The following is a 54,630-nucleotide window of genomic DNA, read 5'->3' on the forward strand; positions in this document are numbered from 1 at the left end:
GCCGCCGACATGCCGCTCGAGAGCTTCAAGGCGCTGCTCGACCGGCAATACGGCCTGATCGAGATCAAGCTGCAGGGCATGGGCGAGCCTCTGATGCAGGGCGATGCCTATCTCGCCATGCTGCGCCATGCGCGCGAGCGCGAGATCTGGGTGCGCACCACGACGAATGCGTCGCTGCTGCATTTGCGCGAGAACTATCGCCGGTTGATCGACGCCGATCCGAACGAGGTGCAGATCTCGATCGACGGCGCCGACGAGGCCACGTTCGAGAGCATCCGCCGTGGTTCGGTGTTCTCGCGCGTCATCGCCAATTGCAAGCTGATCAACGCCTATTCCCGCGAGCGCGGCGTCGATCGCACCAAGATGTGGGTGGTGGTGCAGCAGTCGAACCGGCACCAGCTGCCTGATTTCGTCGAGCTTGCGGCCGAGGCCGGCTTCACAAGTCTCGCCTTCTCGCTCGACCTCACCAATTGGGGCCAGGACAAATGGGGTGAGGCGTTGCGCGACATCGTCGCGGAGGATGCCTTGACCGAAGAGCTCTGTAACAGGTTGATGGCGCGCGGCCGCGAACTCGGCGTGCGCGTGGCGTTCTGGAACGTGACCGACAAATATAGCTGGCGCAAGACCGACAAGCTCTGCCCTTGGCCGTTCGAGCGGCTCTATGTCTCCTCCGATATGCGCACCGTTCCATGCTGCACCATCGCCAATCCTGAAGTTGTCGATCTCGGCAACGCCGAGGATCTCGTCGCGATCTGGCATGGCGAGACCTATGAGACCTTCCGCAGGGATCATCGCGAGGGCCGCATTCCCGAAGTCTGCAAGGGATGTTATCGCGAGGACGATCGCGCCTAGCCGGCGATCTCGCGGCCGTAGCGATTGATCATTGCGCCGATCTCCATCGGCTGGTAGCCGTAGCGCGCGATCGCATGCGCGCTCGAGAGCGTGAACGACGTGTTGGTCGGGGTGATCTCTTCGATTTTGGCTGACACCCCCAGCGCCAATGCAAGGCGCTCGATGACTTCGCGTACCGTCAGCGATCCCGCGGCGCCGAGCACCGCTGGGTCGAAGCCACTCCAGGGCTCGCGGGTCAGTGCGGCCTGGACCAGTGCTGCAATGTCGTCGATATGAGCTGCGTTGTTGTAGAGCCGGTCGAGATGGAAGGCGCGTATCGGTTCGCCCGCTCGCAGCCGCGACGCCACGCCAGAGAGCCAGTTCCGATGCGCGCCCGGGCCAACGACTCCCGGCAGGCGCAGTGCCAGCGTGGAAAATTCGGCCGAGAGTTCGGCGAGCCGCTGCTCGACGATGAGCTTCGTTGCGCCATAGGCGTCGGGATCGCGCACCGGTGTGGTTTCGTCGACGACGTCCTGCTCGATCCGACCGTAGTAGGAGAGCGACGAGAAGAAAATGAAGCGATTGGTACCCCAGCGCTGGGCGGCCTCGATCAACGCAAAGCTCGCATCAATGTTGTCTCGAACCAGCGTTGCGACGCCGATGCCCGGGGCCGGCGATGTACCAGCAGTGTGCACGATGGCGTCGAACGGACCGACGAGCCGGCCCGCGTCGATTAGGTCGGTCTGGACTGGTTCCAGGCGCTTGACGTCACGCAAAGGGGCCAAAAAGCCGGTGTCGCGGCGATAAGTGCCGACGACATCGTAGCCGTTGCTCGCGAGCCGGCGCGCCACCGTGCCGCCCGAGAAACCGGAGACGCCGGTCACGAGCACGCGCATCGTCCGCCCTCAGCCGATCTTGGCCAGGATCCGTTCGGGCGACAGGCCGTGTGCCGCGAGCAGATCACTGGTCGAGCCGTAATTGTGGATGAAAGCATCTTGCAACGTGAATGTATCGAGCCGGCAGGTGGCGCGGACGTCCCACGCGATCTGCTTCACCTGGGATGCGAGTCCGCCCTGGGGCGCGTGTTCCTCAATGACAACGACATGGCGGTGCTGCTGCAAGGACGCCGTGACGCCGTCGCGATCGAGCGGTTTGAGTGTATGCGCGGAGACCAGTGAGACCGAGCGTCCCTGCGCCGCCAGCTTGTCGGCGATCTCAACCGCCATTGCCGTGATCACGCCATAGGTGAGGATGCAGACGTCGCTGCCGCGTCGCAGGTAACGCAATTTGCCGAACTGCCAGGGCTCCGCGTTCGCCGTCAGCACGGGCTCGCCGGCCTTGCCGATGCGCAGGTAGACCGGACCGTTCTTCTGCTGCGCACACCAGCGCGTGGCCTCGATGCATTCGAGGGGATCGCAGGGCGCGAGCACCTGCATGTTGGGCAGCGCGGAGGCAATCGCGATGTCCTCCTGGGTGTGATGCGTGCCGCCCAGGGTCGAATAGATCACGCCCGCGCCCATGCCGACCACGGTGACCGGCAGGTTCTGGTAGCAGAGATCGTCACGGATCATCTCGAATGGACGATAGAGGCTGAAGGTCGCAATCGTGTAGGCGAAGGGCTGGCAGCCCTTTAGCGCCAGGCCGGCGGCGATGCCGATCATCGACTGCTCGGCGACGCCGACATTGACGAAGCGTTCAGGGTACTCGCTGGAGAATTTCCCCATGCTGCCGGCCGGCGAGATGTCGGCGACGACGATATAGACGTCGGGATTGGCGGTCGCTTCCGCGTACAGCGTCTCGGAAAAGGTGTTTCTCACGCCTGTGTCTCCAACTCGCGGATCGCCTGGGCATATTCGTCCTTGTTGGGCGCGCGGTAATGCCAGATCGGCGCGTTCTCCATGTAGCTGACGCCCTTGCCCTTGGTCGTGCGCGCCACTACCATCAGCGGCCGGTCGCCCTTGCGCAATGATACGGCCCGGAAGATCGCTGCAGAATCGTGGCCATCTATCTCGGCAGTCTCCCAGCCGAACGCGTCAAACTTCGCAGTCAACGGGTAAAGCGAGGGATGGGTCTCGGAGGTGCGTCCGAGGCTTTGAAAGTCGTTGTTGTCGATGAAGGCGACGATGTTGGTCAGCTTCAGCGAGGACGCCATCAGCACGGCCTCCCAGGTCGATCCCTCCTGGGTCTCGCCGTCGCTGAGCACCGTGTAGATCATCCCGTCGCGACGCTTGCCGCGTTCGGCCAGCGCCATGCCCACCACCATCGACAGCCCGTGGCCGAGCGAACCGGTCGAGGCCTCGATGCCGGGATTGCCGTAATCCGGATGCACACCGAGGCGGCCGTGCGGCGTGCAATAGGCGTCGAGGTCGGCCCGCGAGAGGACGCCGAGCTCCTCCAGCACGACATACTGGATCATGCAGCCATGGCCTTTCGACATCAGGAATGTGTCGGGCGAGGACAGGCCGGGCTTGCGCATCAGCGCGTTGTAGATGGCATCGACGATCTCGGTGCAGGAGAAGGCGCCGCCGATGTGGAGCGCCGAGACGCGCTGCGAAATATCGAGGATGCGCCGGCGGTAGCGCTGGCAGCGCGTCCGCGCCGCTCTTGCATCGAAGCTGGCTTGGGTCATGACAGCGTCCTCGTCCTACTCGATGATCGTCCAGAAATAATCGCCGGTATAGCCGGCTTCATTGAACAGCGCGATCCAGCCTTCGGGATAGTCGTGGAAGCGGGCAGTGAGCACCCACTCCTCGAAGACCGCCTTCTGCTCAGGCGTGCGATAGGAATCGACCTGCACGAACGCACGTCCGCCCGAGACGCGCTGGATTTCCTGCAGCGCCTGGATACATCCGGTGCGGTCGAGATTGTGAATGGTGTTGAGCGAGATCGCACACTTGAAGCTGTTGTCGGGGAACGGCAGTTCCAGCGCGTTGCCGAGATGCAGGCGGCCGATCGTCTCCGCCTCGCAATGCATCAGCGCGTAGCGGGAAATGTCGAGCCCGAACGCTTCCAGCCCCGGACAGGCGATCATGAGATCCTTGACCAGAAAACCCTTGGCGCAGCCGATGTCGAGCACGCGGTCCCCGGGCTTCAGCGAGAAGTGCTCGATGAAATCGCGCGCCACCGGCACCCAGCGGCCGTCATAGCGATAGCCGCCATAGCCATACTCGCGCGGACCGTCGAAATAGGTCTCGCCATATTCACGGGAAATGCGGATGTGCTCCTCGGTCTTGGCGGTGGCGCGCGCGGAGAGATTGCGCTTGCCGCGCGGCAGTTTGGAGAGGAGATTCACTTCAGGCATAGGCATCATCCAGTTCGTGTCACGACGCTCGCGCGCCGAGCGTGCGATAATCAAGCCCGGCCGCGCGCGCGGCCGTGGCATCGAGCACGCGATAGGGATCGAGGACCAGCCGACCACGCATGAGGAGCGCTAGATCGTCGGGCGCGAGGTCACGGAATTCCGGCCAGGGTGTCATGATCGCGAGCGCATCGACGTCGCGCGCCGCTTCGAGCGCGTTCGATGCGGCCGTCAGGTTCGGGTGCCGCGCGGCGGAGGCGGGCACCGCGGGGTCGAACGCGCGCATGGGACACACCGCGAGCTGCGCTATCAGCGCCAGCGCCGCCGAGTTCTTCACCGAATGCGTGTTTTCCTTGTAGGCGAGGCCAAGCACGCCGATCCGGGCCTGCGGCGACGTTGCCAGCAGCGCTTCGTTCAGCTCGCGCAGCGCCCAGTCCTTGCGATGGATGCTGTTGGCGACGATGGCGCGGATCATGCCGGCATCAGTGCCGTGCTGGTCCGACAGCCGCATCACGGTGGCGAGATCGCGCTCGATATTGCCGCCGGCGAGCCCAAGACCCGGCGCGAGATAGGCATAGGGGCCGATGCGCGCGTCGAGCTTCAACGCAGGCCCAATCTCGGACCAGTCCGCGCCGACGCGCTCGCAAAGTTCGGCGAGCGTGTTGGCGGTGGTGACGGACGCCGCCAGCGCGCAGTTGATGGAGATCTTTGCAAGCTCGGCGCTCTCCAGCCGCATCGACAGCAGCGGGCAGCCGAAGGATTCGAGAAAGGTTTGCCAGGCGGGCGGCAATGGGGCGTCCGGATCGAGGCAGCCGAGAATGAAGCGCTCAGGCTTTGTGGCGCGCTCGACCGCGCGGGCGAACACCAGCGTCTCGACCTGGTACAGGATAGTCCGGCCGGGACGCTGTCTTGCCCGTGTAAAACCCGGCGGCACCTGGCTGAGGATGACGATAGTGGCATCGTCGCGCGTATTCGCGAGCACGATGTCGAGCAGAGTGTCGATGCCGCTGAGGTCGCTGACGCCGGAGCCATCGGTGGGCACATCAGGTGCGACATAGACGAGATCGCAGGCGCGCAGCGCTGCCGCATCCGCAGAGAAATTGATGCGGTCACGATGAGCACGCAGGAGATCGTCGAGGCCGGGCTCACGGACCGGCAGGTCGCCGGCGGTGATGCGAGCAATCAGGGATGCATCTGCATCGACGCCGAGCGTCGCAAAACCCTGGGCGGCTGCTGCGATCGCCGAGCAAAGGCCCAGATGGGTCATTCCGGCATAAGCGATGCGGGGACGGGTCATGCAGCGTTCCCCGCCTGAATCTCGCGGCCGAGCCGAGTTAGCGCGCGATGCAGCCAGATGTCATTCGAGAGATCGGTTTCCGTGCGTGCCTCGCAGAGCTGCTTGAAATGCGCATATTCCAGTGCCCAGGTTGGATCGTCCTGCACCAGGATCTGGCTCTCCTCCGGCGGCCGGCCACTCGGCAGCACGCGGGTGCGGTGAATAAAACTGCTCGGACCCCATTTGCACAGCGATTCGATATGCGCGGAGCCATGCTCGGCGAAGACGTCACAGGTGAAATAGTTGCGCCAGGACAGCAGCGTCATTTCGAGCTCGATCTGCGGGCGCCCCTCGGCGGCGATCACCACGTGATCCGGCGCGCGGTTCTCGAACCGTTCAGCCGAGACGATGCGAAAGCCGTCGGCGACGTCGCCGAACCAGAAGCGTACAGTGTCGAGCAGATGCGAGCCGAGATCGCCGAGCACGCCGTCGCCGGTGTCGCGCCAGGCCGAGTTGCGCACCAGGCGCGCGGTGCCGTTGCCGTAGAACATGCGGCAGCGATAGACCGAGCCGAGCCGGCCGGATTGCAGCAGATCGCGCATCCGCACGAAATGCGGCTCGAAGCGGTGATTGTAGGCGGTGACGCACAGCGCACCGGTCCGGCGGGCGAGCGCTTCGAGCGCGCGAAAATCGTCGCCGTTTGCGGCAAACAGCGGCTTCTCCACCAGCACGTGCTTGCCGCGCTCGAGCAGATGGCGCAGCAGCTCGATTTTGGGGGAATCAGGTGTGCAGACGATGGCCGCATCGAAGCGGTCGATGGGGACGTCTTCGAGGCGGCGCCAATTGGCCTCCGGCGCAACCGGATCGACGATCCCGACCGCGTCCTCGCCCGCCACCTTGAAGCGCTTGTGGCCCTGAATCCCGTACCCGACAACGATGACTTTCATCGCGGCCTCAGCGGTACTGCGCCTGCCGCTCAAGACGGTCGATCTTGTCGAGGATGTCGTTCGGGGCGGTCGGGACGTTGCCCTGGTGCTCGCAGGCAACTGCGGCCGAGAGCGAGCCGAGCACGGCGGCGATCACGGCGTTGCCGGTGAGGTACATCGCGGGTGCGGCATAGGCGAGCAGCGCGTCGCCGGAGCCGACCGCATCGACGACGTTGTCGGCGAAGCTGTCGACGGCGAAGAAGGAGCGGACGTCCTCGTCGCTCTTGGGCTCGCCGCGGAAGGCCATCAGGCCGCGCGGACCCAGCTTGAGCAGCAGCGTCTTGCAGTGCGCCTGGCGGTACAGCTCGGTGCCGAGCGGGCGCACCACCGAGTCCTGGTCGCCGAGCGCGAACCGCGCCTCGCGCTCGTTCGGCGTGATCAGGTCGAACCCCTGGAATTCGAGGATGTTGCCCCAGCGGCTCGCGACCTGCGAGTCGGCGACCCGGAAGGCGGTCTTCGGAATCGCCTTGACCAGATGCGGAATGGTCTCGCGGTTGAAGATGCCGTGGCGGAAATCCGTGAACACGACGATGTCGGCCGGCACCGACGCGATGCGATCGATCAGCGTGCGGCGAATGCGCTCGGGGATCGGGCTGTTGTCGACGCGGTCGACCTTGAGCAGGTGGTGGCCGGCCGCGACGATGACGTCCTTGTTGGTCGTCGGCCGGTTCGGGTCGACGACTGCATGGAAATCGATGTTGGTGGCCCCGAGGTCCTGCTTGACGAACTCCGCGGTTGCGTCATCGCCGAGCACGGTAGAGAAGGTCACTTGCGTGCCGGCGCTGGCGAGATGCTTGGCGACGATGCCGGCGCCGCCGACGAAATCCTGCTTCTCCTCGAAGCGCACGCTCATGGTCGGCGTCTTGGTGCCGCCGCCGATCACGGCGCAGCGCGTATAGGTGTCGACGATGGTGTCGCCGATCACGTGGACGCGCAGATCGTGGAAGCGGTCGAGCACGCCGCGCAGGCTGTCGAAATCGAGATGCTCGGCATAGAGCAGCGTCAGCAGCTTCTCGGTCGCGATCGAGGGCGGCGCCGTCTCGATGATGTGCGAGGACGAGAACACGATATCGCCTGGCGTGAAGATCAGCTCGCCGCCATAGGCCTCGACCGCCTCCTTCTCCTCGGCGGTGCGCGGATGCAGCCCGGCCGCGGTGTATTCGTAACCCTTGGCGAAGATGTCGGGCTCGATCAGGCGGATGTTGTCGATCGGCGTCGGCTTCGGATCGATCATCACGTAGTCGACCGCTTCGAGCGCGGCGAGGTTGAAGGCGCGGAGCTCCTGCGGCACGAAGGGGCGGAAATTCGCCTTCAGGATATGCGCGTCCGCCGTCAGGCTCGCGATCAGGATGTCGCCCTTGCTCTTGGCGTAGAGCAGGTGGCGGACATGGCCGGGATGGACGACGTCGAACGTGCCGTGGCACATGATGACTTTGCGGACGCGCGGACGGCGGCCGATCAGCGCGGCGATCTCGGCCGCGCTCTTCAGCTTGTGGCTCACCATGCGATGCGTCGCATCGTCCATCATGCCGGCGCTCCCTTGGTCGCCAGGGCGTTGAACCACGCCGAGGTCGCGGCGGCAATGCTATCAGGGTTCCACAGCGGCGCATCGCGCCAATAGTCGATCTCAGCGAGGATACGGCGGACGCCTTCCTCGAAGCTCACCTCTGGCTCCCAGCCGAGCTCGCGGCGGATCTTTGCAATGTCGGCGAAGGTGCTATCAGGTTCGCCCGGGCGCTTGGGGATATGGATCACGGGGCCGCCGAGCAGGGCGACCAGACGGTTGACCGATTGCGGATTGCCGGCGCCAAGGTTCCAGATCTCACCCGTCAGCCCGGTCTCGCCGGCGCGCAGGAACGCCTCGGCGACGTCGCTGGCATAGACGAAGTCACGCGTCTGGGTGCCGTCGCCGACCACGGTGAAAGGCTTGCCGGCGAGCTTCTGCCGCAAGAATACGCCGAACACCGCGCCATAGGCGCCCGAGGTACGCGAGCGCGTGCCATAGGCGTTGAAGATGCGGATGACGTTGACCGGCAGCTTGTACACGGTGTGCCAGTGCAGCACCGCCTGCTCACCCTGGTATTTGCTCAGTGCGTACGGATAGCGCGGCGAGATCGGATGGTCCTCGCGGGTCGGCGTCGCCGCCAATCCATAGCAGGAGGACGATGCGGCATAGACGAACTTGCGCACCTGGGCCTGGCGTGCGCATTCCAGCACCTGCGCGGTGCCCTGCACATTCACCGACATGTAGTCGAGCGGGGACTCGATCGACGGCACGATGTCGCCGATGCCGGCGAAGTGAAACACGCTGACAACATCGCGAAACAGCGCGCCGCCCGGTTGTGCATCACGGATGTCGCCGCGCTCGAAGGCGAGATCGGTATTGCCGGCATGCGCGGCGAGGTTGGCCTCGCGACCGCCGATGAGATTGTCGATCACGCGCACCCGGTAGCCACGCGCCAGCAACAGCTCGACCATGTGACTGCCGATGAAGCCGGCGCCACCTGTCACCAGTGCAGTCGGACGCACACTCATCGGGCCCCGAGCTTCTTCATTGTGCGGACGTTGTAATACCAGTCGTCGTCAAAGCTGTTCGGTAGGAGGTGATTGACGAAGGCGCGGGCGAGGTCGCGCATCGCGTCCTCGATCGACCGTGCCGGCGCGTAGCCGAGCACGCGGCGGATCTTGTCGGAATTGACGTGGTAGGAGCGGTTGTCGTCCGACGGCGTGGTGACGATGCCGATGTCGCGGCGGCCGTTCGTCTCGACGACGGATTTCACCATGCTGGCAAGATCGGCGATCGAGTGGTTCTCGAAGCCGATATTGAAGGTCTCGCCGTGGATCTTGTCGTGCGGCGCGGTCAGCATCAGCCTGTAAGCGTCGACCATGTCCTCGATATGCAGGTTGGGCCGCATCTGCTTGCCGCCGAACACGGTGATGACGCCCTTGTTCACGGCGTGGTTGGTCAGGATGTTGACGGAGAGATCGAGCCGGGTTCGCGGGCTGTAGCCGCAGATCGTCGCCGGGCGCACCGTCACGCAGGTGAAATCATCGGCCTTGTGCTTCCACAGCAGCGGCTCGCACATGCCCTTGAACTTGTTGTAGAGCGTCAGCGGCACCAGGGGGTGTTCTTCGGTCACGTCGGGGGCGTCGCTGACACCATAGACCGAGCTGGTCGAGCAATAGACGAAGCGCTTCACGCCGGCCTTGCGCGCCGCGACCACCAGCGGCTCGAAGCAATCGTAGTTGATGGTCTTGGAGAGGTTCTCGTCGAGCTCGAAGCTGGCATCGTTGGAGATGCAGGCGAGATGCAACACGGCATCCTGGCCCTTGAGATACGTAGCGAGCTTGGTGGTGTCTCGGATGTCGCCCTGCTCGACGCGCAGGTTCGGATGGTTCGGCAGCCGCGAGCCGAAGAACAGGAGGTCGTAGACGGTGACGTTGTAGCCGTCGGCGAGCAGGCGCGGGACCAGGACATGGCCGACATATCCGGCGCCGCCGGTGACGAGGACGTTCTTGAGCATTGCAATCCGGTGTCGTTAACGATCGATACGACCGACCACGCGCTTTCGGGCCGGCTTGCGCGGCGACAGCTCGTAGCCGGCTGCCAGCGCGTCATTGCGGAACATCGCGACGGTCTCGCGCGAATAGATGTCGAGATCCTTGCCGACCAGGTCGAATTTCTTGAGGAGGTCGGCGGAGAGCGTGATGATGTGGCAGCCGATGGCGTCGGCCTGGAACAGATTGAGCAACTCGCGCGGGCTTGCCCAGAGCAGTTGCGCGGCCGGGCGGTCCGACAGGATGTCCAGCGCCTCCGACATCATCGCGACGGGATCGCGTCCGGTGTCGGCGATGCGGCCGGCGAACACCGAGACGATCGCCGGCGTGTCGGCATCGAGCACGTCGCGGACGCGCTCGACCTGGCTCAGCGTGAGAATGGCAGTGACATTGACCTTCACGCCTTCGCGTGCGAGCTCGGCGATGGCAGGGCCGCAGAATTCGCCGCGGGTGGTCGTCACCGGAAGCTTCACATAGACATTCGGTCCCCACGAGGCGATCTCGCGGGCTTCGTGGGTGATGGTGGCGAGGTCGTCGCCCAGCACCTCGAAGCAGATCGGCCGGTCGCGCACCATCTGCAATGCCGCGCAGCCGAAGGTGCGGTAGTCGCCGACGCCTGCCGCACGCATCAGCGAAGGGTTTGTGGTGAAACCCTTGATCCGCGGATCGAGCGACGTGCGCTGGATCGTTGCGAGATCCGCGCCGTCGCCGAATATCTCGATATTGAGCGCGTCGATGCTCGGTGCGTTCATGTTGCGTAAGCCCCCTTCAGCCTGTTGCCCGCCGGATCCATCTCACGCGGCCCAGCGCGGCCAAGTCACACCCCTCCGCATTTGCGCCGGACGCGTTTCGCGCCGTGCAAACAGGACGACTCACGCACGACGCAACATTACGCCTCCAGGAGTCCCCGAACCAGCGCCTCACCATTTGGTGGCGCTGCGCTGCAGCTTCGGATGCGAGACCAGGCAATGCCAAACTACCGCCTGGAACGCTTCGGCATGCGGCGTGACACGTTGCTCTGCCGCAGTGGGAATCACGACGACGACGTCACCGGCCTGCTTTGCATAGCCGCCGTCCCGTCCGACGATGCCGAGCACGCGCGCCTCGCTCGCCTTCGCCGCCTTCACTGCAGAGACGATGTTGGGGCTGACATTGCGTTCGAGATTCCCGCCGCCGACCGAGAGAACCAGGATAGCGTCGCGAGATCCGATGCGGCTGATCCGCAGCCATTCCACGAACACGCTCGGCCAGCCCTCGTCATTGGTGCGGGCGGAGAGTTCCGAGACGTTGTCGGTCGGTGCGTAGGCCTCGATGCCGCACAGCTTGCGGAAGTCGTTGACGGCGTGGCTCGCATTCGCCGCACTGCCGCCGACGCCGAGGATGAACAGCCGGCCGCCGCGCTCGCGCAAAGCCACGAGCTCGTCGCAGAGCGCCTCGATCTCGCCTGCCGGCAGGGCCTGCGCGATATCGCGGACCTCCCGCAGGTATTGGGCGACGTGTTCCACCTTCGCAACCGGCCTCGTTTGTGCTTCGTCGAGCCCGGTGTGCGGGCCAGCCGGCGAATCACCGCTGATCTGGTTATCCCGCTGCGAATCCCGACGCACGTTCAAAACCGCCGCAATTCGCGTCACCGTAGTCTTACTGTGTCCGCGTATTGCTGATCCATGTCCGTGTTCTGAGTCGATTCGGGGCTGCCTAACGATAGGCCGAGGGCAGTTATCAACAGGTCATGCGCAGGAACGGCCCCGTTCTGCGCCAATTGGCTGCTGCGAACGGCTGCTGGCCTTGATCGGTGGCTTGCTTAAGCTATCAGGCGCTGATTCCATCCCGGCGCGGCAGAGGCGGGCAGTGGTGGAACGCGAATGATCTCCAGCCGGTGAAGCGCCATGAGCAGCGATCGTGCCGACGATTTTCCCGCAGGTTCTGCGACCGGGATCAGGACGCTCGCTCGCGAGCCATGGGTCGAGATCGCCGACGGTGCCGCACTTGCGACTTGGTCGGCGGAGGACGAAATCCGCTACAACCAGCAAAACCGGCAGAGCCAGAAACTGAAATTCTTCCGCCAGGTGTTCGATTTCCTGAAGGAGAACGAGATCGCGGGCGACTATCACGAATATGGCTGTCACCGCGCACGCACCTTCCGCATGGCCCTGACGGAGGCGCGGCGCAAGAATCTCCACGACATGGCGTTCTGGGCGTTCGACAGCTTTGCCGGCCTGCCTGCGCCGGAAACCGAGACCAGCGTCGGCAAATGGACGCAAGGCGCGCTCGCGACCTCCGAACAGGAGTTTCTGCGCCTGATCGGCGAGCACGGCATCTACACGGACAAGGTGCACACGGTGAAAGGCCTCTACGGCGTTTCACTTACGCCTGCGCTGAAGCGGCAATTCGCCAGCAGCGGGCGCAAGATTGCGCTCGCGAACATCGACTGCGACCTGTATGAATCCGCTGTCCCCGTGTTCGACTTCATCGAGCCGCTGCTTCAGGCCGGGTCCGTGCTCTACATCGACGACCTCTTCGTCGGCAATCGCGGCAATCCCGATACAGGTCTGGCGAAAGCCTTTGTCGAATACCGCCAGCGCTCACGCTGGCGCTTCGTGCGCCATCTCGACATCGGCTGGTGGGGGCGGTCCTACATCGCATCCGACGCCGAGTCGGATCTGATCTGATCTGCCTTACGGATCGAACAGGCTAGCGATCAGACCAGGTGCGTCCGGGCCCGGCGCGCGCAGCGTGTAGAAGGGGCCGTGAAATCCCATCGCTGCGATTTTTTGTGCGATCTCGGCGTCATGCAGATAGGCAGCGACTACGATGGCCGCCATGCCGGCGAAGCGTTCGGCGCGCGGCGGCTCGATGGTGATCTCGCCGGCAGGGCCGTAAACGCAGCGTCCTGCATAGGAGGCGGTGTCGTCGAAAACTGCGGCGAACGGCGTGTTCTCCTGGTAGAGGCCGAGCAGTGCCTGCGCATAGGCATTGGCGCCGTAAAGTGCGATCGGACCGTCGATCGCGGCGAGGCGCTGAGCTCCCCGCACGCGCCGTTTGGCCAGCGCCGCGGCGAATTCTGCAGGCGAAATATCGGATGATGCGCGGGGCTCACGCGCGAGCGGTTCTGCCGCGCGCAGCAGGAAACCCATGTCGTGGCCCTGCTTGATGTCGAAGACCTCCGCGACTGCAAAGCCGGCGCGTGCAAGCAGCAATTCCATCTCGGCGCGGCGATAGTAGTGCACGTGCGGGTAATGGAAATCGACGATCGAATGGCGCAGCAGGATGTCGTCGGCGCTGGGCATCTCGAGGTAGGCGGTGCCGTCATCCGCAAGGCTTGCGCGCAACGCGGTGAGAAACGGCGCAGGCTCCGGAACGTGCTCGATGACCTGGCGGCAGACCACCGCATCGAAGCGGCGGCCGGCCAGCGCCGTGATTGGAAACATCGCGCGATGTAGCGTCACGCCGGTGCCGACAAAGCGCTCCGGCTGAAGCGCGCGGCTCGGTTCGACCAGATCGACGCGCGCCGATCGACGCGCGAGCGCCAGCGACAGTGCGCCGCCGCCGCCGCCGACCTCGAGCACGGCGGGTGATGGTTTCAGATGCCGCATGATCAGCGCAGCGGTCTCATCCACGGCGGCGATCATGCCCGGGCTCACGGGTTCGTTGGTCAGGACCAGCGCGCCATAGAGCTCGTCGGCCGCTTCGGTGTCGAAGGCGAGGTTGAAGAGATGTCCGCAGCCACTGCACGCGGCAACGTCCAGATTGCCGAAGCCGCTTGCAATGTCGGCCATGCCGGCCGGGCGGACCGCATGCATCGGCGTGCGTGCCACCGACCAAATCGTGTCCGCATCGCCCGATCCGCAGACGACGCAGCGATGCGGCGTGGCGGCGGGCTTATTCATCTAGCGCCAGGCCTCGATCGGCACCGGGTGGTCGCGACCGCCCTCGGCGATCTGGCGCGCCATCACCATCGACTGCTCGAGGCAGTCATCGATGTCGAGGCCGTAGCGATAGCTGCCGGCGCGGCCGATCGAATAGACGTGGTCGGGCATCAGCGCATAATACTTGCGCGCGAGTTCCTGCTCGGACTTGAACGGCAGCGGATAGTGCTTGCCGTTGTGCGAGGGGATCTCCATCCCGACGAGGCTGGTCGGCGATTTGTGATGCGTGAACTTCTTGTATTCGACCAGCCGCGTGAACGCCTCGTCATTGGCGTAATAGAGGAAGTAGACGTGCTCGGGGAAGACGTGCTCTGTCGGCAGCACGATCTTGTGGAAGTCGCGGCCGATGAAGGCAAGCTCGCCATGGCAGCGGCCGAACGGCTCGTCCGGCGAGATGGTCGAGATGATGACGTCGTAGCTGTGCTTCTCGCCGCCGAACCAGACCGCGCGCCCCGGCAGATCGTACTGCTCGATGCGTGTCGACAGCAGCACGCGTGCGCCTTCGGTCGCGACGTCGAAGTAGCGGTTGTAGCCGTCCTCCGCGTGCGGATAGGCCGACCATGCAGTGTCCCATGCGGCGCGCGAGCCGCTCTTGATGGTGACGCCCTTCGGCGACCAGTTGAACGTGTCGATGCGCTTGTTGTCGTCGACCAGCCACATCTTCTTGTTGTACTTGTCGATCAGCTTGTCATAGAGCGTCTGGCCGACCGAGCCGACCCAATATTCCTCGAGGTTCTTGGCTTCCGCGACGCCGCGTGCCGACTGCCGCTCCGTGGCGATCTTCGCGCTATCAGGCATCCGCGCGATGTCGTCCTCGTGGATCGGATAGTTGTAGAAGGCGTTGTCGCGCTCGACATAGGTGATGAACTGGTGGTCGGCGCAGGAGCGCAGCGGCACGATCGCATCCATGTAGTCGTAGACGGCGCGGTTCTGGGTCAGGAAGTGGCGCGGGCCGAACGTGTAGGGGTGGCCGCCATACCAGAAGGTGCGCACGCCGGCGCCGAGGAACGGCGCGGCCTCGACGATCGTGACGTCCCAGCCGCCCAGCTTCATGAGCTGATGCGTCGCCGCGCAGCCGGCGATGCCGCCGCCGATCACCAGAGCTGTCTTCATCCGTCCGGTCCAGTCCCCATATGAATCGACAAGATGCGAATCGAGATCATGCCGGTATCGGCGAACGGCCGGACCGCGTCAATCGGGCTGGCCGGCTTGTCCGTGTTTCGCCGGATGAGCCACACAGAATGCGACGGCTTCGCCGACGTCGGCGAACATCCGGTCGGGCACCGGCGGCGCGCGGTCCGGATAGCGCTCGACATCACGGCAGGCGTATCCTGTCCGCACGCCATAGCTCGTCAGCCCCATCGCGTGCCCCGCGCCAATATCGCGCAGGCTGTCGCCGATCAGCGGAGAGCGGCCGAGATCGATGCCGAAATCGGCAATTGCCCGGCGCAACAGCAATGTTCCGGGCTTGCGGCACTCACAGGCGATTTGGAATTCGGGCGCGCCGCCCGGCGTCTGCTCCGGATGATGCGGGCAGAAATAGATGGCATCGACGATACCCCCGTCCTGGGCCAGCAATTCACGGAGCCTTGCGAAAATCGTCTCCAGGCCGGTGAGCGTGACAAAACCCTTCGCCACCTGGGCGCGGTTGGTGACGATGATTGCGAGGTAACCTGCCTCTCGTGCGGTCCGCACGGCCCGGCCTGCGCCCGGGATCAGCCTGATATCGTCCGGTCCCAGCACGCCATGGCCGCCGGGCTCCTCGTTCAGCACGCCGTCGCAGTCGAAGAAGATGGCTGGGCGCATGGGCGTTCCGGTGGGTTGGCTATGCTTGTAGTGCGTAGTGCTGAAGGAGCGAAGCGAAATCCGGGTTTCATGCCTATTGTGCTGTGCATCGTCCGCGGTCTATGTGCTCAGGCAAAGCCGCCATTCCAGGAGATTGTATGCCAGCCCCAGGCCAAAGCCCTGAGCGGAGCGCGAAGGCGCTGCTGCTTGAAGGTGTCAACGACAGCGCCGTGGATCTGTTCAAAAGTGCGGGCTTCGCCAATGTCGAGCGCCTGACCAAGGCGCTGGATGGCGAGGCGCTGCGCCAGGCGCTGAAGGGCGTGTCGCTGCTCGGTATCCGATCGCGCACCCAGATCACCGACGAGGTGCTGGCGGCCGCCGACGGGTTGCTCGCGGTCGGCTGCTTCAGCGTCGGAACCAACCAGGTGGATCTGCTGGCGGCGCGCAAGCGCGGCATTCCCGTCTTCAACGCGCCGTTCTCCAACACGCGCAGCGTTGCCGAACTCGTGATCGGCGAGATCGTGATGCTGCTGCGGCAGATCTTTCCGCGCTCGGTGTCGGCCCATGAGGGCGGCTGGGACAAGTCCGCGGCCGGCAGCCGCGAGGTGCGCGGCCGCACGCTCGGCATCATCGGCTATGGCAATATCGGCTCGCAGCTCTCGACGCTTGCCGAGGCGATGGGCATGCGCGTGATCTATTACGACCGCACCGACAAGCTCCGTCACGGCAACACCGAGCCGGTCGAGAAGCTGAACGAACTGCTGGCGCAGAGCGACGTTGTCAGCCTGCACGTCCCGGAGACGCCGGAGACCGCGGGCATGATCGGCGAGAATGAGCTGCGCGCGATGAAGCCGGGCTCGTTCCTGATCAACAACAGCCGCGGTACCGTGGTCGATCTCGATGCGCTCGCGGGCGCGCTGCGCGACGGCCACATTGCGGGGGCTGCCATCGACGTGTTTCCGGTCGAGCCGTCGTCGAACTCGGAGCGCTTCAAGAGCCCGGTACAGGGCCTCAACAACGTCATCCTGACCCCGCATGTCGGCGGCTCGACCGAAGAAGCACAGGAGCGCATCGGCGGCGAGGTGGCGCGCAAGCTGGTCGACTATTTCATCACGGGTTCGACAATGGGCGCGGTGAATTTCCCGGAGGTGCAGTTGCATTTGCGACCCTCCGGTGCGCGCTTCAGTCACGTCCATCGCAACGTGCCGGGCATGCTGCGCCGGCTGAACGAGGTCTTCCTCCAACGCGACATCAACATCGCCGCGCAATACCTGGAGACCGCCGGCGACCTCGGCTACGTCGTGCTCGATGCCGATCTTAACGGTGCGGATTCGGGCGCCTTGCTCGCGCAGATCCGCGCGCTCGAAGGCACCGTCGGCGCGCGGCTGGTGTTCGAGCACTAGTCTAGTGCGTGCCGCCACCGGTGGCCGCCTTCACCCGCCGCGTCAGCGCCACCGCGATCGCGGCGAGCACCAGCACCGCGCCGATGACGGCGAACGCGTCGGAATAGCCCATCACCAGCGCCTGGCGCTTCACGGTCTTGCCCAGCGCGATGATGGCCTGCTCGCGCGCGGCGTTGGGGTCGGGCACGCCATGGGCGACGAAGTAGTCCGTCATCTGCGCGAGGCGGGTGCGGACTTCCTCGCGGCCGAGCGTGACCGATTGGCCGATGATGTTGGAGTGGAATTGCTCGCGCTTGGTGATGATGGTGGCGAGCGTTGCGGTGCCGATCGCGCCGCCGAGATTGCGGAACATGTTGCTGATGCCGGAGGCCGCGGCCGCGTCCTGCGGCGCGATGCCGCCCGTCAGCACCGAGGTCAGCGGCGTCAGCACCATGGCCTGGCCGACGGCGCGCACGATGTTCGGAATCCAGAGCTGGTCGCCGGCATAGTCGGGCGACATCGCCGTGTTCATGAAGCAACTATAGGCGAAGATGAGGAGCCCGGTGATGGCGATGTAACGCGTGTCGAAGCGCTGCATCAGTTTCGGGATCAGCGGGATCAGCACGAGTTGCGGCAGGCCGGTCCAGGCCAGCACATTGCCGATCTGCTCGGCATTGTAGCCCTGCGCCTGGCCGAGATAGGCGGGCAGGATATAGACCGAGCCGAACAGCGCGAAGCCGACCATGGTCATCGCGATCGTGCCGAAGCCGAAATTGCGCTGTTTCAGCAGGAGCAGGCGGATCAGCGGCTTCTCGATGTTGAGCTCGATTGCAACGAACAGCGTCAGGCTGACGGCCGCAATGACCGCCAGCTTGACGATGAAGGGCGAGGAAAACCAGTCGTCCTTGTTGCCTTCCTCGAGCACGGCTTGCAGCGCCGACAGGCCGATCGCCATGGTGAGGATGCCGCCCCAGTCGCCGTCCTTCAAAAGGCCAAGCTGCATCTTCTGCCGTTCCAGCGTCAGATAGAGCGCGGTGACCATCACGGCGGTCGGGACCACGTTGACGAAGAAGATGGTGCGCCAGCCATAGGTTTCGGTGAGATAGCCGCCGATGGTCGGGCCGATCGCCGGGGCAAAGGTCACGGACAGCGCGAAGATCGCGAGTCCGACGGGCTGCTGCGGCTTCGGCAGCTTGGTCAGGACCAGCGTGAACGCCATCGGGATCAGCACGCCACCGGCAAACCCTTGCAGGCCGCGCATCGCGATCATGGACGGCAGGTCGTGGGTGAAGGCGCAGGCGACCGAGAAGGCCGCAAACAACGTCGCACTCGCCAGCATGTAGCGGCGGAACGTGAAGACGCGGCTCAGATAGTCGGTCAGCGGGATCACGATGATCTCGCCGATCAGATACGAGGTCGAGATCCAGGAGCCGTTGTCGGCGCCGGTGCCGATGCCGCCCTCGATGTTGGCCAGCGAGGCGTTGGTGATCTGGATGTTCAGGATCGCCATGAACGAGCCGATCATCGCCGCGAGCACGGCGACCCAGACCGCGGCGCTCGCGCGGTTGGGATCAGCGGCGACGTGATTAGACGTCGCGCCCCGTGTTGCTTGCGTCGAAAGTGAGAGGCTGTTTGACATGGCACGACCCTCCGGAAACGAGTTTTGCCCTTGACGCATCGGCCGCCTTCGCGGTCGGCGCGGTCGAACGTGTTGCAATGGTGGGGATGACGGACATGCCCGGTCGCAGCGCGATGGCAGGCCCGTGTTCGTGATCGAGCGCGATCCTGACGGGGATGCGCTGCACCACCTTGGTGAAATTACCGGTGGCGTTATCAGGCGGCAGCAGCGCGAATTCCTGGCCGCTGGCCGGCGCGATAGAATCGACGTGACCGTGCACGATCTGACCCGGAAACATGTCGACCTCGATATCGACGGACTGGCCGGACTTCACGTTGGTGAGCTGCGTTTCCTTGAAGTTGGCGACGACGTAGGCGCCCTCGGTCGGCACGATCGACATCAGCTGCGTGCCCGCCTGCACGAACTGGCCGACGCGCAAGGAGCGATTGCCGACCACGCCGTCGATCGGCGAGACGACATTGGTGTAGCCGAGGTTCAGCTCGGCCTGGTGCTGCACGGCTTCCGCGCGCGCTGCGGTGGCCCTGGCCTGCACGATCTCGGCCTTGAGCAAGTCGACCTGCTTGAGCGCCGAGGCGAGATTGGCGGTGTCGCGCTGGATCGCGGCCTCGGCGCCGGCGTTGCGCGACTGCGCCTGCTGCGCATTCTGCACGCTGCCTGAGCCGGTCGCGGCTAGATCGGTGTAGCGCTTGTTGTCTTGCGCGGCGAAAGTGAGGTTGGCCTGGTCGACGTCGAGCGTGGCGCGCGCGGCCTTGATCGCCGCCTGCTGCACCTCGATCTGCGCTTCCTTGCTGGAGATGGTGGCGTTCGCCGCCAACACGTCTGCCTTGGCCTGATCGAGTGTGACCTTGAAATCGCGATCGTCGATCCTGGCCAGCACCTGGCCGGCCTTCACATGCTCGTTATCGGCGACCAGGACACGGTTGAGATAGCCGCTGACCTTCGGCGCGATGGTGGTGTTGTCGGCCTTCACGTAGGCGTCATCGGTGGAGACCAGGTACCGGCCGACGGTCCAGTAATCGTAGCCGTACCAGCTCGCTCCGGCGAGGGCCACGACCGCAGCCCCCATTAGCAACAGCTTGCGGACATTGATCTTTTTCCCGACGGCGACGGCTGGTGTGCCGGGCAGGACGCCCTCCAGCACGGACGCGGGAAGGGCAGTCTGGGCGGCAGCAGATGGGGTGGTGTGGACGGTCATGGCCGGCTCCCCTGAATTAGGAAACTTGACGATTTCCAAAATGAGATTAGCTTTGGAATTGTCAATGGAATGACATGCATCATGTAAAGACATGGCTCGGGCAAAACCTTCGGACGAGAGCCGCCCGCGCGGACGGCCGCCGGTGCGCAGCGACGAGGAGACGACGAGAATCGTCCTCGAAGCCGCGCGGCATGCGTTTGCCGTCGAAGGCTATGCCGCCACCAGCACCGAAGAGCTGGCGCGCCGCGCCGGCATCTCGACCAAGACGCTGTATCGTCTGTTTCCGGGCAAGGCTGCGCTGTTCGAGGCGATGTGCGCCGACCGGCTCGAGCGGCTGCTCTCTGCCGTCGATCTCCAGGCGAGCGACGACGTCGATATCGAAACCGGCTTGCGCGCCGCATTGATGGCTTGCGCCGATCTCGCACTCGATCCCGAAGTCGTGGCGTTGCAGCGCATGGTGCTCCAGCAGTCCACCACATTCCCCGAGCTTGCAGCAAATTTCTACACCAACGGCATTGCCCGCACCGCCAAGGCGCTGGCCGGCTGGCTGCGCCTTCAGGTCCAGCGCAAGCGCATCGTCCTCGACGACGCCGAGGAAGTGGCCGGCATGCTGATCGGCATGGTCGCATCGGCGCCGCAGCGCGCAGCGATCTATGGCGGGGCGGCCCTGCCGTCACGCAGGCAGATCGAGCGTCGCGTGGAGACCTGCGCGGCCCTGTTCCTCGACGGCTGCCGCGCCAAATCGCCCCGGCGGTCCCTTTGACAATCCGGTTAGCGCCAATTATATAGTTCGCATGCGAAGTAAATCGCCTGGGGCGAGGCACCACCGGCTGATCTATCTGCTGAGCGTCGCGCAACGCCGCTTGCAGCGCTGGATGGCGGCACAGCCGCAGAATGAAGTGACGCCGGCGCAGGCGGGGCTGCTGTTCATCCTCGGCAAGCAGGATGGGGTTCTCATGGGCGAGGCCGGTGCGGCGCTCGACATGGGACCAGGCGGCATTTCGGGCCTCGTCGATCGCAGCGCGGCGGCAAAACTGGTCGAGCGGCGCGCCGATCGCGAGGATGGCCGCGCCTGGCGCGTATGGCTCACGCCGAAGGGCCGCAATGTGCTGGCGCAGGCGAAGACCGACGCGGCCGCGGTCAACGCCGCACTGACGGAGGGATTTACCAGTGCGGAGATCGAGATCGTCGCGCGCTGGCTGACGAGCATTCAGGACAAGTTTCCAAGAGACACCGCAAGATATCCAGAGGAATAAGAGGAGACACTCATGACCGAGCATGTGCGGGTTGAAACCAACGGCGGAATTCTCACGATCACGCTGGCGCGCCCCGACAAGAAGAACGCGCTGACGGATGCGATGTATGGCAAGCTCGCCGACACCATCGAATCCGCCGAGTTCGATCCGTCCGCGCGCGTGCTGCTGATCCGCGGAGAGGGCGACATGTTCACCGCCGGCAACGATGTCGGCGAGTTCGCGGCCGTGGCGAGCGGCAGGTCAGAAGGCAGCCGTCATGTCGGCCGCTTCATCCAGTCGCTGGCGCGCTGCACCCGTCCGCTGGTCGCGGCGGTGCAGGGCCGCGCCGTCGGCGTCGGCACCACGATGTTGCTACATTGCGATCTCGTCGTGCTCGCCGAGAATGCTCAATTGTCGACCCCCTTCGTCAGCCTCGCATTGGTGCCGGAGGCCGCGTCAAGCCTGCTGATGCCGGCGCGGATCGGCTATGCCCGCGCCTACGAGATGTTTGCGCTCGGCGAGACCGTGCCGGCGAAGGCCGCTCTGGACTGGGGGCTCGCCAACCGCGTGGTGCCGCTCGACAAGCTCGATGCCGAGGCGCTTGCGCTGGCCCAGCGCCTGGCCCGGCAGCCGGCCGGTGCGCTCACCGCGACCAAGAAGCTGATGCGCAATGGCGAGGCGCTGGTCGCGCAGATGCTGGCCGAGGGCGAACAGTTCGCGCAACGCCTGCGCACCGCCGAGGCGCGCGAGGCGTTCACGGCGTTCGCCGAGCGGCGTCCGCCCAATTTCACGAAGGTTTCGTGACGATGCGGGCCTGATTAAAGGTTTGGCAAAGCGGAATTCCCAGCATTTGACTAAAACCTTAACGGAACATTGGCATGTCGCGGTGCAAGGTGGCCACTCCTGGAAGTAGGCCCCTTGTGACTCATGGCAATGTTCAAGAAATCGGTAAGCTCGCTCCTCCTGACCCTGATGGCCCTGCTGGCGATCGGCGCGCTGGCCTCGACGGCGATGCAGATGGTCGGGGCTTTCGGTCGCTACAATGACAGTCTCGAGACCGCGCGGCTTGCCGCGGCCGACAAGGCGATCTTCCACGGTGTGCTGTCCCTGCGCAACAATCGCGGCGACGCCCAGAGCGCGCTGCTCGGCGATGACGATCCTCGCGCAAAGCTAGCCGAAGCCGAGAAGGCAGAGCAGGGTGGCTACGACGGCATCAACGCAGCGCTCGCCACGGTCGATTTCGCCCGCCGCGATGAGCTCGCCAGCACGCTGAAGCAGCGCTGGGGCGGGGCCTCACCGCAATTCCAGCTGTTCTATGACGAGGCCAAGCGTCCGCGCGCCGAGCGCAAGATCGAGCGGACCAATTCCTGGTACGATGCGGTCACCAAGGTCATCGACACCGCAAACCTCGCCTCTACGGCGGTGTCGAATCGCGCCTGGATGAACGATCCCTACATCGCGCGCATGATACAGGTCCGCCGGCTCGCCTGGCAGGTGCGCGACCGTTATGGAATCCATTGTTCGGCATTGCGCTCGAACGTCAACAGCAGCAAGCCGCTCGACGACACCCAGAAGCGCTCGCTGGCGCAGTGGGACGGCACCATCGCTTCCGGCTGGTCCGGCATGGCCGAACTGCTGGCCGCGCCCGACGTGACGGCGGACCTGGTCACCGCGGCCACTGATGCAAAGGCCAAGACCGACGGCGTGCTCAAGCAGATCGGCGATCTGACCAGGAATTTCGACGGCAGCGGCAAGCCCGCGATGGCGGCGGCGGATTGGAATAAGCTCTGTCAGTCGCCGTTCCCGCTCATCGTCGGGGTCGCGACCAAGGCGCTCGACCAGTCGATCGCGCGTGCGGAGGCGGTGCAAGCCAAGGCGCTGACCAACCTCGTCGTGCAGTCGCTTGCGTTCCTGATCGCACTGGCCGTGACCTTGGCCGGCGTCTACGTCGTGCGCAATCGCCTGATGCGCCCGGTGCGCGCGATTCTCGATGCGATCGCCCGTATCGGCGCCCGCGATTATGCGACGCCGGTGCCGCAATCCCGCTATCCCGACGAGTTCGGCACCATGGCTGCCGCGCTCGAAAGCCTGCGCGAGAGCGCGGCCACCGCAGAGCGCCTCGGACAGGAGCGCGAATCGCAGCAGGCACTGCAGCTCGCCCGCTCGGGCACCGTGGACGCCGCCTGCCGCAGCTTCGACGACACGGTGCAAGCCGTGATCCAGAGCGTCGCGGCGTCGACCAGGGAGCTCGACGCCACGGCGACCGACGTGCGCACGCTGGTCTCGGAATCGAGCAGCCAGACCGCTGCGGTCTCGTCTGCCGCCGAGCAGGCCACCAACAATCTCGAAAGCATCGCAGCTGCGACCGAGGAGCTCTCGGCCTCCGTCGGCGAGATCTCCGCGCAGGTGCAGTCCAGCGCACGCGATGCGCGCGAAGCGGTGTCGCAGGTGGAACAGACCAACGCCACCGTCGAAATCCTCGACCAGACCGCCGGCCGCATCAGCGAAGTCGTGAAGATGATCCACGCCATCGCCGGCCAGACCAATCTGCTCGCCTTGAACGCAACCATCGAGGCGGCCCGCGCCGGCGAAGCCGGCCGCGGCTTTGCGGTGGTTGCCGGCGAGGTCAAGAGCCTCGCGGCGCAGACCGCGACCGCGACCGAGGAGATCTCGCGCCAGGTCGAGGAGATCCAGGGCGCGACCGGGCAGGCGGTCGCTGCGATCCGCTCGATCGGCGGGGCCATCAGCGGCATCGACGAGAAGATGACCGCGATTGCGGCCGCGGTCGAGCAGCAGCGCGCGGCCACCACCGAGATCTCGCGCAACTTCCAGCATGCCGCCCAAGGCACGCGCGAGGTCACCGACACCATCGGCAGCGTCGCCAAGCTCAACCAGGAGACCGGCAACGCCGGTACGGGGCTGTCCCAGTCGGTGACCAAGATGTCGGCCGACGCGGACCGCCTCCGCGTCGCAGTCGAGGGTTTCCTCGGCGCGGTGAAGTCCGCCTAAGCCTTCATTCCCTGCTCAACGGCGCGCGGATGGGCATTGCCGCGCGTGCGTGTGCCCTGTAAATGGTAGCGGTACCATACTCCGACCTGCCCGCAGGCGGATCAAAACTAACGGCAGGACGACAGGGAGATAATTTCGATGCCGGTCACCCCACACAACGCCCAGCGCCCCTATCGCGGCGTGTTCCCGGTCGCACCCACCATTTTCGACGAGCGCGGCGAGCTCGATCTCGAGGGCCAGCGCCGCTGCATCGATTTCATGATCGATGCGGGCTCGAACGGCATCTGCATCCTCGCCAATTTCTCCGAGCAGTTCGTGCTGACCGATGCCGAGCGCGAGAGCGTGATGCATGCGGTGCTGGAGCACGTCGCGGGCCGCGTGCCCGTGATCGTCACCACCACGCATTTCAGCTCGGCGGTGTGCGCGGCGCGCAGCAAGCAGGCCGAGGCCGCCGGTGCGGCCATGGTGATGGTGATGCCGCCCTATCATGGCGCCACCTTCCGCGTGCCGGAGAAGGGCATCGTCGAATTCTTCAGGGTGCTGTCGGGCGCGATCAACATTCCGATCATGATCCAGGACGCGCCGGTCGCGGGCACGCCGCTATCGGTCGAGCTGCTGGCGCGGCTGGCGCGCGACTTCTCCAACATTCGCTATTTCAAGATCGAGGTGGCGGGCGCGGCGTCAAAGCTCCGCAGCCTGATCGAGGCGGGCGGCAAGGACATCGAGGGCCCATGGGATGGCGAAGAAGCGATCACCCTGATGGCCGATCTCGATGCCGGCGCGACCGGCGCGATGACCGGCGGCGGCTATCCCGACGGTATCCGCCAGATCATCAATCCCTATTTCGCGGGCGACCGGGAGAAGGCGAAGGCCGCCTATGAGCGCTGGTTGCCGCTGATCAACTACGAGAACCGCCAGTGCGGCCTGATCGCCTGCAAGGCCATGATGCAGGCCGGCGGCGTGATCAAGTCGGACGCCGTGCGCCATCCGCTGCAACCGCTGCATCCGGCGACGAAGGCAGGGCTGCTGGAACTCGCCAAGGAGCGCGACGCGCTGGCACTGCGGTGGGGGAAGTAGGGGCAAAGCAGTCGGCCACAACCTCCGCTCTCGTCCCGGCCTGCGCCGGGTCGACACTGAGATTGCTGCGCGACTTCGGTTAATTGGCAAACATCCACTCGCCAATGATGCGGAATCTCGCCTCGGCATCATCCTGCCTGAACAGTGTGATGCGATCGATCACGAGAATATCGAGCTTCAGCCGCGCAAACCGCGCCCGCAGCATCTCAAGAATCGGCCCGCGCCGTTCCGTATCGAGCCGGCCTGTCAGCGTCATGTGGAAGCGAAACTCTTCCATCACGTAGGGATAGCCCCAGCGATCGAGATAGTCGCGCTGGCGCTCAGTGAGCCTCTCCGGCCTACGCCGCGCGCGGTCTTCGGCCGTCAGGCGCGGACGGAAGGAATCGAAATCGCGGACGCAATCGGCGGCCAGTTGCTGGAGCGCCTCGACCGGCTCGGTCGGAATGACGGCGATGAAGCCGCTGATAGAGTCGACCACGGGCCGGATCACCGGAATCGGCCGTGCCTTCCCGGCGAATGCCGCGCTCGCCGCCACCAGCTCGGCCTCGGTCTTGTCGGACGCCAGCGCCATCGGCGCCTTCAGCGTACCGTGAAAGCCGTATTTGCGCGGGTCTGTCGTGATGTCGTGCCAGTCCGGCGCGACATGCAGCGCTTCCTGCGGAAACGAAACTTCGTCGCCGGTGTAAGCCTCGTAGCCGAGCAACTCGGCACCGAAGCGCGAGAGTGCGTTGTCGGTGCCGGCGGCAAAATAGATCGCGTAGCGGGGGAAACCTGTCATTGCCCGAGCATAACCAATTTATACCGCAACGACAGTCTCGCGCGGCGTCGCAGCCGCGCCGCGGAGCCGCGTTGCATCGGTGAGATGCGCGAGCTTGCCGGCCGCGAGCACTGCGACGAGCCGTGGCCGCAGCGGCATGCTGTCGTCCACGAGCAGGATATCGGCACGATGGCCGGCAGCGAGCGTGCCGCGATCGGTCAGGCCGGTCGCTTGCGCGGGCGCCGACGAGACCAGCTTCCAGGCCTCGCTCAGCGGCAGCACGCCGTCTGCGGCAAGGCGGAAGGCAGCGAGCAGCGGCGCCGGGTAATAATAGTCCGAGGCCAGCACCGAGCAGAGACCCTTCGCGATCATGTCCGAAGCCCTGGTCCAGCCGGTGTGGCTGCCGCCCCGCACGACGTTCGGCGCACCGTAGACGATGGCATCACCGGCCGCCGCGGCCTCGCGCGCCGTCTCCTCGTTGGTCGGAAATTCGGCGAGCATCACGCCCATGTCGCGAAACGACTTGCGCATCGCCGGCGTCGCGTCGTCGTGCGACAGCATCCGCACTCCGGCCGCGCGCGCCGCCGCTGCGAGCCGGGTGATCGAGGCCGGAACATCGGCAGAGCGCGAGACGATATGCGCGACGAGCCCGTCGAAGTCGTCGCTCGACAGGCCGGTCCGCTCCACCATGCGGTTGCGCTAGCGCGGATTGGAGATGTCGGCAACGACCCCGTCCATGTGGTCGTTGAAGGCGAACAGGTCGACGCGGCCCGCGGCCAGCCATTGGCCGATCTCGGCCTCGGCATCGAGATTGTAGGTCTCGTGCCGCAGGTGGAAGCGGGTGTCGGCGGCGAAGTGCGGGCGTTGCCGCTCGATCGCCTCGAGCAGGCGCCGTGCATTGTCGCCGCTGCGCAGGCCCGGCTCCCACGACCATGTCGTGGCGTGGAACACCGTGGTGATGCCGTTGCTGATCACCTGGCGGTCGGTGTCAGCCAGCGCGACGTCGATCGGGAAGTCGACACCGGCCCGCGGCATCATCTGGCGCTCGAAAGCGTCGCCATGAATGTCAACGATGCCGGGCAGCACCAGCAGGTTGCGCGCGTCGATCGCCAGCCGCGCGCGGCCGCGCGGCGCATCGATCCGCGCGATGTCGATTCCGGATACGGAGAGTGAAACTTCGGCGAGCTCGGAGCCGATCAGGGTCCGGCCACCTTCGATGAAAATGTCTGTCACGCGACCGCGCTTCGTTTGCTGGACGGGGAATGCGCCCCTGCTTCGTATGTCGTCAGGAAATCTTCAATTGCGAGCTTGCGGAAATCGGGCAGCGCTGCACGCAATTTGTCGTGATCCCAGTCCCACCATGCCAGCTTGGCCAGCCGCCCGGCAACCTCCTCCGAGAACCGCCGCCGCACGATCCGCGCCGGGTTGCCGGCGATGATGGTGTAGGCCGGCACGTCCTTGGTGACGATGGCGCCGGCCGCGATCACGGCGCCGGTGCCGATGTTGCGGCCCGGCAGCACCACCGCGCCATGGCCGATCCAGACGTCGTGTCCGATATGGACGCGATGCTGGCGCCGCCAGTCGAAGAACTCGTGATCGTCGCTCTCGCCGGGGAAGTAGGCGCTGGAGCGGTAAGTGAAATGCGCCTGCGTAGCGCGATGCATCGGATGATTGCCGGGATTGATCCGCGTCATCGCCGCGATCGAGCAGAATTTTCCGATGGTGGTGTAGGTGATCTGCGCGTCGTTCACGACGTAGGAGTAGTCGCCCATCGCGACTTCGTGGAGGATCGTGCGGGCGCCGACTTCGGTATAAGCGCCGAGACTGGTCTCGTGCAGCTTCGCCGAAGGATCGATGGTCGGCTCGACCGATAGCGCCTTGGCCATGTTGCATCCTAAAATCAGAGGGCGGGGGCTCGTCATCGAGTCGCTCGATGACATCATCATGACGTCGCGATGACAGGGGATGAGGTGTGTAGGATCGCCGCACCGCAATCGCCGTGTCACACAGACGTTAAAGGCCGGCGATAGCGGTGGGCTCCAGCTACTCTGGAGCCCTGCATGCTGGTGGTTGAAGGTCTGACGTGCCGCTTCGGCGCAAAAGCCGCGGTGGACGACGCCTCGTTTCAAATCTCCCCCGGCGGGTTCGTCGGCGTGATCGGGCGCTCGGGCGCCGGCAAGTCGACCTTGCTGCGAACGATCAATCGCCTGGTGACGCCGACGCAGGGCCGTATCGTATTCGATGGTCTCGACGTCACCGCACTGCGCGGCAAGGAGCTGCGGCAGTGGCGGGCGCGCTCGGCGATGATCTTTCAGCAGTTCAACCTGGTCGGCCGGCTCGATGTCCTGACCAACGTGCTGATGGGGCGTCTTGCCACTATGCCCGCCTGGCGCTCGCTGTCGCAGATCTGGCCCGAGCAGGACAAGGCGCTGGCCATGTCCGCGCTCGAACAGTTCGACATCGCTGCGCTCGCCGCCCAGCGTGCAGACCAGCTCTCCGGCGGCCAGCAGCAGCGCGTCGCGATCGCGCGGGCGCTGGTGCAGCAGCCCGACATCATCCTTGCCGACGAGCCGATCGCCTCGCTCGATCCGCGCAACACCAAGATCGTCATGGATGCGCTTCTGCGCATCAACAAGCATTTCGGCATCACCGTGCTGTGCAACCTGCATTCGCTCGACCTGGCGCGCAGCTATTGCGATCGCCTGATCGGCATGGCGGCGGGCCGCGTGGTGTTCGACGGCGCGCCGTCCGCGCTGACCGACCTCGTCGCGCGTGAGCTCTACGATCTCGAAGCCGCCGACGTCATGGGCGGCACACCTGCCCCGGCGCCCGAGGGCGTTCCGGCACTCGGAACGGCCGCCGCGGCCTGAGCCGCGTCGCATCCGTCGTTACCAGTTTTTCCGTCAACCAATCCTGTCAGATGAAGAGGGCATCATGATCACTCGCAGATTAGTTCTTGCCGGCGCTGCCGCGCTGACCTTTGCCGGATCCGCTTCCGCCGAAGACTGGAAGTCGAAATATCCGGAGATCACCTTTGCCGTGATCCCGGCCGAGAACGGTTCGGGCGTCACCGAACGTTACGGCCCCTTCGTCGATTATCTGTCGAAGGAACTCGGCGTGAAGGTCACGCTGCGCGTCGCCAACGACTATGCCGCCGTCATCGAAGGCCAGCGCGCCGGCAACATCCACATCGGCTATTACGGCCCGGCCTCCTTCTCGCGCGCACGTCTGACCGGCGTCAAGACCGATGCGTTCGTCATCGACGTCAATTCCGATGGCTCGAAGGGTTATTACTCGGTGTTCTACGTGCTGGCGAAATCGCCGTACCAGAAGATCGAGGACCTCAAGGGCAAGAATCTGGGGCTTGTTGATCCGAATTCCACTTCTGGCAACAACATGCCCCGCTTCAAGCTGAACGCGATGGGCATCGATCCCGACGCCTATTTCTCCAAGGTCGTCTTCACCGGCAGCCACGAGAATGCGGTGCTGGCGCTGGCCCAGGGCACCGTCGACGTCGCCGCCAACTGGTGGAACGCCGACGACGATTCCAACCTGACCCGCATGCTCAACAAGGGCATGGTCAAGTCGGCCGACGGCACCGTGATGAAGAAGGAGGACTTCCGCATCATCGTGAAGTCCGACCTCATCATCAACTCGCCCTACGCCTATCTCAGCAGCCTCCCGGACGACATGAAAGCCGCGATCAAGAAGGCCTTCCTCGATGCGGCCCAGAAGGACCCCGAGGCTTTCAAGAAGCTCTCCGACGGCAAGAACAAGCCCTGGGAACCGATCGCCAACGAGGATTACAACAAGACCATCGAGCTGATTAAGTTCGTCGACAATCTGCGTAAGAAGGCGTCCTGAGCTCGTCGGGACGACGTACTGGAGCCGGGTCGATGGACCCGGCTCTTTTCTTGATGGATCTGTTCCTTCGATGACGATTGCGGTTTCGATCCTGCCCGAGCAGCAGCTCGCCGCCCTCAACGCCGCCTATGGCAAGGCGGTCGCGCGCAAGCGCCTGCGGGTGCTGGGGGGGCTTGTCGTGTTCGTCGCCGCGCTGATCGTGGCCTCGATCGGCGCCGAAGTGAACTTGCACACCCTCTTCACCTATTTCGGCAACTTCGTCAGCTATTTCGACCGCATCCTCACCCTCGACAGCGGGCAGCGGGTCTGGACCAATTTCGGCGAATGGTTCTGGGGCTTGCGCAACTGGCTCAAACTGCTCGGCGAGACGCTGCTGATCAGCTATGTCGGCACGATGATCGGTGCGGTACTTGCCTTTGGGCTCAACTTCCTCGCGGCCGAGAACACCGCGCCCGCGGCTTGGCTGCGCTTCACGGTCCGTCGCCTGCTCGAATTCGCCCGCACTGTTCCCGGCATAGTCTTTGCGCTGATCTTCGTCATTGCGTTCGGCCTCGGGCCGATGGCGGGCGTGCTCGCGATCGCGATCCACTCCACCGGCGCGCTCGGCAAGCTGTTTTCGGAGATCGTCGAGAACGCCGACATGAAGCCGGTCGAAGGCATTCGCTCCACCGGCGCGAGCTGGATCTCCTGCATGCGCTTCGCGATCCTGCCGCAGGTCTCGGCTGGCTATGCCAGCTACGCGCTGCTGCGCTTCGAGATCAACGTGCGCGAGGCCTCGGTGATGGGCTTCGTCGGCGCCGGCGGCATCGGGCAGGAATTCATCGTCGCGATCCGCAAGTTCTACTACTCCGACGTCAGCGCGATCCTCGTGACCATCATCGTCACGGTCTTCCTGATCGACATCACGACCGGCTGGGTACGCGGTCGCCTGTTCGGCAAGGAGGCGCGGAATTGAGCAAGCCGCAGGACATCGACACCGCAGAGATCCGCGCGCGCTATCCCGGTGTCTTCAATCGTCCCGCATCGGCGCGCCTGGCGACGCCGGCGATGCTCATCGCCGCAATGGCCATTTTCGGCTATGGCCTGGTCGATCTCGAGTTCTCGCCGTCGCGCTTCATCTCGGGGCTGAGCCAGCTCGGCTGGATCAGCGTGATGATGATGCCGCCGGATCCCGGTTCGTCGCTGCCGCTCTATCTGAAGGCGTTGGGCGAGACCCTGTCGATCGCGCTGCTCGGCACCACGCTCGCCGCAGTGCTCGCGCTGCCGGTCAGCCTGTTCGCGGCGCGCAATGTCGTGCCGTCGATCTTTCTCCGCTTTCCGGTGCGGCGCTTCCTCGATTCGATTCGCGGCGTCGATACGTTGATCTGGGCGCTGGTCTGGATCAACGTGGTCGGGCTCGGCCCGTTCGCCGGCGTGCTCGCCATCGCGGTGTCGGATTTCGGCGCGTTCGGAAAGCTGTTCTCGGAGGCAATCGAAGGCGCCGACCAGAAGCAGGTCGAGGGCATCCGCGCCTCCGGCGGCAGCGCGCTGCACGAGATCCGCTTCGGCCTCTTGCCGCAGGTGTTGCCCGTCATCGCCGGCCAGGTGCTCTATTTCATCGAATCAAACACGCGCTCGGCCACCATCATCGGCATCGTCGGCGCCGGCGGCATCGGCCTCCAACTCGCCGAACAGATCCGCGTGCTGGAATGGCAGAAGGTGTCGTTCCTGATCCTGATGATCCTGGTCGCCGTCGCCGCGATCGATTTCGTCTCGGGCAAGCTGCGTTTTGCGATCATCGGAAAACGGGCGGTGGCCTGATTCCTCGCCTCGCCCCGCTTGCGGGGACTCTCCGCGAGTCCATCTCTCAAATGACTGCGAGGGAGAGTAGGCGACCCGCCTACGGCTCCACCACAAACTCCACCCGCTCCGCCGCAAAGCGCGAATGCTTGGTCACCAGCGGCTTGCCCTGGAGATCGAGGTCCGTCGCGTCAACCACCAGGATCGGCCGTCCCAGCGGCAGGTCGAGCCGTACGGCATCGGTGGCATCGACGATGCCGGCAGTGATCCTCGTAGCGCCGCGGCGGTAGTCGCTGATGCCGTAATGCTCGAGCATCCTCGTCATCGAGCGCGTGGCCGAAAACACCGTGCCTGCGCCCGGAAACCGCTCCGCCGAGAGCCATGTGGTGGAGACGCAGATCGGCGTGCGGTCGGCCAGGCGAATGGCCTCGATCCGCACCAGCGGTGCGCCGGTCTTCAAGCCCAGCTCGCGAGCGAGCTCGCGGGTTGCGACGTCCTCTGACGCCTCGATCATCCGACCGTGCGGCTCCCGGCCTTCGGCTCCGACGATCTCGGAGAAGCGCGTGCGCGAGCGCAAGGGATAAGCGAGTTTCTGCGCCTCGACATAGGTTCCGCTGCCGCGTTCGGCGCGCACGATGCCGCGTTCCGCAAGCGCCGCCAACGCGCGCCGCACGGTGTGCCTGTTGACACGATAGGTTTCGGCGATCTCCATCTCGCCTGGTAATTTGTCGCCGGCGGCGAAGCGGCCATCGGCAATGCCGCGCTCGATGCCGTCGGCAACGAGGCGCCACAGCGCGACGCCCGAGGAGGCGGTGTCCTGCATGCTCATGTCGGCGGTCAGCCTAGCCCAGAAATCATGCGTTTGTCACGAAACAGTCATGGCGCTTCCGTATCAAGTTGTCTATTATCATAGACAACTTGAATTCGGCAAGTTCGGTGGATTCGTTGAACCAGCACAGCAACCAGCAAGCGCAGCGTCAGGCCGCCATGGCCGTGCTGGCGCACGCGGAGGCGGGCGAGATCGCCGCCCGTCTCCGCACGATTCCCTTGCCCGGCCATCAGGATCTGCGCGAACCGGAGAACGGTCTGGTCATGCTGCGCGGCCGGGTCGGCGGCGACGGCGCGCCGTTCAATCTCGGCGAAGCCACGGTGTCGCGCGCAGCCGTGCGCCTTGCCAGCGGTGAGGTCGGGTTCGGCTATGCGCTCGGACGCGACGGCGAGAAGGCGCGGCTGATCGCCCTGTGCGACGCGCTGGTGCAGTCGCGTGATTTTGGCGCGGCGATCGAGCGCGAGGTAATCGCACCGTTGCGCGAGCAGCTTATGGTCCGGCGCAACCGCGTGGCGGAAGAGACCGCGGCGACGAAGGTTGATTTCTACACCATGGTGCGCGGTGAGGGGTGAGGCCATGACCACGATTGCGGAACTGCCGCCGGGATTCGCCGACAAGGTGTTGTCGGCGCAATCGACCTTTCGCTCGGTCATGGACGCGATGGCGCGGCCGGGCTCGGTCCAGCGTATCGTGCCGATGGCGGGAACGCCTGGTACGATGATGCGCGGCACCGCCGCGATCGCGTTGACGCTGTTCGATCACGATACGCCTCTCTGGCTCGATCCGCGGATGGCTGAAAGCACCGACGTCTTGAAGTGGCTCAAGTTCCACACCGGTGCGCCCGTGATTCAGGATTCCTCCATCGCGGCCTTCGCGCTGATCAGCGATGGTGTGTTGCTGCCCGATCTCGAGCGTTTCGCGCTAGGCACCAACGAATATCCTGATCGTTCCACCACCGTGATCGTTCAGGTCGAGAGCCTGGACTCAGGGCCGACCTTCGAGCTCCGCGGTCCCGGCATTGATGGTGTCGCGACGCTCCAGGCCTCGATCAAGCCCTTCGACTTGTTCGAGCAGCTCAGCTTCAACGAAACCCTGTTTCCGCGGGGCATCGACCTGGTGCTGGTCGCCGATGATGCCGTGGTAGCGATCCCGCGCACCACCCGCGTCGTGAGCAGGGGAGGCTGACGCATGTATGTCGCAGTCAAAGGCGGCGAACGCGCCATCGAGAACGCCCATCGTCTGCTCGCCAATGCGCGCCGTGGCGATCAAGCCGTTGCGGAAGTCTCCCTCGACCAGATCTCGGAGCAGCTCGGGCTCGCCGTCGACCGGGTCATGAGCGAAGGCTCGCTCTATGACCGCGAACTCGCGGCGCTCGCGATCAAGCAGGCGCGCGGCGATCTGATCGAGGCGATCTTCCTGGTCCGCGCCTTCCGCGCCACCCTGCCGCGCTTCGGCGCCAGCGAGCCCGTCAACACCGGTGCGATGCGCGTGCAACGGCGGGTGTCCGCGACCTTCAAGGACATTCCGGGTGGCCAGATCCTCGGGCCGACCTTCGACTACACGCACCGCCTGCTGGATCCGTCGCTTAGCGAAGGCTTTGTGCCGGAAACGCCGGCGACGTCAGAGGCGTCAACCGCGGCGACGCCGCGCGTGACCGACATTCTGGGCCGCGACGGGCTGATCGAACCCTCGCCGCAGGCCGAGGAGGGCGCCAGCGTCGGCGATCTCACCCGCGAGCCGCTGAATTTCCCGGCCGACCGCGATCTGCGCCTGCAAAATCTCGCACGCGGCGACGAGGGCTTCCTGCTGGCAATGGGCTATTCCACCCAGCGCGGCTATGGCCGCAATCACCCCTTCGTCGGCGAGATACGCTTTGGCGAGGTCGAGGTCGAATTCGCTGCCGAAGACGTCGGCTTTGCCGTGCCGCTCGGCGCGATCGAGCTCACTGAGTGCCAGATGGTCAACCAGTTCAAGGGCTCCGCAACGGAGGCTCCATGCTTCACCCGCGGCTATGGCCTCGCCTTCGGCCAGAGCGAGCGCAAGGCCATGTCGATGGCGCTGGTCGACCGGGCGCTGCGTGCCCGCGAGCTTGGAGAAGAGGCCTTGGCCCCGGCGCAAGATGAAGAGTTCGTATTGTCGCATTCGGACAATGTCCAGGCGACCGGCTTCGTCGAGCATCTGAAGCTGCCGCATTATGTCGACTTCCAGTCCGAGCTCGGTCTGCTCCGCAAGCTCCGCAAGGAATTTGCCGAAGCCTCTCCTGAAGCCAATGCGACCGACGCCATGAAGGAGGCCGCGGAATGAACGCGCCCGCCTACAATTTCGCCTATCTGGACGAACAGACCAAGCGGATGATCCGCCGCGCGATCCTGAAGGCGATCGCGATCCCCGGCTATCAGGTGCCGTTCGCCAGCCGCGAAATGCCGATGCCCTATGGCTGGGGCACCGGCGGCGTGCAGGTAACGGCCGCGATCCTCGGACCGCAGGACGTGCTGAAGGTGATCGACCAGGGTTCGGACGACACCACCAACGCGATCTCGATCCGCAAATTCTTCGCCAAGACCGCCGGTGTCGCCACCACGACCTCGACCGACGAGGCGACCGTCATCCAGACCCGCCACCGCATCCCCGAGACGTCGCTGCACGCGAACCAGGTGCTGGTCTATCAGGTGCCGATCCCCGAGCCGCTACGCTTCCTCGAACCGCGCGAGACCGAGACGCGGCGCATGCATGCGCTCGCCGAATACGGCCTGATGCACGTGAAGCTGTACGAGGACATCGCCCGCTTCGGCCACATCGCGACCGCCTACGCCTATCCGGTGAAGGTGAACGCGCGCTACGTGATGGATCCGTCGCCGACGCCGAAATTCGACAACCTCAAGATGGACAATTCCCCGGCGCTGCAATTGTTCGGCGCCGGTCGCGAGAAGCGCATCTATGCGATCCCCCCCTATACCAAGGTGTTGTCGCTCGATTTCGAGGATCACCCGTTCGAGCCGTATCGTTTCAACGCGCCATGCGCGCTGTGCGGCGCCGAAAATTCCTACCTCGACGAGATCGTCACCGACGACAAGGGCAGCCGCATGTTCGTCTGCTCCGACACCGATTATTGCGAAGGCCGTCAGGCCGACGGTCATCATGGTGCCCTGAGTGCTGCGCCCTACAAGGACAAGGCGCAGGGAGAAGCAAATGGCTGATCTTCTGGAAACCGATCAGCCGCTGCTGATCGCTGAGACCCTCAGCAAGTCCTACGGCCGTATCGCTGCCTGCCGTGACGTGTCGTTCTCGCTCTATCCAGGCGAGGTGCTGGCGATCGTCGGCGAATCCGGCTCCGGCAAGTCGACGCTGCTGCAGCTGCTGTCGGGCCAGCTCGCCGCGAGCGGCGGACACGTGCGTTACCGGATGCGCGACGGCGTCACTCGCGATCTTGCCGCACTCGGCGAAGCCGAGCGGCGCCTGTTGTTCCGCACCGATTGGGGTTTTGTGCATCAGGACCCGGCGCAGGGACTGCGCATGGCGGTTTCGGCCGGTGCCAATGTCGGCGAGCGGCTGATGGCTGTGGGCTGGAATCACTACGGTCGCATTCGCGAGAGCGCCTCCGACTGGCTGACCCGTGTCGAGATCGACGTCGCGCGCATCGACGATGCGCCGCGGACCTATTCGGGCGGCATGCGCCAGCGCCTCCAGATCGCGCGCAACCTCGTCACTGGACCTCGACTGGTGTTCATGGACGAGCCGACCGGCGGGCTTGATGTTTCGGTCCAGGCCCGTCTGCTCGATCTCCTGCGCAATCTCGTCGCCGAACTGCATCTCGCCGTCGTCATCGTCACCCACGATCTCGCGGTTGCACGCCTCTTGTCGCATCGCGTGATGGTGATGAAGGGCGGTCGCGTCATCGAGGCGGGTCTCACCGACCAGGTGCTGGACGATCCGCGTGAGCCCTATACCCAGCTCCTCGTCTCCTCGATTCTGCCGCCATGAGCCGACCAATGACCGCCATGATCGACATCGCCGACGCCAACAAGACCTTCACGATGCACCTGCAGGGCGGCATCGAGCTGCCGGTGGTGCGCGGCGTGACCTTTCAGGTTCAGCCGGGCGAGTGTGTCGTGCTCTCGGGGCCATCGGGCGCTGGCAAGTCGTCGATCCTGAAGATGATCTTCGGCAACTACCGCTGCGATTCCGGCCGGATCGGGATCCGCCATCGCGGCGTGCTGATCGATCTCGCCGCCGCCGAGCCGCGGCAGGTCCTCAACGTCCGCCGTGCGACCATCGGCTATGTCAGCCAATTTCTGCGGGCGGTGCCGCGGGTTGCGACCATCGACGTCGTTGCCGAGCCGCTGATCGCTGGCGGCCTCAGCCGGGCTGACGCGCAGGCGCGTGCCGGCGAGCTGTTGCATCGCCTCAACATCCCCGATCGGCTCTGGCAGCTTCCGCCTGCGACGTTCTCCGGCGGCGAGCAGCAGCGGGTCAACATTGCGCGCGGCTTCATCTCGGACCTCCCGATCCTGCTGCTGGACGAGCCGACCGCCTCGCTCGATGCCGCCAACCGCGCCGTCGTGGTCGAGCTGGTCGCCGAGAAGAAGCGCCAGGGCGTTGCCATGGTCGCGATTGTGCATGACGACGAAATCCGCCATTTGATTGCCGACCGCATCGTCGACGTCACCAGCTTCGCCGCCGCGGCCTGAAGGAAGAGGGATATGAACGCCAAGCCGAAGATAACAGTGATCGCCAACGCCAGGCTCGTGCTGGCCGACCGGGTGATCGAACAGGGCTGGCTGGCTCTCGCGGACGGACGCATTACCGAGATCGGCGAGGGCAGGGCGCCCGCCGGCGCGGAGGATGCCGGCGGCGATCTGATCATGCCCGGCCTGATCGAGCTCCACACTGACCACCTCGAAGCGCATTACGTGCCGCGCCCAAAGGTGTTCTGGAATCCGGTCGCGGCTGTCATCTCCTATGACGGCCAGCTTGCGACCTCAGGCATCACCACCGTGTTCGATTCGCTCCGGGTCTGGCGCGAGGACGGCGCCGAGGAGGTCGATGGCCGCGCCGGCGTGCTTGCCGCGGCGATCACCACCGCACGTGACTCGAATCTGCTGCGCGCCGACCACTTCTTGCACCTGCGCTGCGAAATCCCGATGCCGAGCGTGGTCGAAGAGGCCAAGGAGCTGATCGACCGCCCCGACGTCAAGCTGATGTCGCTGATGGACCACACCCCCGGTCAGCGCCAGTTCCGCGACGAAGTGAAGCTGCGCGACTACTACCGCGGCAAGGGCGGCGGCAAGACCGACGCCGAACTCGACGAGCTGTTCGCGAAGCGCTTCGAGTATCAGAAGGCCTATGCCGCGACCAACATGCGCGAGATCGTTTCGCTGGCGCATCAGTACGGGATTCCGCTGGCAAGCCATGACGACACCACGGAAGAGAACGTCGCTGATGCCGTGCGTGATGGCGTTGCAGTGGCGGAATTTCCGACCACGATCGAGGCCGCGCGCGGCCTGCACCAGGCCGGCATCGACATCCTGATGGGTGCGCCCAACGTCGTGCGCGGCGGCTCGCATTCCGGCAACATCGCCGCGGTCGATCTCGCCCGCGAAGGCCTGCTCGACATCCTGTCGTCTGACTACATCCCGTCCAGCCTGCTGATGGGCGCGCTGCAATTGCCTGAGCACGCACCGGCGATCAGCCTGCCGGCGGCCGTTCGCACCGTGACGAAGGCGCCGGCCGATGCGGTCGGCCTCACCGACCGCGGCGAGATCGCAATCGGCAAGCGCGCCGATCTGATCCGCGTCCACGTCGCCGGCAGCGTCCCGGTGGTGCGCAGCGTCTGGCGCGAAGGGGGCCGCGTCGCATGAGCGAGACGGCCGCGCCAGCGAAAGATGCGGCGGGCGCGATTGGGCCCGGGCGGCTCGTGCTCGTGGTCGGTCCCAGCGGCGCCGGCAAGGACACGCTGCTGCGGCTGGCGCGGGCGGCCTGCTCCGACGACCACGACGTCGTCTTTCCGCGCCGCGTCGTGACGCGCGCGGCCTCCGCCGACGAGGACAATATTGCGGTCAGCCCGGATGAGTTCGCCCGCGCGCGCGAACACGGCGATTTCGCCGTTCATTGGGACGCGCATGGGCATTCCTATGCCCTGCCGCTGGAGATCAACGACGACATCCGCGCCGGGCGCGCCGTCGTCGTCAATGTCTCGCGCACCGTGATCGCCGCGCTGCGCGAAAGATATGCCAACGTCGTCGTGGTCGCGATCACGGCGCCGCCGGACGTGTTGGCGCAGCGGCTCGCGGCACGCGCGCGTCACAGCGACGGCAATATCGCCGACCGGCTCGCGCGCAGCGTCGATGACGCATCGGCCATTGCCGATGTCACCATCCTCAATGCGGGGAGCGCCGACTACCATAGCCGCCATCTTCTGCGCGTGATCAAAAATGAATGCTGGCACGAGGAGCGGCCAGTACAATAAGGAGACTGGAATGTCGGTGATTGAGACGGTCGAGCAGCTCGAAGCCATCTACGGCGCCACCAATGACGCCTCGACCGTGAAAGTCGCCGACCACGTCACGCCACTCTATCGCATCTTCATCGAGAAGGCGCCGTTTGCGGCGCTCGCCACCATCGGACCCGAGGGCATCGACTGCTCGCCGCGCGGCGATCTGCCCGGCTTCGTGCGCATCCACGATCCCAAGACGCTCATGCTGCCGGATCGACGCGGCAACAACCGGGTCGATTCCCTGCGCAACATCGTGCGCGACCCCAGGGTGTCGCTGATGTTCCTGATCCCGGGCTCCGGAAACGCCGTTCGCGCCAATGGCCGCGCGCATCTTTCCGTCGATCCCGACCTGCTGGCGTCGTTCAAGGTCGAAGGCAAGGCCCCGCGCAGTGTCATGGTGATGAACGTCGACGAGATCTACTTCCAGTGCGCCCGCGCCATCGTCCGCTCCGACCTCTGGAATCCCGACAAGCGCATCGACTCGAAGACGCTGCCGACACCCGGCCAGATCCTGGCGGAGATGAGCCAGAACAAGGTCGGCGGCGCGGAGTATGATCGGATCTGGCCAGAGCGCGCGGCGGCGACGATGTGGTGACCGCTCCGTCTGGACGTGGACGCCGGATTCCTAACCGCGTAGCGCTGCCAGCAATTCGTCCGGGCGCTCGGCCATGACCATGTGGCCCGCGCCCGGCACCACGACGGTCCTGGCATGCGGGATCGCCGCCGCAAGCGCCTTGCCCGCCTTCGCCGGTGTCATCATGTCCCGTTCGCCAAGGATGAGGGTCGTCGGCACCTTCACGGTCGCGGCTGCCGTCAGCGCGTTCGCGTAGGCGTTGCAGGCCGACAGATCCCTGAACAGCACGCCCGGCTCGCAAGCTTTCAGCACCGCCTGCGCGCCACCGTGCATCCACAGCCCCGGCGCAAGGCTGCCGCCGAGCTCGGCGTTGAAGCCGAGACCCCAGATCGAGACCATGTCGTTGGCGTCCTGCGAGTTGGCCTCGGCGGCCTTGAGCAGATCGGGGCCGACCGTCATGGTCGCGGCGGTGCCGATCAGGCTCAGCGCCGAGACCTTGTCGGGGTGACGTGCAGCGGTCTCCAGCGAGATCAGCGATCCCATGGAATGGCCGATCAGGTGCGCCTTGGCACTGCCGGCAGCATCGAGCAATGCCGCCGTCCAGTCGGCCAAGTCGGCGATGCTTCCCAGTGACGGCCCGGCCGAGCGGCCGTGACCGGGCAGGTCGGGCGCCAGCACGCCAAAGCCGTGGTGGGCGAACCAGCGCGTATGCAGCGCCCAGGTCGAATGATCGAAGCCGGCGCCGTGGATGAAGACGACGGTGGGCAGGGATTTGTCTAACTCGCGGCCGCCGGTTGCGACAAACACATCGGTGCCGTTGACGGAAAGCTTCATCGTCTCAAACCTTCTGCGAGATGCGCAGCGCCTGCGCGAGATCGTCGATGATGTCGCTGGCCGTCTCGATGCCGACCGAGAGCCGCACCAGCTCCTCGCCGATGCCGGCGGCCTTCAGCTGCTCGGCGTCCATCTGCTGATGCGTGGTCGAGGCCGGGTGGATCACCAGCGTCTTGGCGTCGCCGACATTGGCGAGATGGCTGATCATGCGCAGCGACTCGATGAACTTGCGCCCGGCGGGCCGTCCGCCCTTGATGCCGAAGGAGACGATCGAGCCGGCACCGCGCGGCAGCAGCGTCTTCGCAAGCTGATGATCGGGATGGTTCTCCAGCGAGGGATGCAGCACCCAGTCGACGGCCTTGTTGGTCTTCAGCGCTTCCAGCACCAGATGCGTGTTCTGCATATGCCGGTCCATGCGCACGCCGAGCGTCTCGACGCCCTGCAGGAGCTGGAACGCGTTGGTCGGCGACAGGCAGGCGCCGAAATCGCGCAAACCTTCCGTGCGGGCACGCATGATGAAGGCCGCCGTGCCGAACTGTTCGTCGAAGACGATGCCGTGATAGCCGCCATAGGGCTCGGTCAGCACGCCGAATTTGCCTGATGCGCGCCAGTCGAAGCGGCCGCCGTCGACGAGGGCGCCGCCGATCGCGATGCCGTGGCCGCCGATCCACTTCGTCGCCGAATGCATCACGATGTCGGCGCCAAGCTCGATCGGCCGGCTGAGATAGGGCGTGGCAAACGTATTGTCGATCAGCAGGGGAATCCTTGCGTCATGCGCGATCTGTGCGACCTTCGGGATGTCCAGGACTTCGAGGCCGGGATTGCCGATGGTCTCGCCGATCACCAGTTTTGTGTTCGGCCTGATCGCTTTCCGGAAGGCATCGTGATCGCGCGGCTTCACGAAGGTCGTGGTGATGCCGAAGCGCGGCAGCGTGTGCGCCAGCAGATTGATGGTGCCGCCATAGAGCGAACTCGACGCCACGATGTGGTCGCCGGCATTGAGCAGCGTCGCAATGGCGAGATGCAGCGCGGCCATGCCGCTTGCGGTGCAGATCGCTCCGACGCCGCCCTCGAGCGCCGCAAGCCGCTCTTCCAGCACGCCCGTAGTCGGGTTGGAGATGCGCGTATAGATGTGGCCGGCGCGCTCCAGATTGAACAGCGCGGCGGCGTGATCGGAATCCTGGAACACGTAGGACGTGGTCTGGTAGATCGGCACCGCCCGGGCACCGGTCACGGGATCCGGATGCTGGCCCGCATGCAGGCTCAGGGTCTCGAAGGCGGGCGGTTTTGGCGCGGGCATGCGTGGCCTCGTTGGTCGGTCGGTGATGGCGGATCTTGTGCCACAAAAACACTGAGGACGTCAGCCCATTGACAGAGCTGCACGGGCGGACGCAGCGCCAGGCACGAGCGCGAAGAGTCTGTTCGATCCGGCTTACAACCCCGTCCGTCCCGCCAGCCGGTCCCGCACGTCGGCGGCGATCTCGAACGAGCGCAGCCGCGCGGCGTGATCGTAGATCTGCCCTGTCGTCATCAACTCGTCCGCCGCGGTGTCGGCGATCAGCGCCCTCAGCTTCTCCTCGATCACGGCAGGGCTGCCGACGGCGGAGCAGGCGAGCGATTGCGCGACACCGGCCTTCTCGGCCGGCGACCACAGCGCGTCCATGTCGTCGACCGGCGGCGGCAGCTGGCCGGGCGTGCCGCGGCGCAGATTGATGAACTGCTGCTGCAGCGAGGTGAACAAGCGCAGCGCCTCGACGTCGCTGTCGGCGGCGAACACGTTGACGCCAATCATCGCATAGGGCTTGTCGAGCTGCGCCGAGGGCTCGAACCGCGCGCGATATTCGCGCAGCGCCGGCATCATCATCTGCGGCGCGAAATGCGAGGCGAAGGCGAAGGGCAGCCCCAGCATGGCCGCGAGCTGAGCGCCGAACATGCTCGAGCCGAGAATCCACAGCGGCACCTTCGTGCCCATGCCGGGTACGGCGCGGATGGCCTGGTTCGGTTTGACGTCGCCGAGCAGCGCCTGCAGTTCCAGAACGTCATGCGGAAAGTTTTCGGCGGCCGTGGCAAGGTCGCGCCGCATGGCCCGCGCGGTGAGCTGGTCGGTGCCGGGGGCGCGGCCGAGGCCGAGATCGATCCGGCCGGGATAGAGCGCCTCCAGCGTGCCGAACTGCTCGGCGATCACGAGCGGCGAATGGTTCGGCAGCATCACCCCGCCGGAGCCGACGCGGATCGTCCTGGTCCCGCCCGCGACATGCCCGATCACCACCGACGTCGCCGCGCTCGCGATCCCCGTCATGTTGTGATGCTCGGCCAGCCAGAACCGCTTGAAGCCCCACGCCTCCGCGTGCCGGGCGAGATCGAGCGAATTGCGGAACGCCTGCGACGCATCGGCTCCCTGCTTGATGGGCGCGAGGTCGAGCACGGAAAACGGGATCATGTGGGGCTGCCGAAATGGGGAATCTGCGCGTCCGGGAGAGGCTCATGTAGTGTCACCGCGCAGGATGGGTAGAGCACCCTTCGCAACCCTGTTATGGCGCCCCGTGGCGCCCGTCGTCTCGGCTGGGCGTTTCGTGCCTGTTGTTGTACGCTCCATGTCGCGCCACCGTTGTCAGGAGGAATGACATGACCCCTGTCGTACTCAACCGCCGCAACCTCCTCGTTGCCGGCGGCTCCGTTTTTGCATCGGGCGTCCTGGCGACGGGAGCTTCCGGATTTCTGCTGCCGGCGCGCGCGGAAGGCCTCGCGCCGACTGAATCGATGACCGGCGGCGCCAACAACTACCGCAAGGGCGCACCGATCGTGGAGCGGATCGGCAAGGGCGGCTTCTGGATGAGCGGCACCGTTCGCCGCGTCGGCGACGGGGCCCCGCTGGCCGGGCAGCGCATCCAGATCTGGGCGCACACGGTCGAAGGGCAGGAGCACGAGCCGCAGAGCCATGGGGCAACGCTCACCGACAGGGACGGCGCGTTCCGGCTCGAGATGCCGCAGATCATTCCCATCTTCGGCCAGCCGCATGGTCACCTCGCTTATGACAGCGGGGAATTCAAGACAGTCTTTCTGCGGCCGATCATGCGCAGCCCGAAAGAAACCAGCCTCGAGGCGCACTTCGTGCTTCAGCCGGCCTGATCGCGTTGCAAGGGCAAGGCCAAGTGAAAGGCCAAGTGAAAGGCCAGGTGATAGGCCACGCGCAAGGGTGGAGATCCCTGATCTGGGTCGCCCTCGCTGCGGCCATTGGCGCACCGATCGCGCTCGCAGCGACAAGCGAGCAGCTCGCATGGCGCGGTCCGGTCTACGTCCTCGCCGGTTTCGCGGGGATCATTGCCCTCGCTCTGGTGCTGGTTCAGCCGCTGCTGATCGGCGGATATCTGCCGGGACTATCGGCCTATCGCGCGCGGCGGGCCCATCACTGGATCGGCGGCGCGCTGGCGCTGGCCGTTGTGATCCATGTCGCCGGTCTCTGGTTCACCAGCCCGCCCGACATGATCGACGCGCTGACCTTCTCCTCGCCGACACCGTTCTCCCCCTTTGGCGTGATCGCGATGTGGGCCATCTTCGCCGTCGCGCTTCTGGCCGCGCTGCGCCGGCGGCTGCGACTGCGCACGTGGCGCATCGTCCATGTCCCCCTTGCGATCGTCATCGTCGCCTGCAGCGTGGTTCATTGCCTGCTGATCGAGGGGACGATGGAGACGATTTCGAAAGCGGCGCTGTGCGTGCTCGTGCTTGCGGCAACGATCAAGGTAATGACCGATCTCTGGCGCAAGCGGATGGTTCGGAACGAAAATGTTGCGCGGCCGATTCCAGGTCAATGACCTGGAATGTCGCCATGGATCATCCTGTCGAATGGTAGGCACGCAGGTTCAGTCGAGCACGTGCGAACCCCGTCGAGCCGCGTGAGCCGTCCCGCGCGCTGCTTGCCGCATCCGGCGTTGGCGCGTATCCTCGCGCCATGACCGACAGCACGCCCGATCTGAAAGCGTTCCTGCTCGCGACGCCGTTCTTCGGCGGTCTCGCCGACCCAAGTCTCGACCTCCTGATCTCGATGCTGGTCGAGCGCCGCTTCGATGTCGGCGCGACGATCGTGGCGGAAGGCGAGCCGGGACGCTCGATGTTCATCGTCAAGTCCGGCCGGCTGGCGGTCGGCAAACGGACGAATGCGGGGAGTGTGCTCCCGATCTCCGTTCTGGAACCCGGCGACTTCTTCGGCGAGATGACGCTGATCGAAATGCAGAACCGCTCCGCCACGGTGGTCGCGGAGAGTGAGACGGCGCTCTACGAGCTGACCGCCCAAAAGCTCTATGCCTGCTACAAGGCCGACATCCATGCCTATGTGATCGTCCTGCAGAACATCAATCGCGAGCTGTGCCGGCGGCTGCGCCGCGCCGACGACCGGTTCACGGGACAGCATGTGAGCGAAGAGGACCACTAGAGACGCATTCTGGGTCGAGCGCAGCGAAACGGATCGTGCCTGCCGGCGAACCAGCTCTCGATCGATTTCGCTTTCGCCTTTCGAGCGACGGCGGACAAATCGCTGCCGTCCAGCGAGCCCGCTATCCGATGTGGTTACAGCAACGCCAGCGAATGCAGTGAGTTTCTGTGAAAGCCGAAGGCGATCAAGCCGGAGAGCAGCAACGCAGTCCCAGTCACGATCAGGCAGCACGCAAGCACTATCGGAGCCTCTGGTTCGTCAGGAATGACCAGGACGATAATGGATAAAATTTTACCGACAATCGAAAGGAAGAATTAACCTTACCTGCGCGGCCGGCAGGTCTTCTGTGGGATGGGCAGAGCAACTTGTCCGCCGGCGCGCTCGTAGAGCGAAGGCGAAACCCGTCACCGTCCCGAAGTTGGAAGAGATCCGGCCGCGATGGCGATCACGTCAGCAGGCGCCTCGCGTTTGCGAGCGTCTGCGACGGAAGTTCTCCGATCGTGTTGCGGTAGAGCTTGGAGAAATCGCCCATGTGCCAGAAGCCGTGGGCGCAGGCGCTGGCCTTGACGGTGAGGCCGGGAACTCCGTTGCGGAGCTGCCGGCGGACGGCCCAGAGCCGCTTGAGCTGGCTGTAGCGCAGCGGACTGGTGCCGCAGACGGCGTGAACGGCGCTGTTCATCGTTCGCGTTGAAATTCCGATCTCTTCCGCGAGAGTGTCGCAGTAGATGTCGGTGGTGTGGTTGGCGTGGATCGCACGCTCGATGTGATCCACGATTGTCTTGTAACGCGCACGCCCGTCACGGCGGTCGATATACCCCGCGCACATGGCTTCGTCGAACGAGGAGAACAGCGCCGCTTCGATCGTCTCCGGTGTACCGTTTGCCTCAATGGCTTGGGGCTGTGCGGCAGCCGTCTCGAGAACGCCGCGCAGGTGCATTTGCAGACGTGCCAATTCGGCGTCAGGCAATCGCAACAGCGCATGGCCGTCTTCGAACGTCAGCCAGCTGTCGGCCAAGGCATCGCGGCGGATCGACAGGATGGCGACCAGGCGCCCCTCCGGCTCGTAGACCGTGCAGTTGGCTGCCCCCTTCAGGATGATCAGCGACCGGTCGATTTCCCTGCCGTTCATCCGCGTCGAGGAGACGTCGTCCATGGGAACGACGATGATGAGCCGGCCGGAAAAGTCGTAACCCCTGATGATGCGCGGAAAGGTCCGCACCAGCGACAGGGAGCAGGAGGGCAGCGTCACGCTGGCCCGCAGCACGGCGAAATTTCCGGTCCTGAGCGGAATGCTTTCGGCACTGGCATACCGTTCACTCTCGCGAAACTGGTCGATGTCCGCGTAGCGCACCAGCTCGAGCGATGTCGAGGCATGAAGGTTTCTGAAAAGCATCGGAAATTCGAATCAGCTGCAATGATATGAGTTCCATCATATTAACGCAGTCGTGGGTTGGGAAAAAGCGGCATTCGCGGTCGTGCTGACCGGAGAGCTAAGCGGCCTCCTGAAGCAGCTTCGCGAGCGCGGCGTCCTGCGCGCTCGCCGATGAGAACTTCACCAACGCCGAGCGTCCGTCGATCCGCGCGACGGTTCCGGCAAGGTCTGCCGAACTGCCCTCGATCCGCAGCCGAACCTGGGTGCCGATCGGCCAATTCGCCGGGATATCGTCGATCCTCGCGCCGCCGCCCGAAATGTCCCGGACGACGACGCCGAAGGGCTTTCCGGCCACCAGCAGCGTGCCGGGACGGCTGACCTCCAGCCGCGTTGCCGTGCGGCGGTCGACATCCGACGTCGAGGTGCGGATGACGCGAACCAGCGTCAGTCGCAGTTCGTCGACCTTCTGGGCGATATCGACCGAACCATGTCGGATTTCGGCAGCACGACGTCCCGTCTCGACGGCCTCGCGCGAGACCGAGGCGATCTGAGCGGCAACCTCGCGGGCGGCGAGCGACGTTTCCTCGACGGTACGCGAGATCTCGAGCGTGACGGTATTCTGCTGCTCTATGGCGTCGGCGATGGTCGTCGAGACGGTTTCGACGTTGCGAATGACCTCGCCGATCGCGCTGATCGACTGCACCGAGGCGCGTGTCGATTCCTGGATCTCGGCAATCTGCTGCGAGATTTCGCTGGTCGCCTTGGCGGTCTGCTCGGCGAGCGACTTCACCTCGGATGCGACCACGGCAAAGCCGCGTCCGGCCTCACCGGCGCGGGCCGCCTCGATCGTGGCGTTGAGCGCCAGCAGGTTGGTCTGCCCGGCGATCTCGCTGATCAGGTTGGTCACGGCGCCGACCTTGCCGGCTGCCTCTTCCAGCCGCGCAATGGTCGATTGTGCCTCGGCGGACGCGGTGACCGCCCGCTGTGTCAGGTCGCGGGAGGAGGAGACCTGCTGGGCGATCGCTGTAATCGATGCCGCCATGTGCGAGGAGGCCTTCGCCATCGTCTGCGCATTGGTGAGCGCTTCTTCGGCCGCGGCCGCGACACTGCTGGAGTTCTGGCCGAGCGTGCGTGCGGTGTCGTTCATCTGGGTCGCGTTGTCGGCCATCCGGGTGGTGCCGTTCGCGACCTCGGTGACGGCTGCGTTGGTCTCGCGCTCGACCGTCTCGGCCATCTCCTGAAGTGCGGCCGCCTTGGCCTCCTCGGCCTGCAGGCGTCGTTGCTCTTCCGCAGCAGCTTCCTCGCGTACCTTCTCGGCAGCCTTGATCTTGAATTGCTCGATCGAGCGCGCCATGTCGCCGATCTCGTCGGCGCGATTGAGGCCCGGCAGCTTCACGTCGAATTGCCCTGCGCCGAGCGAATTCAGCGCCGAGGTCATCGAAGAGAGCGCCGACGACATCCCGCGGGCGATGACCAGCGTGATCGCGCCGAGAACGAGGACGATGCAGAGCCCGGCGATGATCAGGGTTTTCACGCTCGACCAGACCTGCGCGTCCAGATCGTCGATGTAGACGCCGCTGCCGATCACCCATCCCCACGGCGCGAAGCCCGCGACATAGGACAGTTTCGGTTGCGGCGCGTCCTTGCCGGGCTTCGGCCATTGATATTCGACCACGCCGGCTCCCTGGCGCTTGACCGTGTCGACGAACTCCATGAACAGACGCTTCCCGGTCGGATCCTCGATGTTGCCGAGATCCTGTCCGTTGAGCTCCGGCTTGATCGGGTGAATGATCATGCGCGGTTCCAGATCGTTGATCCAGAAATAGTCTCCGTTGCCGTAGCGAAGCTTGCCGATCTCTTCGGCCGCGCGCTGACGGGCGACGTCATCCGGCGTCTTGTCGCGCTGCGATTTGTCGTACTCGCTCCTGGCGATGCCGAGCGCTGATTGAACGAGATGGCTCAGCTCGTTCTGGCGCTGCTCACGGAGCGAGACGGCAAGATTGTGGATCTGTACGGCGGCGAGGCCCAACAGGCCGCAGAAGCTCAACCCGATGATACCGTAGATGCGCAGCTTGATCGAAAGGCGCGGCTTCATTCGCCAGATCTCCGTAAGTTTGCGGAATGCTTTGCGTCTCGCGGCCCGGCACGAGCTTCGTACGCGCTGTCGGCAGCCTAGCGAAGTGAAGTGTCGATGCGATTAAGCGGCCTATCGAAATTTGGAGAGATTCGAGTCGGAGATGAACTATCCTGCCGAGAAAGACGCGCAACTCGCCGGATCTCGATAGGAACATCATCGGTGCGTGAATCACGCGCAGGTATCGTGATGGGGAATCCGGCATGATGCCGGGAGCGATCGCTGCGATGACGAATCTGCTGCTGAAAGCGCTTACTGAATTCCGATAGGGAAGTTTGTTGCGCTTTAGATGATTAACGACATACTAAACGCGAAAGTTCAAGAAATCGAGACAAGGAACGCTGATGTCGAATGTCGTGGCATTCCCGGCGCAAGCAAGCGCGTCTGCCTCAAAGGCCGTCAGTCGGTTGAATGAGATCTGGAAGGCCGTCGAAGCATTCACGCTCGAGATGCAGTACGAACGCGTGACGCCCGCCGAAATGATGCGGGTGCTCAGGATCTTCAACACGGCAAACAGCTGCATCAGAATCGTTCTGTCGGAGTTCAAGAATGACCCTGCCATCGATGAGCTGGTCGGCCATTCACGTGAAATCGCACGGATGATCGAAGAGGCGCGTCGAACGGTCGCGAGCCTCATGAAGGCGAGCGATGATCGGGCCTCGAGGCCCGAGCCTTCCGCTGCCAAGCGCCTCGGAGACTGAGGCTCGCGCGTTGTTGAAGAGGTGGCCTGTCGGGCAAAACACCCGCCTCCCGCCGAAGCCAGTCAACCCTCCTGCGCGAAAATATTCCACTTTACCGAAATTCGGAATTCAGGCATTCTCTGCGCCATCCCGGCCCGAGGAGAGGGGCGATCGTACGTCGTCGCGAACGTGGGCCGGGGATGCGGTGGACGCAGCGGCGCCGGCGCGGATGTGAGGGCAGGGCGGGGCAGAGGATTGAGCCGAACCCCGTGAGCCCGGCACAAGCCGTGTCGTACGAACGGCGCCTATGCGTACGGCAAAACCGTGTGGTCCCGGCCGTCGTCGCTACGGTCAAGCACTTGCGGATGCGGCATTGCGCCAACCGGCGCGGTGCCGGTGACTTCCGTCGGGCGAGGGAGGCCAGAAGGAATTCGGCTCCCGGGAGAGCACGGCATAAGCCGTCCAACCATCGCGCAGGGAAGGCCGAGTGTTCGGCGTCACCTGTATGCTGCTGTGCGGTTTCCTTGCGCTACACTTTCGCGCAGCGGACCGCGGGTGCCTGTCGGCACCCGGTCTTCCCTGCGCCCTCTTCACAAGAGGAGGGCAACGGCAACGGGCAAAACTCGGGCGTTCGATGCCGCGAGAATGCCGATCCGTGCTTGTTTCCAGAAGATGAAATGGTGCTGCCAGACAGGATTGAACTGTCGACCTCTCCATTACCAATGGAGTGCTCTACCACTGAGCTACGGCAGCATGTGCTGGGATTAGAATCGGCCGCCCGAGGGGCCTACCAAGCGGGCCGATATCTGCCACAGGCCTCCACGCTGTGCAAGCTTGCAAGGGCGGCCAAAGCGAGAAAATCGGGGCGATATCGGGGGTATTACGGCTGTTTCGGCTCGAAACGACCGACTTTGCGTCGATTTTGGTTCCGCTTCCCCCACCAACTGGCCAGTTGGCCAATGGAGCGGATTCGACCCATTTTGGATTTCGCACGATCGGGACCATCAGGGCCTCTTGAGCTGCCGCAATCCCTGGGCATGTTACTGCCGACCGCTGTATGGACCCGTGATGGCTGACCAGAACGACAAGACCACGAGACAAGACCGCACATCGCGGGACGACCGCCTGAAATCGGCGCTGCGGGAGAATCTGAAGCGGCGCAAGGCGCAGGCGCGCGAACGCTCCGCAAGTGTCGATCCCTCGCAAAACGAAGATGGTTCCCTAAATGAGGGGGCCGCCGGCGAGGCCGGCAAATAGAAATTTGGAGTGCATTGACGTGGCCATCGGGCAGACCGAGCAGGACCAGACCGACAGGAACGCGCAGATGTCGCGTTTCACCCGCCCCGAGCAGACGTTTCCGACGCTGACCTCAGCCGAGATCGAGCGACTCAGGCATTTCGGCGAGCTCCGCACCTATCATCATGGTGAGCTGCTGTTCGAGACCGGCAAGCCGGGGCCGGGCATGTTCGTCGTGCTCAAGGGCCATGTCGCCATCACCCAGCGCGACGGGCTCGGTCATGTCACCCCGCTGATTGACCAGGGACCGGGGCAATTTCTGGCCGAGCTCAGCCAGCTCTCCGGCCGGCCGGCCCTGGTCGATGGCCGCGCCGAAGGCGACGTCGAGACGCTGCTGCTGCCGCCCGAGCGCCTGCGCGCGCTGCTGGTCGCCGAGGCCGAGCTTGGCGAGCGCATCATGCGTGCGCTGATTCTGCGGCGGGTCAATCTGCTCCAGGCGGGCGTCGGCGGCATCGTGCTGATCGGCTCCTCGCATTCCGCCGGCGTGGTGCGCTTGCAGGGGTTCCTCACCCGCAACGGCCAGCCGCATCATCTGCTCGATCCCGAGCGCGATCGCGACGCCGCCGAATTGATCGCGCGCTATTCGCCGAAGCCGGAGGACTGGCCGCTGGTGGTCACGTCGGACGGCGCGGTGCTGCGCAACCCCAGCGAGACCGAGGTCGCGCGCGCGATCGGTATGATCGGCGGCCCGCGCAATGACCGCATCTACGACGTCGCGATCGTCGGCTGCGGACCGGCGGGGCTCGCCACCGCCGTTTATGCGGCCTCCGAAGGGCTGTCGGTCGCCGTGCTCGATATCAGAGCCTTCGGCGGCCAGGCCGGCGCCAGCGCGCGCATCGAAAACTATCTGGGCTTCCCGACCGGCATTTCCGGCCAGGCGCTGACCGCGCGCGCCTTCAACCAGGCGCAGAAATTCGGCGCCGACATCATGATCCCCGTCACGGTGAAGTCGCTCGACTGCACGCGCAAGGACGGCGCGTTTGCAGTTGCGCTCGACGGCAGCGATCCCTTGCGCTCGCGCGCGGTGGTGGTCGCCAGCGGTGCGCGCTATCGCCGGCCTGAGATCGCCAATCTCGACAAGTTCGAGGGCCGCGGCGTCTGGTACTGGGCCTCCCCGGTCGAGGCCAAGCTGTGCGCCGGCGAGGAAGTGGCGCTGGTCGGCGCCGGCAATTCGGCGGGGCAGGCCGCAGTGTTCCTCTCGGGACACGCCAAGAAGGTTTTGATGATCATCCGCGGCGGCGGCCTTGGCGCCAGCATGTCGCGCTATCTCATCGAGCGCATCGAGGCGACCCCGAACATCGAATTGCTGTTCAACACCGAGATCACGGCGCTCGAAGGCGACGAGGCCTCGCTGCTGCGGCGGATACGCTGGAAGAGCAGGCTGTCCGATGACGAGGATTTTGCCGACATCAAGAATCTCTTTCTGTTCGTCGGCGCCGATCCCGCCACCGGCTGGCTCGACGGGTGCGGCGTCACGCTCGATCGCGGCGGCTTCGTCGTCACGGGTGCGCAGTCCGAGCTGAACCAGGGCAGGCTGGTGGCGCCGCTCGAGACCTCCGTACCCGGCGTCTACGCCGTCGGCGACGTCCGCTCCGGCTCGGTCAAGCGCGTCGGCGGCGCCATCGGCGAAGGCGCGCAGGTCGTGGCTTCGCTGCACGGCTATCTCGGCGACGCCGCAAAACCGGCGCTTTAGAGCACGATCCGGATAAGTGTGAAGCGGTTTTCCGGCAAGATCGTGCTCGAAAAAATAAGTCAAGGACAGGACAAGCAGACGGCAAGCCGATTGTGACTTGCCATCTTGTCGTGTCCCACGGACTATTGCCGCGTCGCGCGACCAATCGCGTGGAAGAACAAAGATTCAACGGGAGGACTAAATGGCCGAACTCGTCGTGCTCTACAAGACGCCCAAGGACGCCGCCGCCTTCGACAAGCATTACGCCGAGACTCACATTCCTCTTGCGAAGAAACTTCCGGGCCTGAAGAAATACGCCGTCAGCACCGGCGCAGTCGGCTCGCCAGCGGGTCCCTCAGGCGTTCACCTCGTCGCCATTCTCTCCTTCGACAGCGTGGGCGACATCCAGAAGGCCTTCGGCAGCGAAGCTGGCAAGGCGGCCGCCGGCGACGTGCCGAAATTCGCAAGCGGCGGCGCCGATCTCTTGATCTTCGACACCAAGGACGTGTGAGCGCGTCGACCGATTCAACTTTCGTCGAAAGCTGCCGTCGTTTGTGACAGCGCTGCAAAAGATTCAGTCATGCATTTGTCGATTCGCACGATGATGCATGGCTGGACGCGCATGTGTGATCGTGCCGCATGTGGCAATCCGATGAGGACCGTAATATCAATCCTCCGATCTCAACGCAGAGAGTAGGAGAGATGCCATGGTTCTCGGGATGAGCCTGCAAGCCTTCACACTGGTCCATGTCGTCATCAGCCTGATCGCCATCGCCGCGGGCCTGATCGTGATGTTCGGTCTGCTCGGCTCGAAGTCGATGCCGGGCCTCACCGCGGTCTTCCTCCTCTTCACCATCCTGACCAACGCGACGGGCTTTCTGTTTCCGTTCAAGGAACTGCTGCCCTCCTACATCATAGCCGGCATCTCGCTGGTGCTGCTCGCGATCGCCTGCCTCGCGCTCTACGGCATGAAGCTCAAAGGCGCCTGGCGCCCGGTCTACATCGTGACCGCGATGATCTCGCTCTACTTCAACGTCTTCGTGCTGATCATCCAGTCGTTCCTGAAGATTCCGGCGCTCGCCGCACTGGCGCCGGCCGTGCCGCCGGCGCCTCCGTCCGGCCCGGTGTTCGCGGCAGTGCAGGGCATCGTGCTGGTGTTCTTCGTCGTGGTGACCATCGGCGCCTGGCGCCGCTACAAGCCGATGGCGTTCGCCTGATCGTTTCTGACCACGACGAAAGGAACTCCCCAATGCCTACCATCACCACCATGGACGGTGTCGAGATCTTCTACAAGGATTGGGGCTCGGGCCAGCCGATCGTGTTCAGCCATGGCTGGCCGCTGTCATCCGACGACTGGGACGCGCAGATGATGTTCTTCGTCATCCGCGGCTATCGCGTGATCGCTCATGACCGTCGCGGCCATGGCCGCTCGGCGCAGGTCGCCGACGGCCACGACATGGATCATTATGCCGACGATCTCGCGGCGGTCACCGCGCATCTCGACCTCAAGAACGCGCTCCATGTCGGACATTCCACCGGCGGCGGCGAGGTCGTGCACTACATCGCGCGCCACGGCGAGTCCCGCGTCGCGAAGGCCGCGATCCTCTCCGCGGTACCGCCGCTGATGGTGAAGACGGACGCCAATCCCGGCGGTCTGCCGAAGAGCGTGTTCGACGGCTTCCAGGCCGCGCTCGCCGCCGGCCGTTCGGCGTTCTATCGCGACATCGCCGCCGGGCCGTTCTACGGCTACAACCGTCCCGGCGCAAAACCGTCGGAAGCGGTGATCCAGAACTGGTGGCGCCAGGGCATGATGGGCGGCGCGAAAGCGCATTACGACGGCATCGTCGCGTTCTCGCAGACCGATTTCACCGAGGATTTGAAGAAGATCAACGTGCCGGTGCTGGTGATGCATGGCGACGACGACCAGATCGTGCCCTACGCCGATTCCGCGCCGCTGTCGGCCAAGCTGCTCAAGAACGGCACGCTGAAGACCTACAAGGGCTTTCCGCACGGCATGCCGACCACGGAAGCCGAAACCATCAACGCGGATCTGCTGGCGTTCTTCAAGAGCTGAGCGTTGGCTCTGACCCTCTCCTGTTTGCGAGAGAGGGTGGCTACGCCGCGGTGGCGGCGAGACAGGGTTGTTTGACCTCGCCGCTGTGGTCGGTGCTGCGCCGGATCTCGCCCGGGCTCGTCACATCGACCGAGCAGATGGGCCGCGCCATGCTTCATGTCGCCCGGGTCGGCTATCCCAGCAAGGTGCTGGAGATGAAGGATATCAATAGCCTCTAGTCCGTTGTCCGAAGGCCCGCTAGTTTGCGGGGAAATTTCGGCTACCCCGCGCGTTGAGCCGTATCAGCCATCGAGGAGAAGTGTCGGTGATGTCTCCCCAGCTCAAACTGATCGCGCTCGATGCCGACGATCTCGCCGTGATCTCGACCCATGTGCAGGATGCCCGCGTGCAGCCGTCGGACATCGTCTGGCGACAGGGCGAGAAGCGTCTGGTGGTCGGCATGAGCCGGCTGGATTGGGAGCAGACGCTCGCGGGCGAGACAGAGCCGCGCCGGCTGGTGTCAGCGCTTCGCTTCGACCGGGTGCTTGCCTGCAAATCGCGCAACATCGATCTCGCCGCCCCTGAAGCGGTCCTGGATCTCGTCGGCATCGAGTTTCATCCCCAGGACGGCCGCGACGATGAGCCTGGCGGCAGCGCGCTGCTGCTG

At 64.9% G+C, this 54,630-nt stretch carries 56 protein-coding genes, 1 tRNA gene and 1 pseudogene (2 of these 58 running past the window's edge); 32 read left to right on the top strand and 26 right to left on the bottom strand.

Annotation, left to right across the window (positions count from 1 at the left end; all coding sequences use genetic code 11):
- A protein-coding gene (locus XH90_RS04055; protein WP_194479325.1) for a radical SAM protein crosses the window boundary here: on the top strand, positions 1-852 show its 3' portion. 207 nt of this gene lie to the left of the window's left edge; 852 of the gene's 1,059 nt are visible here — the last part of the coding sequence; the start codon falls outside the window, past its left edge; the stop codon is at positions 850-852.
- Here XH90_RS04055 and XH90_RS04060 read toward each other — a convergent pair.
- The 11 genes from XH90_RS04060 to XH90_RS04110 all read right to left on the bottom strand — a co-directional run bounded on the left by XH90_RS04060 (position 849) and on the right by XH90_RS04110 (position 11,454).
- Positions 849-1,727 carry an NAD(P)-dependent oxidoreductase gene (locus tag XH90_RS04060; protein WP_194479326.1) on the bottom strand — a complete coding sequence of 293 codons (879 nt, stop codon included), beginning with the start codon at positions 1,725-1,727 and terminating at the stop codon, positions 849-851. The two genes, XH90_RS04055 and XH90_RS04060, sit on opposite strands and share 4 nt — an antisense overlap.
- 9 nt (positions 1,728-1,736) lie before the next feature.
- The gene (locus tag XH90_RS04065) at positions 1,737-2,648 is read right to left on the bottom strand and encodes a transketolase family protein (RefSeq protein WP_194479327.1); all 912 of its coding nucleotides are present in this window, start codon (positions 2,646-2,648) and stop codon (positions 1,737-1,739) included.
- A complete protein-coding gene (locus XH90_RS04070) occupies positions 2,645-3,460 on the bottom strand; it encodes a transketolase (protein WP_194479328.1) in 816 nt (271 codons plus the stop codon). Before XH90_RS04070 ends, XH90_RS04065 begins: the two co-directional genes overlap by 4 nt.
- A gap of 15 nt (positions 3,461-3,475) precedes the next feature.
- The gene (locus XH90_RS04075; RefSeq protein ID WP_194479329.1) at positions 3,476-4,132 is read right to left on the bottom strand and encodes a class I SAM-dependent methyltransferase; all 657 of its coding nucleotides are present in this window, start codon (positions 4,130-4,132) and stop codon (positions 3,476-3,478) included.
- 19 nt (positions 4,133-4,151) lie between these two features.
- Positions 4,152-5,426 carry a nucleotide sugar dehydrogenase gene (locus XH90_RS04080; protein ID WP_194479330.1) on the bottom strand — a complete coding sequence of 425 codons (1,275 nt, stop codon included), beginning with the start codon at positions 5,424-5,426 and terminating at the stop codon, positions 4,152-4,154.
- Positions 5,423-6,352: a Gfo/Idh/MocA family protein gene (locus tag XH90_RS04085; protein WP_194479331.1), complete on the bottom strand. Its 930-nt coding sequence runs from the start codon at positions 6,350-6,352 to the stop codon at positions 5,423-5,425. Before XH90_RS04085 ends, XH90_RS04080 begins: the two co-directional genes overlap by 4 nt.
- Positions 6,353-6,359: 7 nt before the next feature.
- Positions 6,360-7,919, bottom strand: coding sequence for a PfkB family carbohydrate kinase (locus XH90_RS04090; RefSeq protein WP_194479332.1), 1,560 nt, complete (start codon positions 7,917-7,919; stop codon positions 6,360-6,362).
- Positions 7,916-8,926, bottom strand: a complete 1,011-nt coding sequence (locus tag XH90_RS04095; RefSeq protein ID WP_194479333.1) for an NAD-dependent epimerase/dehydratase family protein — start codon at positions 8,924-8,926, stop codon at positions 7,916-7,918. Before XH90_RS04095 ends, XH90_RS04090 begins: the two co-directional genes overlap by 4 nt.
- Complete coding sequence (locus XH90_RS04100; RefSeq protein ID WP_194479334.1) at positions 8,923-9,915, bottom strand: NAD(P)-dependent oxidoreductase; 993 nt, start codon at positions 9,913-9,915, stop codon at positions 8,923-8,925. The genes XH90_RS04095 and XH90_RS04100 overlap by 4 nt, the downstream gene beginning before the upstream one ends.
- 15 nt (positions 9,916-9,930) lie before the next feature.
- Positions 9,931-10,701 carry a transaldolase gene (locus XH90_RS04105; RefSeq protein ID WP_194479335.1) on the bottom strand — a complete coding sequence of 257 codons (771 nt, stop codon included), beginning with the start codon at positions 10,699-10,701 and terminating at the stop codon, positions 9,931-9,933.
- A gap of 168 nt (positions 10,702-10,869) precedes the next feature.
- Positions 10,870-11,454: an SIS domain-containing protein gene (locus tag XH90_RS04110; protein ID WP_246755690.1), complete on the bottom strand. Its 585-nt coding sequence runs from the start codon at positions 11,452-11,454 to the stop codon at positions 10,870-10,872.
- 381 nt (positions 11,455-11,835) lie between these two features.
- Between XH90_RS04110 and XH90_RS04115 the strand changes: the two genes are divergently transcribed.
- Positions 11,836-12,618, top strand: coding sequence for a TylF/MycF/NovP-related O-methyltransferase (locus XH90_RS04115; RefSeq protein WP_194479336.1), 783 nt, complete (start codon positions 11,836-11,838; stop codon positions 12,616-12,618).
- A 6-nt stretch (positions 12,619-12,624) separates the two neighbouring features.
- On the opposite strand, the gene XH90_RS04120 is transcribed toward XH90_RS04115, so the two are convergent.
- The 3 genes from XH90_RS04120 to XH90_RS04130 form a co-directional block, all read right to left on the bottom strand.
- On the bottom strand, positions 12,625-13,836 hold the full coding sequence (locus XH90_RS04120) for a class I SAM-dependent methyltransferase (protein ID WP_194479337.1): 1,212 nt from the start codon (positions 13,834-13,836) through the stop codon (positions 12,625-12,627).
- Positions 13,837-14,988 carry a UDP-galactopyranose mutase gene (locus XH90_RS04125; RefSeq protein WP_194479338.1) on the bottom strand — a complete coding sequence of 384 codons (1,152 nt, stop codon included), beginning with the start codon at positions 14,986-14,988 and terminating at the stop codon, positions 13,837-13,839.
- A 78-nt stretch (positions 14,989-15,066) separates the two neighbouring features.
- Positions 15,067-15,681: an HAD-IIIA family hydrolase gene (locus XH90_RS04130; RefSeq protein ID WP_256442499.1), complete on the bottom strand. Its 615-nt coding sequence runs from the start codon at positions 15,679-15,681 to the stop codon at positions 15,067-15,069.
- Positions 15,682-15,818: 137 nt separating this feature from the next.
- On the opposite strand from XH90_RS04130, the gene serA reads away from it, so the two are divergent.
- Positions 15,819-17,063 (top strand): phosphoglycerate dehydrogenase, encoded by a 1,245-nt coding sequence (gene serA, locus XH90_RS04135; RefSeq protein WP_194479340.1) that lies wholly within the window; start codon positions 15,819-15,821, stop codon positions 17,061-17,063.
- A gap of 1 nt (position 17,064) precedes the next feature.
- Here serA and XH90_RS04140 read toward each other — a convergent pair whose 3' ends face one another.
- Entirely contained in the window at positions 17,065-18,681 is a 1,617-nt protein-coding gene (locus XH90_RS04140) for an MDR family MFS transporter (RefSeq protein ID WP_194479341.1), read from the bottom strand.
- On the bottom strand, positions 18,629-19,876 hold the full coding sequence (locus XH90_RS04145; RefSeq protein ID WP_194479342.1) for an HlyD family secretion protein: 1,248 nt from the start codon (positions 19,874-19,876) through the stop codon (positions 18,629-18,631). The genes XH90_RS04140 and XH90_RS04145 overlap by 53 nt, the downstream gene beginning before the upstream one ends.
- 91 nt (positions 19,877-19,967) lie before the next feature.
- Here XH90_RS04145 and XH90_RS04150 point away from each other — a divergent pair, with 91 nt between their 5' ends.
- The 5 genes from XH90_RS04150 to XH90_RS04170 all read left to right on the top strand — a co-directional run bounded on the left by XH90_RS04150 (position 19,968) and on the right by XH90_RS04170 (position 25,197).
- The gene (locus tag XH90_RS04150; protein ID WP_194479343.1) at positions 19,968-20,639 is read left to right on the top strand and encodes a TetR/AcrR family transcriptional regulator; all 672 of its coding nucleotides are present in this window, start codon (positions 19,968-19,970) and stop codon (positions 20,637-20,639) included.
- Between the two features lie 31 nt (positions 20,640-20,670).
- The gene (locus XH90_RS04155) at positions 20,671-21,132 is read left to right on the top strand and encodes a MarR family winged helix-turn-helix transcriptional regulator (RefSeq protein WP_194479344.1); all 462 of its coding nucleotides are present in this window, start codon (positions 20,671-20,673) and stop codon (positions 21,130-21,132) included.
- Positions 21,133-21,144: 12 nt separating this feature from the next.
- Positions 21,145-21,915 carry an enoyl-CoA hydratase gene (locus XH90_RS04160; RefSeq protein ID WP_194479345.1) on the top strand — a complete coding sequence of 257 codons (771 nt, stop codon included), beginning with the start codon at positions 21,145-21,147 and terminating at the stop codon, positions 21,913-21,915.
- Between the two features lie 123 nt (positions 21,916-22,038).
- Positions 22,039-24,120, top strand: a complete 2,082-nt coding sequence (locus tag XH90_RS04165) for a methyl-accepting chemotaxis protein (RefSeq protein WP_194479346.1) — start codon at positions 22,039-22,041, stop codon at positions 24,118-24,120.
- 138 nt (positions 24,121-24,258) lie between these two features.
- Positions 24,259-25,197 (top strand): dihydrodipicolinate synthase family protein, encoded by a 939-nt coding sequence (locus tag XH90_RS04170; RefSeq protein ID WP_194479347.1) that lies wholly within the window; start codon positions 24,259-24,261, stop codon positions 25,195-25,197.
- Positions 25,198-25,276: 79 nt separating this feature from the next.
- Here XH90_RS04170 and XH90_RS04175 read toward each other — a convergent pair whose 3' ends face one another.
- The 3 genes and pseudogenes from XH90_RS04175 to XH90_RS04185 all read right to left on the bottom strand — a co-directional run bounded on the left by XH90_RS04175 (position 25,277) and on the right by XH90_RS04185 (position 27,840).
- A complete protein-coding gene (locus XH90_RS04175) occupies positions 25,277-25,975 on the bottom strand; it encodes a DUF1045 domain-containing protein (protein ID WP_194479348.1) in 699 nt (232 codons plus the stop codon).
- A gap of 18 nt (positions 25,976-25,993) precedes the next feature.
- Positions 25,994-27,187: pseudogene (locus tag XH90_RS04180) on the bottom strand (alpha-D-ribose 1-methylphosphonate 5-triphosphate diphosphatase).
- Positions 27,184-27,840, bottom strand: coding sequence for a chloramphenicol acetyltransferase (locus XH90_RS04185; protein WP_194479349.1), 657 nt, complete (start codon positions 27,838-27,840; stop codon positions 27,184-27,186). The pseudogene XH90_RS04180 and the gene XH90_RS04185 overlap by 4 nt, the downstream one beginning before the upstream one ends.
- Before the next feature lie 174 nt (positions 27,841-28,014).
- Here XH90_RS04185 and phnC point away from each other — a divergent pair, with 174 nt between their 5' ends.
- The 4 genes from phnC to phnE (XH90_RS04205) all read left to right on the top strand — a co-directional run bounded on the left by phnC (position 28,015) and on the right by phnE (XH90_RS04205) (position 31,618).
- Positions 28,015-28,824, top strand: a complete 810-nt coding sequence (gene phnC / locus XH90_RS04190) for a phosphonate ABC transporter ATP-binding protein (RefSeq protein ID WP_194479350.1) — start codon at positions 28,015-28,017, stop codon at positions 28,822-28,824.
- A gap of 64 nt (positions 28,825-28,888) precedes the next feature.
- The gene (gene phnD, locus XH90_RS04195; RefSeq protein ID WP_194479351.1) at positions 28,889-29,818 is read left to right on the top strand and encodes a phosphonate ABC transporter substrate-binding protein; all 930 of its coding nucleotides are present in this window, start codon (positions 28,889-28,891) and stop codon (positions 29,816-29,818) included.
- Between the two features lie 70 nt (positions 29,819-29,888).
- Complete coding sequence (gene phnE / locus XH90_RS04200) at positions 29,889-30,773, top strand: phosphonate ABC transporter, permease protein PhnE (RefSeq protein ID WP_194479352.1); 885 nt, start codon at positions 29,889-29,891, stop codon at positions 30,771-30,773.
- Positions 30,770-31,618, top strand: coding sequence for a phosphonate ABC transporter, permease protein PhnE (gene phnE, locus XH90_RS04205; protein ID WP_194479353.1), 849 nt, complete (start codon positions 30,770-30,772; stop codon positions 31,616-31,618). The genes phnE (XH90_RS04200) and phnE (XH90_RS04205) overlap by 4 nt, the downstream gene beginning before the upstream one ends.
- 79 nt (positions 31,619-31,697) lie before the next feature.
- Here phnE (XH90_RS04205) and phnF read toward each other — a convergent pair whose 3' ends face one another.
- Positions 31,698-32,426, bottom strand: a complete 729-nt coding sequence (gene phnF / locus XH90_RS04210) for a phosphonate metabolism transcriptional regulator PhnF (protein WP_194479354.1) — start codon at positions 32,424-32,426, stop codon at positions 31,698-31,700.
- Between the two features lie 158 nt (positions 32,427-32,584).
- Here phnF and phnG point away from each other — a divergent pair, with 158 nt between their 5' ends.
- Genes phnG through XH90_RS04255 form a run of 9 tightly spaced genes read left to right on the top strand, consistent with a single transcriptional unit; the run spans position 32,585 to position 39,514 of the window.
- The gene (gene phnG / locus XH90_RS04215) at positions 32,585-32,998 is read left to right on the top strand and encodes a phosphonate C-P lyase system protein PhnG (RefSeq protein ID WP_371748355.1); all 414 of its coding nucleotides are present in this window, start codon (positions 32,585-32,587) and stop codon (positions 32,996-32,998) included.
- 4 nt (positions 32,999-33,002) lie between these two features.
- A complete protein-coding gene (gene phnH / locus XH90_RS04220; protein WP_194479356.1) occupies positions 33,003-33,611 on the top strand; it encodes a phosphonate C-P lyase system protein PhnH in 609 nt (202 codons plus the stop codon).
- A gap of 3 nt (positions 33,612-33,614) precedes the next feature.
- Entirely contained in the window at positions 33,615-34,730 is a 1,116-nt protein-coding gene (locus XH90_RS04225) for a carbon-phosphorus lyase complex subunit PhnI (protein ID WP_194479357.1), read from the top strand.
- On the top strand, positions 34,727-35,623 hold the full coding sequence (locus XH90_RS04230; RefSeq protein WP_194479358.1) for an alpha-D-ribose 1-methylphosphonate 5-phosphate C-P-lyase PhnJ: 897 nt from the start codon (positions 34,727-34,729) through the stop codon (positions 35,621-35,623). The genes XH90_RS04225 and XH90_RS04230 overlap by 4 nt, the downstream gene beginning before the upstream one ends.
- A complete protein-coding gene (phnK, locus tag XH90_RS04235; RefSeq protein WP_194479359.1) occupies positions 35,616-36,407 on the top strand; it encodes a phosphonate C-P lyase system protein PhnK in 792 nt (263 codons plus the stop codon). Before XH90_RS04230 ends, phnK begins: the two co-directional genes overlap by 8 nt.
- An 8-nt stretch (positions 36,408-36,415) precedes the next feature.
- A complete protein-coding gene (phnL, locus tag XH90_RS04240; RefSeq protein WP_194479360.1) occupies positions 36,416-37,114 on the top strand; it encodes a phosphonate C-P lyase system protein PhnL in 699 nt (232 codons plus the stop codon).
- Positions 37,115-37,126: 12 nt separating this feature from the next.
- A complete protein-coding gene (locus tag XH90_RS04245) occupies positions 37,127-38,284 on the top strand; it encodes an alpha-D-ribose 1-methylphosphonate 5-triphosphate diphosphatase (RefSeq protein ID WP_194479361.1) in 1,158 nt (385 codons plus the stop codon).
- Positions 38,281-38,892, top strand: a complete 612-nt coding sequence (gene phnN, locus XH90_RS04250) for a phosphonate metabolism protein/1,5-bisphosphokinase (PRPP-forming) PhnN (RefSeq protein ID WP_194479362.1) — start codon at positions 38,281-38,283, stop codon at positions 38,890-38,892. Before XH90_RS04245 ends, phnN begins: the two co-directional genes overlap by 4 nt.
- A gap of 10 nt (positions 38,893-38,902) precedes the next feature.
- A complete protein-coding gene (locus tag XH90_RS04255) occupies positions 38,903-39,514 on the top strand; it encodes a pyridoxamine 5'-phosphate oxidase family protein (protein WP_194479363.1) in 612 nt (203 codons plus the stop codon).
- 30 nt (positions 39,515-39,544) lie between these two features.
- Here XH90_RS04255 and XH90_RS04260 read toward each other — a convergent pair whose 3' ends face one another.
- The 3 genes from XH90_RS04260 to XH90_RS04270 all read right to left on the bottom strand — a co-directional run bounded on the left by XH90_RS04260 (position 39,545) and on the right by XH90_RS04270 (position 42,767).
- Entirely contained in the window at positions 39,545-40,327 is a 783-nt protein-coding gene (locus XH90_RS04260; protein ID WP_194479364.1) for an alpha/beta fold hydrolase, read from the bottom strand.
- Between the two features lie 4 nt (positions 40,328-40,331).
- Positions 40,332-41,627 carry an O-acetylhomoserine aminocarboxypropyltransferase gene (locus XH90_RS04265; RefSeq protein ID WP_194479365.1) on the bottom strand — a complete coding sequence of 432 codons (1,296 nt, stop codon included), beginning with the start codon at positions 41,625-41,627 and terminating at the stop codon, positions 40,332-40,334.
- 132 nt (positions 41,628-41,759) lie between these two features.
- Positions 41,760-42,767 carry an LLM class flavin-dependent oxidoreductase gene (locus XH90_RS04270; protein ID WP_194479366.1) on the bottom strand — a complete coding sequence of 336 codons (1,008 nt, stop codon included), beginning with the start codon at positions 42,765-42,767 and terminating at the stop codon, positions 41,760-41,762.
- A 185-nt stretch (positions 42,768-42,952) separates the two neighbouring features.
- On the opposite strand from XH90_RS04270, the gene XH90_RS04275 reads away from it, so the two are divergent.
- From XH90_RS04275 to XH90_RS04285, 3 genes are all read left to right on the top strand, one after another.
- On the top strand, positions 42,953-43,456 hold the full coding sequence (locus XH90_RS04275) for a Twin-arginine translocation pathway signal (RefSeq protein WP_194479367.1): 504 nt from the start codon (positions 42,953-42,955) through the stop codon (positions 43,454-43,456).
- 35 nt (positions 43,457-43,491) lie between these two features.
- Positions 43,492-44,139: a ferric reductase-like transmembrane domain-containing protein gene (locus XH90_RS04280; protein WP_246755691.1), complete on the top strand. Its 648-nt coding sequence runs from the start codon at positions 43,492-43,494 to the stop codon at positions 44,137-44,139.
- Positions 44,140-44,276: 137 nt separating this feature from the next.
- Positions 44,277-44,756 carry a cyclic nucleotide-binding domain-containing protein gene (locus XH90_RS04285; protein WP_194479368.1) on the top strand — a complete coding sequence of 160 codons (480 nt, stop codon included), beginning with the start codon at positions 44,277-44,279 and terminating at the stop codon, positions 44,754-44,756.
- Positions 44,757-45,201: 445 nt separating this feature from the next.
- Here the strand turns inward: XH90_RS04285 and XH90_RS04290 are convergent, their stop codons facing one another.
- Together XH90_RS04290 and XH90_RS04295 are read right to left on the bottom strand one after the other, a co-directional pair.
- Positions 45,202-46,149 carry a helix-turn-helix domain-containing protein gene (locus XH90_RS04290; protein WP_194479369.1) on the bottom strand — a complete coding sequence of 316 codons (948 nt, stop codon included), beginning with the start codon at positions 46,147-46,149 and terminating at the stop codon, positions 45,202-45,204.
- Between the two features lie 97 nt (positions 46,150-46,246).
- On the bottom strand, positions 46,247-48,223 hold the full coding sequence (locus XH90_RS04295; protein WP_194479370.1) for a cache domain-containing protein: 1,977 nt from the start codon (positions 48,221-48,223) through the stop codon (positions 46,247-46,249).
- Between the two features lie 383 nt (positions 48,224-48,606).
- Between XH90_RS04295 and XH90_RS04300 the strand changes: the two genes are divergently transcribed.
- Positions 48,607-48,963, top strand: a complete 357-nt coding sequence (locus XH90_RS04300; protein ID WP_194479371.1) for a hypothetical protein — start codon at positions 48,607-48,609, stop codon at positions 48,961-48,963.
- 657 nt (positions 48,964-49,620) lie between these two features.
- Here the strand turns inward: XH90_RS04300 and XH90_RS04305 are convergent.
- Positions 49,621-49,695 (bottom strand) — tRNA-Thr (locus XH90_RS04305).
- Positions 49,696-50,010: 315 nt separating this feature from the next.
- Here XH90_RS04305 and XH90_RS04310 point away from each other — a divergent pair.
- The 7 genes from XH90_RS04310 to XH90_RS04340 all read left to right on the top strand — a co-directional run.
- Positions 50,011-50,199, top strand: a complete 189-nt coding sequence (locus XH90_RS04310) for a hypothetical protein (protein WP_194479372.1) — start codon at positions 50,011-50,013, stop codon at positions 50,197-50,199.
- 67 nt (positions 50,200-50,266) lie between these two features.
- A complete protein-coding gene (locus tag XH90_RS04315) occupies positions 50,267-51,931 on the top strand; it encodes an FAD-dependent oxidoreductase (protein ID WP_371748356.1) in 1,665 nt (554 codons plus the stop codon).
- Between the two features lie 181 nt (positions 51,932-52,112).
- Positions 52,113-52,421, top strand: coding sequence for an EthD family reductase (locus XH90_RS04320; protein WP_194479374.1), 309 nt, complete (start codon positions 52,113-52,115; stop codon positions 52,419-52,421).
- 196 nt (positions 52,422-52,617) lie between these two features.
- Positions 52,618-53,127, top strand: a complete 510-nt coding sequence (locus XH90_RS04325) for a hypothetical protein (protein ID WP_194479375.1) — start codon at positions 52,618-52,620, stop codon at positions 53,125-53,127.
- A gap of 32 nt (positions 53,128-53,159) precedes the next feature.
- The gene (locus XH90_RS04330) at positions 53,160-53,984 is read left to right on the top strand and encodes an alpha/beta fold hydrolase (protein WP_194479376.1); all 825 of its coding nucleotides are present in this window, start codon (positions 53,160-53,162) and stop codon (positions 53,982-53,984) included.
- 71 nt (positions 53,985-54,055) lie between these two features.
- Complete coding sequence (locus XH90_RS04335; RefSeq protein ID WP_246755692.1) at positions 54,056-54,202, top strand: hypothetical protein; 147 nt, start codon at positions 54,056-54,058, stop codon at positions 54,200-54,202.
- Between the two features lie 89 nt (positions 54,203-54,291).
- Positions 54,292-54,630: the 5' portion of a DUF2948 family protein gene (locus XH90_RS04340; protein WP_194482586.1), read on the top strand. The gene runs 111 nt beyond the window's last position; the window shows 339 of its 450 coding nt (coding positions 1-339); its start codon is at positions 54,292-54,294; the stop codon falls past the right edge of the window.

It is taken from the genome of Bradyrhizobium sp. CCBAU 53338 (genome assembly GCF_015291665.1).
GTDB lineage: Bacteria > Pseudomonadota > Alphaproteobacteria > Rhizobiales > Xanthobacteraceae > Bradyrhizobium.

Excerpts from the sequence above, each read along its gene's own strand:
- phnG (WP_371748355.1), top strand. The coding sequence starts at position 32,585 with ATGGCCGTGCTGGCGCACGCGGAGGCGGGCGAGATCGCCGCCCGTCTC.
- XH90_RS04275 (WP_194479367.1), top strand. The coding sequence starts at position 42,953 with ATGACCCCTGTCGTACTCAACCGCCGCAACCTCCTCGTTGCCGGCGGC.
- XH90_RS04145 (WP_194479342.1), bottom strand. The coding sequence starts at position 19,876 with ATGACCGTCCACACCACCCCATCTGCTGCCGCCCAGACTGCCCTTCCC.
- XH90_RS04155 (WP_194479344.1), top strand. The coding sequence starts at position 20,671 with ATGCGAAGTAAATCGCCTGGGGCGAGGCACCACCGGCTGATCTATCTG.
- XH90_RS04165 (WP_194479346.1), top strand. The coding sequence starts at position 22,039 with ATGGCAATGTTCAAGAAATCGGTAAGCTCGCTCCTCCTGACCCTGATG.
- XH90_RS04330 (WP_194479376.1), top strand. The coding sequence starts at position 53,160 with ATGCCTACCATCACCACCATGGACGGTGTCGAGATCTTCTACAAGGAT.
- phnH (WP_194479356.1), top strand. The coding sequence starts at position 33,003 with ATGACCACGATTGCGGAACTGCCGCCGGGATTCGCCGACAAGGTGTTG.
- XH90_RS04085 (WP_194479331.1), bottom strand. The coding sequence starts at position 6,352 with ATGAAAGTCATCGTTGTCGGGTACGGGATTCAGGGCCACAAGCGCTTC.
- XH90_RS04260 (WP_194479364.1), bottom strand. The coding sequence starts at position 40,327 with ATGAAGCTTTCCGTCAACGGCACCGATGTGTTTGTCGCAACCGGCGGC.
- XH90_RS04120 (WP_194479337.1), bottom strand. The coding sequence starts at position 13,836 with ATGAATAAGCCCGCCGCCACGCCGCATCGCTGCGTCGTCTGCGGATCG.
- phnK (WP_194479359.1), top strand. The coding sequence starts at position 35,616 with ATGGCTGATCTTCTGGAAACCGATCAGCCGCTGCTGATCGCTGAGACC.
- phnC (WP_194479350.1), top strand. The coding sequence starts at position 28,015 with ATGCTGGTGGTTGAAGGTCTGACGTGCCGCTTCGGCGCAAAAGCCGCG.
- XH90_RS04230 (WP_194479358.1), top strand. The coding sequence starts at position 34,727 with ATGAACGCGCCCGCCTACAATTTCGCCTATCTGGACGAACAGACCAAG.
- XH90_RS04170 (WP_194479347.1), top strand. The coding sequence starts at position 24,259 with ATGCCGGTCACCCCACACAACGCCCAGCGCCCCTATCGCGGCGTGTTC.
- XH90_RS04265 (WP_194479365.1), bottom strand. The coding sequence starts at position 41,627 with ATGCCCGCGCCAAAACCGCCCGCCTTCGAGACCCTGAGCCTGCATGCG.
- XH90_RS04095 (WP_194479333.1), bottom strand. The coding sequence starts at position 8,926 with ATGAGTGTGCGTCCGACTGCACTGGTGACAGGTGGCGCCGGCTTCATC.
- XH90_RS04245 (WP_194479361.1), top strand. The coding sequence starts at position 37,127 with ATGAACGCCAAGCCGAAGATAACAGTGATCGCCAACGCCAGGCTCGTG.
- XH90_RS04115 (WP_194479336.1), top strand. The coding sequence starts at position 11,836 with ATGAGCAGCGATCGTGCCGACGATTTTCCCGCAGGTTCTGCGACCGGG.
- phnN (WP_194479362.1), top strand. The coding sequence starts at position 38,281 with ATGAGCGAGACGGCCGCGCCAGCGAAAGATGCGGCGGGCGCGATTGGG.
- serA (WP_194479340.1), top strand. The coding sequence starts at position 15,819 with ATGCCAGCCCCAGGCCAAAGCCCTGAGCGGAGCGCGAAGGCGCTGCTG.
- XH90_RS04140 (WP_194479341.1), bottom strand. The coding sequence starts at position 18,681 with ATGTCAAACAGCCTCTCACTTTCGACGCAAGCAACACGGGGCGCGACG.
- XH90_RS04300 (WP_194479371.1), top strand. The coding sequence starts at position 48,607 with ATGTCGAATGTCGTGGCATTCCCGGCGCAAGCAAGCGCGTCTGCCTCA.
- XH90_RS04075 (WP_194479329.1), bottom strand. The coding sequence starts at position 4,132 with ATGCCTGAAGTGAATCTCCTCTCCAAACTGCCGCGCGGCAAGCGCAAT.
- XH90_RS04090 (WP_194479332.1), bottom strand. The coding sequence starts at position 7,919 with ATGATGGACGATGCGACGCATCGCATGGTGAGCCACAAGCTGAAGAGC.
- XH90_RS04105 (WP_194479335.1), bottom strand. The coding sequence starts at position 10,701 with ATGAACGCACCGAGCATCGACGCGCTCAATATCGAGATATTCGGCGAC.
- XH90_RS04320 (WP_194479374.1), top strand. The coding sequence starts at position 52,113 with ATGGCCGAACTCGTCGTGCTCTACAAGACGCCCAAGGACGCCGCCGCC.
- phnF (WP_194479354.1), bottom strand. The coding sequence starts at position 32,426 with ATGAGCATGCAGGACACCGCCTCCTCGGGCGTCGCGCTGTGGCGCCTC.
- XH90_RS04270 (WP_194479366.1), bottom strand. The coding sequence starts at position 42,767 with ATGATCCCGTTTTCCGTGCTCGACCTCGCGCCCATCAAGCAGGGAGCC.
- XH90_RS04100 (WP_194479334.1), bottom strand. The coding sequence starts at position 9,915 with ATGCTCAAGAACGTCCTCGTCACCGGCGGCGCCGGATATGTCGGCCAT.
- XH90_RS04315 (WP_371748356.1), top strand. The coding sequence starts at position 50,267 with ATGTCGCGTTTCACCCGCCCCGAGCAGACGTTTCCGACGCTGACCTCA.
- phnL (WP_194479360.1), top strand. The coding sequence starts at position 36,416 with ATGACCGCCATGATCGACATCGCCGACGCCAACAAGACCTTCACGATG.
- XH90_RS04290 (WP_194479369.1), bottom strand. The coding sequence starts at position 46,149 with ATGCTTTTCAGAAACCTTCATGCCTCGACATCGCTCGAGCTGGTGCGC.
- XH90_RS04295 (WP_194479370.1), bottom strand. The coding sequence starts at position 48,223 with ATGAAGCCGCGCCTTTCGATCAAGCTGCGCATCTACGGTATCATCGGG.
- XH90_RS04060 (WP_194479326.1), bottom strand. The coding sequence starts at position 1,727 with ATGCGCGTGCTCGTGACCGGCGTCTCCGGTTTCTCGGGCGGCACGGTG.
- XH90_RS04310 (WP_194479372.1), top strand. The coding sequence starts at position 50,011 with ATGGCTGACCAGAACGACAAGACCACGAGACAAGACCGCACATCGCGG.
- XH90_RS04255 (WP_194479363.1), top strand. The coding sequence starts at position 38,903 with ATGTCGGTGATTGAGACGGTCGAGCAGCTCGAAGCCATCTACGGCGCC.
- XH90_RS04175 (WP_194479348.1), bottom strand. The coding sequence starts at position 25,975 with ATGACAGGTTTCCCCCGCTACGCGATCTATTTTGCCGCCGGCACCGAC.
- XH90_RS04285 (WP_194479368.1), top strand. The coding sequence starts at position 44,277 with ATGACCGACAGCACGCCCGATCTGAAAGCGTTCCTGCTCGCGACGCCG.
- XH90_RS04225 (WP_194479357.1), top strand. The coding sequence starts at position 33,615 with ATGTATGTCGCAGTCAAAGGCGGCGAACGCGCCATCGAGAACGCCCAT.
- phnD (WP_194479351.1), top strand. The coding sequence starts at position 28,889 with ATGATCACTCGCAGATTAGTTCTTGCCGGCGCTGCCGCGCTGACCTTT.
- XH90_RS04125 (WP_194479338.1), bottom strand. The coding sequence starts at position 14,988 with ATGAAGACAGCTCTGGTGATCGGCGGCGGCATCGCCGGCTGCGCGGCG.
- XH90_RS04070 (WP_194479328.1), bottom strand. The coding sequence starts at position 3,460 with ATGACCCAAGCCAGCTTCGATGCAAGAGCGGCGCGGACGCGCTGCCAG.
- XH90_RS04160 (WP_194479345.1), top strand. The coding sequence starts at position 21,145 with ATGACCGAGCATGTGCGGGTTGAAACCAACGGCGGAATTCTCACGATC.
- XH90_RS04080 (WP_194479330.1), bottom strand. The coding sequence starts at position 5,426 with ATGACCCGTCCCCGCATCGCTTATGCCGGAATGACCCATCTGGGCCTT.
- XH90_RS04325 (WP_194479375.1), top strand. The coding sequence starts at position 52,618 with ATGGTTCTCGGGATGAGCCTGCAAGCCTTCACACTGGTCCATGTCGTC.
- XH90_RS04185 (WP_194479349.1), bottom strand. The coding sequence starts at position 27,840 with ATGGCCAAGGCGCTATCGGTCGAGCCGACCATCGATCCTTCGGCGAAG.
- XH90_RS04130 (WP_256442499.1), bottom strand. The coding sequence starts at position 15,681 with ATGCGCCCAGCCATCTTCTTCGACTGCGACGGCGTGCTGAACGAGGAG.
- phnE (WP_194479352.1), top strand. The coding sequence starts at position 29,889 with ATGACGATTGCGGTTTCGATCCTGCCCGAGCAGCAGCTCGCCGCCCTC.
- XH90_RS04150 (WP_194479343.1), top strand. The coding sequence starts at position 19,968 with ATGGCTCGGGCAAAACCTTCGGACGAGAGCCGCCCGCGCGGACGGCCG.